This is a genomic window from Salinispora pacifica CNR114 (assembly GCF_000514775.1).
GTDB lineage: Bacteria > Actinomycetota > Actinomycetes > Mycobacteriales > Micromonosporaceae > Micromonospora > Micromonospora pacifica.
Genome location: NZ_AZWO01000006.1, coordinates 172,412 through 219,459, shown reverse-complemented (window position 1 = coordinate 219,459; position 47,048 = coordinate 172,412). Strand labels below are relative to the sequence as shown.

The following is a 47,048-nucleotide window of genomic DNA, read 5'->3' as shown; positions in this document are numbered from 1 at the left end:
CCAGCTGACCCCACCCGCACCACCCACAAACAAACCCCCGCAGACCTGACCCACACAAAGGGGGAAAGAAACTGTTGGCCGGCACCCGAACCGGGTGCCGGCCAACAGCCATGTCCGGGCGAATACCAGCCCCGCCGCGGGTGGGAAACCGCTGGTTGGGGCTGGAGCCAGCGGTGACCGGCGCCGGACTGACCGAAGATCCGAGGGGATACGGTTGTCGTCATGGCAAAGCCGACCCGATGGGTGACCGACACCGGCCCAGAGCACTCCCAGTGGTACATCGACCGATTCCGTCGGTTGGCGGCGGAGGGGGCGGACCTCGCCGGCGAAGCCCGGCTGATCGATGCCCTGGTAGCGCCAGGTTCTCGGGTCCTCGATGCCGGCTGCGGCACTGGTCGGGTCGGGGCCGCGCTGGCCTTGCGGGGGCACACCGTGGTGGGTGTTGACGCCGATCCCGTCTTGGTCGAGGCGGCGGGGGCCGCCTATCCCGGTCCGCGCTGGCTCGTAGCTGACCTGGCTGAACTCGATCTGGCCGCCGCCGACGAGCCGGAACCCTTCGACGCCGCTGTGGTCGCCGGCAATGTGATGACCTTCGTCGCTGCGGGCACCGAGGCCGACGTCCTCCGCCGGATCGCGGCCCACCTGCGTCCCGACGGCATCGTGGCGGTTGGTTTCGGCACGGACCGGGGCTACCCGCTGTCGGCTTTCGACGACGATTCGGCTGCTGCCGGGCTACGCCGGGAGCAGCGTTTCGCCACCTGGGATCTGCGTCCGTGGCGGGAGGAGAGCGACTTCGCCGTCACTCTGCTCCGTCGCCCCGCCGAGTGAACATTCGGAACCTCACCAGTCGCTGATCGTCCTGGATCGGGATCAGGAGTTCCCTCATGCCGCGGGTGTTGCGCGTTCGATGAGGGTGGCGAGCCCGTCCAGGAGGCGGCGGAGGCCGAATTCGTAGGCGTGGGCGGGGTCGTGGGCGCTGCCGTGCGCCGTGCCGGCGGCGTTGCCAACCCGAGTGGCCAGCGGGTAGGCCGCGGGGTCGAGGACCCGGGCCAGCAGCGGCCCGGCGGCCGCCCACCACTGTTCGTCGGTCATAGTGGTGAGCTGGGCAGTGGCCCGGGCCTCGGCGGCGACTCGGGCGTTTGCCTGGACGAAGCTCAGCAGAAGGGTCAGGCAGGCGTCCATCTCGATGTCGTCGAGGCCCAAGCCGTCCAGGGCGGTCAGCTCGTGCTCGTACTTGGCGATCGCGCCCGGGCCGAGCGGGGGCCGAAGCGTGGAGACCGTCGCGGTCCACGGATGGGTCTCGAAGAGCGTCCGGTTCTCCTCGGCCACCGCGGTCAGCCGTACTCGCCAGGGTTGTCCGGTGGTGTCGGCGCGCGACATCCGGCCGTACGCGGCGTCGAGCATCACGTCGAGTAGCTCCGCCTTGCCGGGCACGTACGTGTAGAGGGTCATGGGGGAGACCCGCAGTTCCTGGGCGACGCGACGCATGGTCAGACCGGTTAGTCCTTCGGTGTCGGTGACGGCGGTCGCCGCTTCGATCACCGCGTCCAGGTTGAGGCCGCGTTGCGGGCCTCGGCGCGCCGCCGTCGACGGCTCTCGCCAGAGCAGAGCGAGCGTACGCGCGGGGTCTCCGCCGCCGGTTACGTCAGGTGCACGCATAGTCATCTCCAAATTTCTCCGTACGCTGTATAATGTACAGCGTACGACGTATGACGTATTCGGATCATCGCGAGAAGGACTCTTCCATGAAGATCACCTCCACTGCCGTATCACTCAATGTCGAGGATGTCCCCGCCGCTGCCGCCTTCCTGACCAAGCACTTCGGGTTTCGTCAGGAGATGGCCGCGGACGGGTTTGCCTCGCTGACCCGCGACGACGCCGGTGCCCACGTTGTCTTCCTGCAGCGTGGACTCGCCACCCTCCCCGATGACCAGCGTGACGACCACGCCCGTGGTGTGATTCTGGCGTTCGTGGTCGACGATCTGGAGGGCGAGCTGGCGCGGCTACAGGCCGAGGGCGTCAAGATCACTATGCCGCTGACCACCGAGGAGTGGGGTGAGCGCGCCTTCCAGGTCCGCGAACCGAACGGGGTCATCGTCCAACTCGTCGACTGGAACGGTGCACCGGAGCCTGGTCCCGCAACGCGTGGCACCGCCGCCGGGTAGCCACCCCAGGCTGGGATGACCTGATCGAATCTGGCATAGCTTGTCGGGTTGGTGCTACCCGCGTGGCCCTAGCGTCGTGGGCACGAGGGAAGGAGGTCCGGGTGCTGAAGCGGCTCAACGATGTCATGGCCCACCTCGAGCAGCGACTCGACCAGCCGGTCGACGTGGCCGAACTGGCGCGGATCGCCGCGACGTCGGAGTACCACCTGCGGCGGCTGTTCTCCGCACTGGCGGGGATCGGACTGTCCGAGTACGTCCGCCGTCGGCGACTGACCGTCGCCGCGGCGGAGGTGCTGTCGGGGGAGCAGTCGCTGCTCGACGTCGCGGTGCGGTACGGCTATGGCTCCGCCGAGGCGTTTGGCCGGGCGTTTCAGGCCGTGCACGGCGTCAGTCCGGGCGAGGCCCGCCGTACGGGGGCGACTCTGCGTGCCCAGCCCCGGATCTCCTTCCGTCTCACCATCGACGGGAGTAGCAGTATGGATTACCGGATCGTTGACAAGGACGGTTTCCGCCTGGTGGGCCGGCGAGCCCGGGTGCCCCTGGTGCACGAGGGGATGAACCCCGCGATCGTTGAGTTCGTCCGGAGTATTGATCAGGAGACAGTAAACCGGATGGCGGCGCTGTCCGACCAGGAACCAAAGGGCATCGTCAACGTCAGCACCAAGATCGCTGATGGCCGGGCGGAGGGCGGTGAGCTGGACTACTGGCACGGTGTGGTCACCGGCGCGAGTGCCCCGGAGGGGCTCGACGCGATGGCGGTCCCCGCCGGCAGGTGGGCGGTCTTCACCACTTCCGGTCCGTTCCCGCAGACCGTCCAGCATCTGTGGCGGGACGTCTTCACCCTGTGGTTCCCGGCTAACCCGTACCGCAGTCGTCCGGGTCCGGAGATATCCCGCACCAGTGTCGCGGCGGACGGCGCGACCGCGGAGTCCGAACTGTGGATTCCGGTGGAGCGGGCCTGACCCCAGCGGGGATTGTCACAGCATCGACTGCTGCTCGTGCATCGGCGGTTTGCGAGGATGTTCGCATGGCTTACGACGCGAGCAACCTACCCGATGTGTCCGGGCTCACTGTCGGTATCGTCGGCGGCACGGGCGACCAGGGGCGTGGTCTCGCCTACCGGTTCGCCCGTGCTGGCCAGACCGTGCTGATCGGTTCCCGCTCGGCCGAGCGCGCTGCCCAGTCCGCTGCGGAGATCGCGGCCCTGCCCGGGGTGCCTGCCGGCGCGAGCGTCACCGGGGCCGACAACGAGGAGGTCGCGCGGCGCAGCGATGTGGTGGTAGTCGCGGTGCCGTGGGACGGCCACGCCAGCATCGTCGGCGCGCTCGCCGAGCCTCTCGCGGGGAAGATCGTGATCGACTGCGTCAACCCGCTCGGCTTCGACAAGCAGGGCCCCTACGCCCTCACCGTGGCGGAGGGTAGCGCCGTCCAGCAGGCCGCCGCGCTACTGCCGCAGTCCCGGGTGTGCGCGGCGTTCAACCACGTCAGTGCTCCGTTGCTGGCGGATCCGCAGATTGATCGGATCGAGCTGGACGTGCTGATCTGCACCGAGGAGCGGGAATTGGCCGGCATCGTCGGTGCCCTCGCCGCCCGGATCCCCGGCATGCGTGGCATCTACGCCGGTCGCCTGCGGAACGCCCACCAGATCGAGGCTTTCACGGCGAACCTGATCGCTATCAACAAGCGTTACAAGGCCCACGCCGGCATCCGGGTCACCGACCTCTGAAGGTGGTGGGGGCCGGATGCGTCCCGCCGTCGGGGCGGCGTTCGGAGGTGGGGCGAAACGTGCTGCGGCCCGCTGGGCTTCCAGCGGGCCGCACCATTGTCCTACCGAGCCACAGCTAATCGGCAGACGTTCGTCGGTTAGCCCAAACTGCTGTGCGGGTCAGAGGTCGAGGGAAACCCCGACCGCCTGGCAGGCCTCGACGGCCGCGTCGGTGGCCTTGTTGAAGGCGGGGTTGTCGGCAGCTTCCGGGCTGCCGGCGGTAGCTGCCTTGCCGGCCTCCGCGCTGTACGCGGACAGCGCGGCGGCAACCTCGCTGTCGGCGTCTCCGGTGGCGGCGATGGCGCCGAACTCGGTCGCCAACCCGGTGAAGATCTCCTGGTACAGCTCCGTATCCGGCTCCTCGCCTCCGGAGACGGCGTCGAGCAGGGTCTGCCGGAGCTCCATATTGGCCTTGTTGGCGGCTTCGCAGAGCTCCTTGTCGCCCTTGCCGGCGGCATCCGCAGGTGGCGCCGAGGAGGAGGCCGTCGTGGGATCGGTCGTCGGTGTCCCGGATGCCGTCGGCTCCGGGTCGTCCCCTCCGCAAGCGGTGAGGGCAAGGACCGCGGCGGGGACCAGCAGAGCCTGGAAGAGAGTTGTCTTACGCACGGAAGGTAATGCTACCCGGATTGATCCCCATTGGAGACCCGTCGGGGCGTGCGCTCCGGGTGGGAGCCTGCTGCCCGGGCAGCCCTGGCTCGCAGCGGATCATGATGCGCTGCCGCCGTGGGGTTGTGGGTGGACGTGGGCGGAGGGTGTGTGCTCCGCCGGAATCCCGGCGGAGCACACGAGCGGCATCCTGGCCAGCCGGGGCTGTCCGGCCTGCCGATTCGCGATCAGTAATTGATCTCTACGCCAACCTTCTGGCAAGCCGCGACGGCGGCTTCGCCGGCCGCCTCGTAGGCGGCGTCGTCCGCGCTGTCCAGGTTGGCGGCCGCCTTCTCGGCCTCCATGCTCAGTGCCTCCAGGGTGGCGGTGACCTCGCTGTCGGCGTTGCCGGTAGCGGCGATCTCGGTGACCTCCGTCGCCATTTCGGTCATGAGCTCACCGATCGCGCTTTCCATTTCCTCCTCGGTCGCCGTGAGGAAATCCGCCATAGTCTCCGTGAAGGTCTTTTGGAACTGCTCCTGGCTTTCCTTGAAGGCTTCGCAGAGCTCCTCGTCGCTCTTGGCGGCAGCTGCGGCTGGGGCCGACGAGGAAGCCGCGGAGGGGGAGTTCGACTCGGAGGCGGCTGGCTCCGAGTCGTCTTCGCCGCCGCAGGCGGTGAGGGCGAGGATGGCGGTAGGGATCAGTAGGGCCCGGATGAAACTTGTTTTAAGCACGATCGAGGATCTTACCTCTTTCCTCCTGAGTGGCCGGTCGGCGGCGGCCCGGTGTTGGCCGGGCCACCGCCAGCCCGGTCAGAAGGTGTGTTCGGTGCTGGGGAACCCACCGTCGCGGACCTCGTCGGCGAACCGACGGGTCGCCTCGCCCAGGGTGTCGGCGAGGTTGGCGTAGCGCTTGACGAAGCGGGGTGTCCGACCGGTACGGAGACCCGCCATGTCCTGCCAGACCAGCACCTGGGCGTCGGTGTCCGGGCCAGCGCCGATGCCCACGGTCGGGATGGTCAGCTCGGCGGTTACCCGTTTCGCCACATCGCCGGGGACCATCTCCAGTACCACCGCGAAGGCCCCCGCCTCGGCGACCGCGTGGGCGTCGGCGAGCACCTCCTCGGCGGTGTCACCCCGGCCCTGGACTCGGTATCCACCGAGGGTGTGTTCCCGTTGCGGGGTGAAGCCGATGTGCGCCATCACCGGAATGCCGGCTCGAACGATCGCGGCGATCTGCTCGGCGTAGTGGCGGCCACCCTCCAGTTTGACCGCGTGGCAGCGGCCTTCCTTCATGAACCGTACGGCGGTGCGCAGGGCCGCGGTCGGTCCCTCCTCGTAGGAGCCGAACGGCAGGTCGCCGACGACCAGCGTCTGCCGGGTGGCCCGGACCACGGCCCGGACCAGGGGAAGCAGCTCGTCGGGGGTCACCGGTAGCGTCGTGTCGTAGCCGTAGACGTTGTTCGCGGCCGAGTCACCGACCAGCAGCACCGGGATGCCGGCGGCGTCGAAGATCCCCGCCGTGTACTGGTCGTACGAGGTGAGCATCGCCCACCGCTCGCCACGCTCCTTCGCGGCGAGCAGGTCGCGGGCGCGGACCCGTCGGGTCGCCGGTCCGCCGTAGAGGGCGGTCACCTCGGCTGGGCTGGATTCGAGCATGGTTCTCTCCTTCCTCGAGGCCGCGTACGCGGTCCCCGGGCTCTGCCGCGATCGTCGCACCGCACCGCGGGTCGCGGCAGGGGGCAGTGCAAGATGTCACTCCCCGAGGCGCGCGGCTGCTTCGGCCGCTCCGCCGTCCTCGCGCCAGCGGTTGGTGATCGGTAGGCGGCGGTCCCGCCCGAAGGCCTTCATCGATATTTTCGTGCCGGGGGCGGACTGACGCCGCTTGTACTCGGCGGTATCCACCATCCGCAGCACCTGCTCAACGAGCGCCGGGTCGTGGCCGGCCTCGATCAACCCGTCCCGGCCCAGATCGCCGTCGATGTAGCCGATGAGGATCGGGTCGAGCAGGTCGTACTCCGGCAGCGTGTCGGAGTCCAGCTGGCCGGGGCTGAGCTCGGCCGACGGGGGCTTGTTGATCGAGCTCTCCGGGATCGGCGGGGTCTCGCCGCGGCGGACCGCCTCGGCGTTTCGCCACCGAGCGAGTTGCCAGATCAGGGTCTTCCAGACGTCCTTGACCGGGTTGAAACCGCCGACCGAGTCGCCGTACAGGGTGGAGTAGCCGACCGCCAGTTCGCTCTTGTTGCCGGTGGTCAGCACCAGGTGGCCCTCCTGGTTCGACAGCGCCATCAGGATCACCCCGCGGACCCGGGCTTGGAGATTCTCCACCGAGAGGCCGGAGAGTGACAGGTTGGCCAGGAACGTGTCGACGATCGGCTGGATCGGCTCGACCCGGTAGTCCAGTCCGGTGCGTTGGGCCAACTCCGCTGCGTCTTCCCGGGAGTGCTCGGAGGAGTGCTGGCTCGGCAGTGACACCCCGACCACCCGGTCCGCGCCGAGCGCGTCAACGGCCAGGGCCGCCACGACCGACGAGTCGATGCCGCCGGAGAGGCCGAGCACCACGGTGGGAAAGCGGTTCTTGTCGACGTAGTCACGCAGGCCCAGCACGAGCGCCTGCCACACCTCCGCCTCGTCGGCCGCCGGTTCGAGGAGCCCCCCGGCCGCCGACTTCTCGGTGGGCGTGGCCGGCAGCGATTCAATGTGGCGGTGGAGCACCCGCATCCCGTCGGCCAGTTCGATGTCGGCGGGTGGGCCGTCGGTGGCGGCAGGGAGATCCACGTCGTGTACCAGCAGGTGCTCGACGAACTGCGGCGCCCGGGCGAGCAGTTCCCCCTCCGCCGTCACGATCATGGAGTCGCCCTCGTACACCAGCTCGTCCTGGCCGCCGATCATGTTGACGTACGCGATGGTGGCCCTGGCCTCGGCGGCCCGGCGGCGGACCAGCGGTAGCCGGACGTCGTCCTTCTTCAGCTCGTACGGCGAGCCGTTGATGTTGATAACGAGGCCGACGCCGGCCTGCCGGGCGGCGGCGAACGGCCCCCCGACCTGCCACAGGTCCTCACAGATGGTAAGCGTGACATCCACCCCGCCGACTCGTACCACAGACAGCGTCTCGCCGGGCACGAAGTAGCGGTCCTCGTCGAAGACGCCGTAGTTGGGCAGGTGGTGTTTGAAGTAGGTGGCCACGGTCTTCCCGCCGTGCAGCAGGGCCGCCGCGTTACGCGCCCCGTGCCCCGGCTCGGCGTCGCCGCTGACCTGTGGTGGGCCGTCCGCGTCCAGGTAGCCGACCACCACCGGCAGGTCGCCCAACCCATCCGCGGCGAGGTCGGCGGCGAGCCGGCCCAGCGCCGCCTTCGACGCTTCCATGAAGGAGCGGCGGAAAACCAGGTCCTCGACCGGGTAACCAGTCAGGGTCAACTCCGGGAAGGCAACCAGTTGGGCGCCGGCGTCGGCGGCGCGTCGGGCCCATTCCCGGATGATCGTGGCGTTGCCGACGAGGTCACCGACGATCGGGTTGACCTGGCAGAGTGCGAGACGCAGGGTGGTCATGTCCCTATCTTGCCGCAGCGGTCCGAGCGGGGTATGGCGCGTGCGGGGAAGGGGGCTCCCAGCTGGTTGTGGCGGGGGTGGGACAGGCCGGTGCGGGCGTGGGAAGGTCGCGTAACGTCGGCGTAACGAGGCCGGTGGAAACTGATCGGTCAGGCCGGTCGTTGGCGGGCCGAAAGTGGACAATAGGGTAGTAAGGGGTGGAAGTGGACCGTCAGCAGGAGTTTGTCCTCCGTACGCTGGAAGAGCGGGACATCCGGTTCGTCCGGCTGTGGTTCACGGATGTGCTGGGCACGCTGAAGAGCGTGTCGGTGGCCCCCGCGGAGTTGGAGTCCGCCTTCGAGGAGGGCATCGGGTTCGACGGCTCGGCGATCGAGGGCTTCGCCCGGGTCGTCGAATCTGACATGGTGGCGATGCCGGACCCGACCACCTTCCAGGTCTTCCCCTTCGAGGGCGGGGTCAGCGGCGAGAGTGCCCGGATGTTCTGCGACATCCTGCTCCCCGACGGCAGCCCGTCCTGGGCCGACCCGCGTCACGTGCTGCGTCGGGCGCTGTCCCGGGCAGCGGAGAAGGGCTTCACCTACTACACCCATCCAGAGATCGAGTTCTACCTGCTGGAGGATGGGGCGCCCGACGGCTCGGTGCCAACCCCGGTCGACACCGGTGGCTACTTCGAGCACACCACCCACGCGGTCGCGCGGGACTTCCGCCGACAGGCGGTACTCGCGCTGGAACGGATCGGAATCTCCGTCGAGTTCAGCCACCACGAGGTCGCCCCCGGTCAGCAGGAGATCGACCTGCGCTACGCCGACGCGCTCAACACCGCCGACAACATCATGACGTTCCGGCACGTGGTCAAGGAGGTGGCGCTCTCCACCGGCGTGCAGGCCACCTTCATGCCGAAGCCCTTCACCGACCAGCCGGGCAGCGGCATGCACACCCACCTCTCGCTGTTCGAGGGGGAGCGCAACGCGTTCCATGACGCCGGTGACCCGAGGAAGCTCTCCAAGGTCGCCCGCGCGTTCATCGCCGGCCTGCTGGTGCACGCCCGGGAGTACACGGCCGTCACCAACCAGTGGGTCAACTCGTACAAACGGCTCTTCCCGCAGGCCCTGCCGAACCGGGTCACCGAGAGCCCCGCGTACGTCTGCTGGGGGCATCTGAACCGCTCCGCGCTGGTCCGGGTCCCGGCGTACGGCAAGCCGAACTCCGCCCGGGTCGAGGTCCGATCGCCCGACTCGGCGACCAACCCGTACCTGGCCTTTGCGGTGATGCTCGGCGCCGGCCTCAAGGGTATCGAGGAGGGGTACGAGCTGCCGCCGGGCGCCGAGGACGACGTGTGGTCGCTGACCAGCGCCGAGCGCCGGGCGATGGGGTACGAGCCGCTGCCGGAGAACCTCGCCGAGGCGATCGATGTGATGGCCGGCTCCGAACTGGTCGCCGAGGTGCTCGGCGAGCACGTCTTCGACTTCTTCCTGCGCAACAAGCGGTCCGAGTGGGAGCAGTACCGCCGCGAGGTCACGCCGTACGAGCGGCAGCACTACCTCTCGCTCTGATCCGCCGGCCCCGGCCGGTCCTGCTCCTGGCGTCGGACTGCGTGCCGGCCGACCTTGCCCATCGACTCCAGCACCACCGTCGGGCTGCCGGTGGTTGGTTCGGATCCGACCGGGACCGACGAGGACCGCGGTGCGGGCGAGGTGCCGCAGCTCGGTCCGCGAAGGGCGGCGCGCCGGGCTACCGGCGCGCCGCCCGGGAAGTCCGCCGGCGGGGCGAACTACTTACCCACGGAGCCGTCGTGCCCGCCCGGCCCGCCCGGGCCCCGGAGGATGCCGGCCTCGGCCGCCGCGGTGATCGCGTCGGCCTGCTCCTGGGTGAGCGTGCCCTCCTCGACCGCTTGGGCCAGGCGCTGCGCGAGCGCCTCCTGCCGGTCAGCGGCGTCCGGGCGTTCGCCCCGCTCGCCCCGCTCGCCCCGCTCGCCCCGCTCGGGCCGCTCGCCCCGCTCGGGCCGGTCGGCCGCCCGCTGTTCGCGCAGTTCCTCCAACGCCGTGGTTACCTTGTTCACGTCAACGCCAAGCTTCTCGGCGAGCGCCTCGGCGAACGCGGCCTGCCGGTCGGAGCGCTGCTGCTCCTTGTCTGCGCCCTTCTCGGCGACGGCGCTGGCGCTCGGGGAGGGCGAGGTGTTGTCAGCGGCCACGGCCGGTGCGGCCACGCCGACGCCGAGCACGCCGGCCGCGGCGAGCCCGGCCAGTAGGTGCTTTTTACGAATCGTGCGGGACATGGTGATCCTCCAACTCGTCGGTGATGCATTACCCGACCGACAGTGACCGCTCCCGCTGGAGGAACACCGTGGCGAAGCTATGTGCCAGCTGGCAATCTGGGCAATGCCCGGGGTAGCCGGTGAACCGACCACTGCTCCGGCGGCTCACCGGACAGCCGGTGCGCCGGACGGCCGGGTCAGCCGCGGACAGCCGGGGCGACGGTGAGAGTGCCGGCGTCCGCGTCCAGCACCGCCTCGGTGCCGACCGGAACAGTGAGCTGACCCACCCCGTGCCCGATCGGCAATCCACCGAGGACGGGGACGCCGAGGTCCCCCAGCCGGTCGGTGAGCACATCGGCGACGTCCACCGCCCACCCGTCGGCGCAGTCGGTGAACTGCCCGACCGCCACCGCGGCCAGCCCGGCCAGCACCCCGGCCCGGCGAAGTTGGGTGAGCATCCGGTCGATCTTGTAGGGGGGTTCCTGTATCTCCTCGAGCAGCAGCACCGCCCCGGTCAGGTCCGGCAGGTCCACCGTGCCGATCGACGCCACGATCAGGCAGAGGTTGCCGCCGAGCAGCCGGCCGCCGGCCCGACCCGGGACCCGGACGCCGAAGGTCTCCTCGCCCTCCCGGGCGGCCACCGTCACCGGTTCGGTGGTGGTCAGCGCGGCGTGTAGTGACTGCGCGGAGCTCAACGCCGTCCGTTCGTCCCGCCAGGCCGCGCCGGGGCCGTGTAGCCCGGCCAACCGGGCCCCCCGCCAGAGCGCGAACTGGAGGGCGGTGATGTCGGAGAAGCCGGCCACCACCTTCGGATCCCGGCGGACGGCTGCCATGTCGATCGCGTCCACCATGCGCTGCGCACCGTACCCGCCCCGGGTGCAGATGATCCCCCGCACGGCGGGGTCGGTGAACGCGGCGTTCAGGTCCGCCGCCCGCAGTTCGTCCGCGCCGGCGAGGTAGCCCTGGCGGGCGTACGCGTTGGGGGCCGGCACCGGCCGCAGACCCCAGCTGGTCAGCAACTCGATGCCGCGGGCGACCCGCTCCGGCCGGGTGGGCCCGGACGGCGACACCAGGAGTACGGTGTCGCCCGGACGCAGCGCGGGCGGACGGAGTACCTCATCGGTGATCACAACAATCGAGCCTAACCAGCCCCCTGCCGGTGGCACGGGATAGCCTCGACGGCGTGGCAACCGCGTTGGTGATCGAAAATGACCCGGCCGAAGACGCGCGTCGGCTCGGGGAGTGGCTGACCGAAGCCGGGCTGCGGCTGCACCTCGCCCGGCCGCACGTCGGCGACGAGCTCCCGGCCGACCTGGACGGATACGCGGCGCTGGTTGTCCTCGGCGGTGGGCAGCAGGCGTACCCACTGCCCGATGGTGAGCCGTCGGCGTCCTGGCTCCCGCGGGTGGAGGCGCTGTCGCGCAAGGCGGTCCGGCACCGGGTGCCGACCCTGGCGATCGGCCTGGGCGCGCAACTGCTCGCGACCGCGCACGCCGGAACGGTCGAGCGCAGCCAGTCCGGGCCGGAGGTCGGTCCCGCGGTGGTGGGCCGCCGGGACGCCGCCGAGACGGATCCGCTCTTCAAGTACGTGCCGTTGATCCCGGACGTGTTCCAGTGGCACGCCGACGAGATCATTGAGCTGCCGGTCGGGGCGACCCTGCTGGCCGCCTCCACCCGCTACCCGCATCAGGCCTTCCGCCTCGGTGACCGCGCCTGGGGCCTGCAGTTCCACATCGAGTGCGACACCGCGATGGTCGCCGACTGGGCGGCGGATTCGGACCTGCTCGCCGAGCTGGACTATGACCCGGAGCTGGTCGTCGCCGCCTGCGCCGCGGTGATGGTCGATGTCGAGGAGGTCTGGCAGCCCTTCGCGGCGCGGTTCGCCGCCCTGGCCTGCGGCGAGCTGGACGAGGGGGCCCGCCGTAGCCTGCCGCTGCTCGGGCACGAATGAAACGGCCGACCCGGGCCGCGGGACGGCTCGCCCGCTACGGCTTCGGCACCAGCGACAACAGCGTCCGTGCGGGCGACCTGCTCGGCCCGGCGGGCCTGGCGCTCTGGCAGCCGGAGACGCAGGAACCCGCGGACCAGCGGGCGGCGGAGCTACTAGCCGCGCTGTCCCGGGCCGCCGATCCGGATCTGGCGCTGCGCCAGCTGCACCGGCTGGTGGAGGCCGAATATCGGGCCGCGGGAGCCGGTGAAACGGCCAGTGGCGCTGACCCGGCGGGGATGGGAGCCGCGTCCAGGCTCCTCGCCGACCTGTACGACGATCCGGGGCTGCGGCGGCGCCTGGTCGCCGTCCTCGGCGCCTCCTCGGCGCTCGGCGACCACCTGGTCGCCAACCCGGGCCAGTGGGCTGACCTCCGGAGCACCGCGGACGGACTGGCGCCCACCGCCGACGGTCGGCTCCAGCTGACCGGCGCAGACGGTTCGATCGCCCAGCTGCGGTCGGCGTACCGGCTGGCGTTGCTCCGGATCGCCGCGGCCGACCTGACCGGCAACCAGGGTCTGGAGCAGACGATGGCCGCGCTCTCCGCGTTGGCCGACGTGACTCTCACCGCTGCCTACGACCTCGCGCAGGGTGAGCTGCCGGAGGGTACGCCCCGGCCCCGGCTGGCCGTGGTGGCCATGGGCAAGTGCGGCGGTGACGAGTTGAACTATGTCTCCGACGTTGACGTGATCTTCGTCGCGGCCGAGGACGACGACCTTCCCGCGGCGACCGCGATCGCCACCCGCCTGATTCACATCTGTGGCCTGGTCGCCTGGCCGGTAGACGCCGCGCTGCGCCCCGAGGGGAAGCGGGGCCCGCTGGTGCGCACCCTCGCCAGCCATCTCGCCTACTACCGGCGGTGGGCCCGGACCTGGGAGTTCCAGGCGCTGCTCAAGGCGCGGCCGGCCGCCGGCGACCTGGCGCTGGGCCAGGAGTGGATTCAGCAGCTCGCGCCGCTGCTCTGGCGGGCCGCGGAGCGCCCGGAGGCGGTCGAGGATGTTCGGGCCATGCGGCGCAAAATCATCGATCACATTCCGCCGGCGGAGCAGGAGCGCGAGATCAAGCGCGGTCCGGGAGGGCTGCGCGACATCGAGTTCGCGGTGCAGTTGCTGCAACTGGTGCATGGCCGGGGCGACGAGGCGCTGCGGGTGCCGGGCACCATTCCCGCCCTGCGCGCGTTGGTCAGCGGTGGTTACGTCGGGCGGGTGGACGGGGAGGCGTTGCTGCGCGGCTACCACTTCCTGCGCGCCGTCGAGCACCGGCTGCAGTTGCAGGGGCTGCGCCGGACCCACACCGTACCCACCGACCCGGACGCGTTGCGCTGGTTGGCGGGGGCGCTCGGCTACTCGGCGGCACCGGGACGCAGCGCCGTCGAGGCGTTTCGAATCGAGCGGGTCACCCACGCCGCCGAGGTACGCCGGCTGCACGCCAAGCTGTTCTACCGGCCGTTGCTGGAGTCGGTCGCCCGGGTGCCCGCCGACGGGCTGCGACTGACCCCGGCGGCGGCCCGCAACCGGCTGGAGATCCTCGGCTTCGAGGACCCAGCCGGGGCGCTGCGCCACCTGCAGGCCCTCACCGGTGGGGTAAGCCGCACCGCGGCCATCCAGCGCACCCTGCTGCCGGTGCTGCTCAGCGAGTTCGCCGACGCTCCCGAGCCGGACCGCGGGCTGCTCAGCTACCGGAAGGTCTCCGAGAAGCTCGGCAGCACCCCCTGGTATCTGCGGCTGCTGCGCGACGAGGGGCCGGTGGCCCGCCGGCTGGCGCGCGTGCTCTCCTCCTCTCGGTACGTGACCGACCTGCTCGCCCGCGAGCCGGAGGCGCTGCGTCTGCTCGCGCAGGAGAGTGAACTGGCCGCGCGGCCCCGGCCGGTGCTCGGCGAGGGCTTCGCGGCGGCGGCGGCGCGACACGCCGGCGACCCGGTGGAGGCGATCCGGGCAGTCCGCGCGCTCCGCCGTCGGGAGTTACTCCGCCTCGCCTGTGCCGACGTGCTGAGTCGGGCCGGTTCGTTGGCGCCGTCGCCGCCCGCTGCGCCGGGGCGGGCCGCGCCGGCCCTGACCGACGTGGGCGCGGTCGGCACCGCACTGGCGGATGTCACCGACGCCACCCTGGCCGCCGCCCTGGCTGCCGCCCGGGCGTCCCAGCCGCTGGTGCCCGGTCTGCGCTTCGCCGTGATCGGCATGGGCCGGCTCGGCGGATACGAGTCCAACTATCTCTCCGATGCCGATGTGCTCTTCGTCCACGATCCGCCGGCCGGGATGGCGGAGAGCACGGCGAGCGCTGCCGCGCGGGCGGTCGCCGAGGAGCTACGTCGACTGCTCGGGATGCCCGCGCCCGACCCGGCACTCGGCGTTGACGCCGACCTACGCCCCGAGGGGCGGCAGGGGCCGCTGGTCCGCAGCCTCGCCGCGTACCAGCAGTACTACGCCCGCTGGTCGCGGGTGTGGGAGGCGCAGGCACTGCTGCGGGCCCGGTTCGTCTGCGGTGACGAGGATCTGGGCGCCGAGTTCCTGGCGATGGTCGAGCCGCTACGTTATCCGGCGGCGGGCCTGACCTGGGAGCAGGTGGTCGAGATCCGGCGGATCAAGGCACGGGTGGAGACCGAGCGGATGCCCCGGGGCGCCGACCCGGCTACCCACACCAAGCTGGGCCGGGGCGGGCTGGCCGATGTCGAGTGGGCGGTGCAGCTGCTCCAGCTCCGGCACGCCGGGCAGCTGCCGCAGCTGCGCGGCACGCGTACCCTGAACGCCCTCGCTGCGGCCCGGGACGCGGGCCTGGTGGACCCGGACGACGCCGCGGCGATGACGGCCGGCTGGACCCTCACCGCGCAGGTCCGCAACGCCCTGATGCTGGTGCGCGGCCGGGCTACTGATCAGCTGCCCCGGCACGGGGTGGACCTGGCGGGGGTGGTTCGGCTCCTGGGCCGCGACGATCCGGGCGAGTTCCTCGACGACTATCTGCGCACCGGTCGCCGTTCCCGCGCCGCCATGCAACGCGTCTTCGAGCTCTGAGGACGGCCTCGGGCACGGCGCTCTGAGGACGGCCTCGGGCACGCCGGGGCGTAGCAGACCCGGCGGCCTCGGCGCTGGGCCGAGCGGGTCGGCGAGCGGTGAGTGTCGTTAACTGCCGAGGGTCCAGACCCCGGCCCGTGGCACGGTGACAGCGGTCCACTCGCCGGCTGCCGTGACGGTGCCGCCGGTGGCGGTCAACCAACGGCTGTGCCGGACCCGTACCGGGACCGTGGCGGGCCCGTCGGTCTGGAACGTCACGGTCGCGCCGTCGGCCCGCAGGATCGTGCCGGGGGCACCGACCAGGGGGGTCGGCTCGACCATGGCCCAGACCCGCCAGTGCGGGTCGGACCACACCTCGCGCAGGTAGGGCAGGCCGTCGCGGACCAGCTCCGCCTCGGCCCGGCCGACCCAGGACAGGGGCGCGTCGGGTACGGCCACGTACTGCACCGCGTTCGTCCGCAGCCAGCTGTGGTAGGTCTGGGCGGTCAGCGGAACCCCGGTGCCGGTGGCACCCGGCACCGTGGTGAAGAAGAGCGGATTGCGGTCGATGTCCGCCTGGCGTAGCCAGCCCCGCGCCAGCGGAACCTCGCCCAGCGCCGCCGACTCCCGATAGGTGCGCGTCGGTGGGATCTCCACCCGCCCGGTGAGTTGTTGGGTGGCGAGGAAGTCGCGCAGGGGCGCGAAGTAGGCGGGCCGGGCGGCTGGGTCGGTGGCGCTGCGCAGGTCCGCCGGGACCACCGGTGGCTGCCACCAGAACCCGGCGGCGAGCAGGACGACCAGGGTGAGTCCGCCGCCGGCCCGCCGCCGGCGTAGCCCGGTGCCGCCGGCGGGAACGAGTCGGGCCGGCCAGCGGGGGTGCGTTCGCTCGCCGGTGTGCCGCGGCAACCAGCGGCCGGTGCCGATGGTCGCGGCGGCGGCCAGCAGAGGGAGCGCGAACATCGCCGACAGCCGGGTCGCGTTCAGGCCGACCGGGGTGTGCAGCAGCGCCGCCCCGAGTACCCCGGCCGCGGCGAGCAGCGCGCCGACCCGCACCGGCCGGTACGCCACCAGCGCCGCCACCAGCAGGCTGCTCCCCACCGCCCGTACGGTGTCGGTGCGGCTGATGTTCATCCAGCCGCCGTCGCCGAAGAGCAGGGCGGTGAACCCGAGCGGCAGCGCTGCCGCCAGCCCCAGGGCGAGGCCGTCAACGTAGCGGCGGCCGAGCAGCAGCGCGGCACCGGCCAGCCCGACGAAGAGCCCGGCCACCGGGCTGGTCGCGGCGGCCAGCAGCGCCCCGGCGGTGGCCGGCACGAGTCGTCGTCGCCCGGCCGGCAGCGTGAGGGCGAGGAGGGCGGCGAGGCCGAAGGCCACCCCGAGCCCGAACGTGACCCGGCCGGCGACCAGGTTGCCAGCGAAGGTGACCACCCCCACCAGGGCGCCGGTCAACGGCCGGGGGACGTCGACGCGGCACAGCAGGGCAGCGAAGGCGACGGTTGACGCCACCAGGGCGAGCACCCCCGTCACCCGGACGCCGAGCAGCGCCATCACCGGCGGGGAGAGCAGGCTGTAGCCGAACTGGTTGACCCCGCCGTACCACCGCAGGTCGACCGGGGTGGCACCGTGGGCGGCGAAGAAGTCGGCCCGGGCCACCTGGGCGGCGAGGTCCGAGCCCATCGGCGGCAGCAGCAGATACGTGCCGCCGAGCACCACGGCCAACGTGGCGGCCGTCGCCACCACCGTCCGTGTGCCCCGCATGCCTACCTCCGTGTCCGCGCCCACGGTACTGGCAACATGTTCTTCCGTGCCCATCCACCTCGTCGGCCGGACCGGCGCGACAACCCTCCCCACCGCCGAGGTACCCCGGTGACCGGCGCAGGCGTGCCTCCGCGCGGGGCCGGGCGGATCCCGGTCCGGGCGGGAGCGGTCCGCTACCTCGGTCTCGTCGGCGCGGTGCTGCTGGCCGTCGCCGGGTACCTCGGGGGAGCGCTGCCCGACGCGACCGACGAGCGGGTGTGGCGCGCCGCCGATGGCCCGCTGACCGTCCTGCTCTGGCTGGTCGGCACCGGCCTGTTGACCGGTGCGTGGTGGGCGCTACGGCACGGTACGCCGTCAACCGGGTGGGCGTACCGCACTGCCGGGCTGTGGTCGGTGCCGCTGCTCGTCGCGCCGCCGCTGGGCAGCCGGGATGTCTACTCGTACGCCTGTCAGGGCTGGGCGTACGGGCAGGGCGTTGACCCGTACGCGGTCGGGGTGGCGGTGGCGGGCTGCCCCTGGGCGGATGCGGTCTCGCCGATCTGGCGGGACACGCCCGCGCCGTACGGGCCGGGTTTTGTGCTCCTCGCCGCGCTGGCGGTGGCGCTCGGTGGTGGGCTGGTCGGCGTGGTGGTGGTCTTGCGGCTGATCGCGGTGGCCGGGGTGCTGCTCGTCGCGGTGTGTCTGCTCGGGTTGGCGCGGGCAGCGGGGGTGCCGACTCGGCGGGCGGTCTGGCTGGCGCTGGCCTGCCCCTTGCTGGGGGTGCATCTGGTGGCGGGCGCGCACAACGACGCGGTGATGCTCGGGCTGCTGCTGCTCGGCCTGCTGGTGGTGGTGCGGTTCCCGGGCCGACCGTGGCCGCTGCTGGTGGCGGGGGCGTTGCTCGGGCTGGCGGTGGGGGTTAAGGCGACTGCGGTGGTGGTGCTGCCGTTCGCGGCGCTCGCCGCGGTGCTCGGTCGGTTCACCGTGCGGTCGGTGCTGCGCGATGGCGGCTGGCTGGCCGCGGGCGCTCTGATCGCCCTGGGGGGCGTCTCGGTCTTCTCCGGCCTGGGCCTGGGCTGGGTGGCCGGGCTGCGCCACAGCGGCGATCTGGAGCAGTGGACATCGCCTCCCACGGCGGTCGGCATGGTCCTGGATTATGCCGGTGAACTCGTTGGTGGGCGTCCCGTGGCGGTGCCGGTGGTCCGGGCGTTGGCGTTGGCGTTGTTGGCGCTGGTCCTGGTGGTGCTGTGGTGGCGGGCCTGGTCGGCCCTGCGCGCGTTGGGTGATGTCCGGCAACGGGTGGTCCGGCTGGAGGCGGCGCGGCCTCGGGTGGCCCTGCTCGGTGCCGGCCTGGCGCTTGCCGCGACGGTGGTGCTCGCCCCCGTCTTCCACCCCTGGTATGCGACCTGGCCGTTGGTCCTGCTGGCGGCGGCCGCGACGCGGACGACCTGGTTCGTGTTGCCCTGCGCGGCGGCGGCCTTTCTCACCTTGCCGGATGGCACCAATCTGGCCCGGCTGGTGAAGGCGCCGGGGGCGCTGGTGATGACCGGGTTGGTGGTGGTGGCTGCCGGGTGGGGGGTGCCGCGGCTGTGGCGGTCCCGGGCCGGTCGGTCCCCGTTCCCGCCGGGCTGACGACGTGTGGGAGTACCGCGACAACGCCTATCTCGGCGTGAAACCGAAACCGGCCGGGTTGCCTCCACAACGTTGTGGAGGCAACCCGGCCGGTTGCTGCAGGGGTTCAGCAGTCGAAGTACATCGCGAACTCGTGCGGGGTCGGGCGCAGCCGCACCGGGTCGACCTCGTTGGTCCGCTTCCAGTCGATCCAGGTGGAGATCAGGTCCGGCGTGAAGACGCCGCCGTCGAGCAGGTAGTCGTGGTCGGCCTCGAGGGAGTCGAGCACCGCCGGCAGCGAGCCCGGCACCTGCTTGACGTCGCCCCACTCCTCCGGCGGCAGGTCGTACAGGTCCTTGTCGATCGGGGTCGGCGGCTCGGTCTTGTTCTTGATGCCATCGAGGCCGGCCATCAGCATCGCCGAGAAGGCCAGGTAGACGTTGGCCGACGGGTCCGGCACGCGGAACTCGACCCGCTTGGCCTTCGGGTTGCTCCCGGTGACCGGGATGCGGGTGCAGGCGGAGCGGTTGCGCTGCGAGTAGACCAGGTTGACCGGCGCCTCGAAGCCGGGCACCAGCCGGCGGTACGAGTTCACCGTCGGGTTGGTGAAGGCCAGCAGCGACGGCGCGTGCTGCAACAGACCGCCGATGTACCAGCGCGCGGTGTCGGAGAGGCCGGCGTAGCCGGTCTCGTCGTAGAAGAGCGGATCACCGTTCAGCCACAGGCTCTGGTGGGTGTGCATGCCTGAGCCGTTGTCCCCGAAGAGCGGCTTCGGCATGAAGGTGGCGGTCTTGCCGTTGACCCAGGTCTCGTTCTTCACGATGTACTTGAAGAGCTGGAGTTGGTCCGCGGCGTGCAGCAGGGTCGAGAACTTGTAGTTGATCTCAGCCTGACCGGCGGTGCCGACCTCGTGGTGCGAGCGCTCCACGGTGTAGCCGGCGTCGATCAGCCGACGGACGATCTTGTCGCGCAGGTCGGCGTGGTGGTCAACCGGCGGCACCGGGAAGTAGCCGCCCTTGTACGCGGTCTTGTAGCCGCGGTTGCCACCCTCCTCGTCACGGCCGGTGTTCCACCAGCCCTCGACCGAGTCGATGTAGTAGTACGACTGGTGGGCCGAGGTCTCGTGGCGGATCGAGTCGAAGATGTAGAACTCGGCCTCCGCGCCGAAGTAGGCGGTGTCGGCGATGCCGCTGGCCGCCAGGTACGCCTCGGCCTTCTTCGCCACGTTCCGGGGGTCGCGGGTGTACGCCTCGCGGGTGAACGGGTCGTGAATGAAGAAGTTGAGCGCGAGGGTCTTCTGCGCGCGGAACGGGTCGATGAACGCGGTGGCGACGTCCGGGAGCAGGAGCATGTCCGACTCGTGGATCGCCTGGAAGCCGCGGATGGACGACCCGTCGAATGCTAGGCCGTCGGTGAGGAGCTGGTCGTCAATCGACTCGGCGGGCACATTGAAGTGCTGCATCACGCCGGGCAGATCACAGAAACGTACGTCGACGAACTTCACGTCCTCGTTCTTGAGGTAACGCAGGAGTTCCTCGGGATTGGCGAACACTCGTCCTCCTGGCTCGTCCACTGAAGTGGCTAGGCTTCTGGCGACGCTATGGCCGAGCGGTTGCCCGGCCATGTCTTCAATGTTTCTGCCGTGTTACGTCCTCCGCGGAGGCTCCGTGAAGCCTTCGCTGCGTGGAGCGGTCAGTCCTGATGCTCCCGGGAGGGGCCAGTGTGCCAGTGTAGTGAAACTTGCGAGGCTTGGTCCGTTTTTTGGGCGTAGGTCGGCGTGTAGCCGGCTGCGGCACTGGCTAGTCTTGAGCGCTGTGACGACCTCGGCTGACCAGCCCGTACCGCCCCGCTCCGACGTCTCCGCCAGTCCGGGCCTGGGGCCGCGCTTCGGCGCATTAGTGATCGACTGGGTGCTCTGCATACTGGTCGCCAGTATCTTCGCCGATCCGTTCCACGACGGGTGGGCTCCCGTGCTCGTGCTCGTCGTCGAGTACGGCTTCTTCATCGGTCTCTTCGCCCAGACCCCCGGGATGTACCTCACCCGAGTCCGCTGTGTCTCCTGGACCAGCGGTGGTCGGATCGGGGTGCTTCGCGCGCTACTCCGCGGTGTCCTGCTCGCGCTCGTGATACCTGCCCTGATCATGGATGCCGACCGCCGTGGCCTGCATGACCGAGCAGCGGGCTCGGTCATCGCCCCCGTCGCCCGCTGACCCAGCTCGGGGTCAGCGGGCGATCCGCGGTCGCGGGCAGGTCAGCGGGGCGATCCGCCGTGGTCGCGGCAGGTCAGCGACCGCGGGCCTGGCGGAAGGCGCCCTTCGGCGGACGCATGTTCTTCGGGATGGCGCCCTTGGGTAGCTGTGGGCGGGCGCTGAGCGCCTTGAGGCGCTTGTCCAGCGCGTTGACATCCCGGCCACTGAGCTTGCGTGGCAACCGCATCAGCGTCATTCGCAGCTTGCGGACCGGCAGCTCGCCCTCCTCCTGGCCGATCACGTAGTCGTAGAGCGGCGCCGAGCCGATCACCTTGGCCAACCGACGCTTCTCCTGGCCGAGCAGGCCGCGCACCCGCTGCGGGTTCCCCTCGGCCAGCAGGATCACTCCCGAACGGCCGATGACCAGGTGCACCATGTCCATCTGCGTGGTCGAGCTGACCGCCGGGGTGACCCGCCAGTCGCCGCGCATGTTCTCGATGATCTGCGCGGCCGCGCCCGGCTGTCCCTCGGCGGCGTTCATCATCGCCCGGTTGGAGCGCAGGTTGAGCACGATCAGCAGGGAGAGCAGCGTCAACAGGATGCCCAGCGGGATCCAGAGCCAGCCCCACACGAAGAACGCCACCACGGTCAGCGCGAGTGGAATGACCACCGCGGCGAAGGCCAGGGGCGCGAACCACCGGTCCTGCTTGGCGGTGAACCGAAACACCATCCCGATCTGCTTCAGCCGCTGGCCGAACGAGACCTTCTCCTGGGGCTTTGCCATGCCCCGAGTCTAGTGGTCGGCGAATCTCGCGCGGCCTGGGCGTACTGGTCATGCCGGGCGCCGGCCGCCCCTGTGGCGCTGAGCAGGTCCCTCCCTGCCGGTGGGGCAGGGAGAGGGCGGCCGCGACCACGGCGGGGGCCCCCACCCGGAAACGGTCAGCTGTCGCGGTCAACCGGGGCGTCGCCACGGGCCGCGAGGGCCTGCCGGTAGAGGCGGCCGGCGCGGTACGACGAGCGGACCAGCGGGCCGCTCATCACGCCGGCGTAGCCGATCTCCTCGGCCTCCTTCTGAAGCTCGACGAACTCCTCCGGCTTGACCCAGCGTTCGACGGGGTGGTGGCGGGGGGAGGGGCGCAGATACTGCGTGATGGTGATCAGCTCGCAGCCCGCATCGTGCAGGTCCCGGAGGGCTTGCGAGATCTCGGCGCGCTCTTCGCCCATGCCGAGGATCAGATTGCTCTTGGTTACCAGGCCGGCGGCGCGGGCCTGCCGGATCACGTCCAGGGACCGCTCGTAGCGGAAGGCCGGCCGGATCCGCTTGAAGATCCGCGGCACGGTCTCGACGTTGTGTCCGAGCACCTCCGGCCGGGCTCCGAAGACCTCGGCGAGCTGCTCGGGGACGGCGTTGAAGTCGGGGATCAACAGCTCGACACCGCAGCCCGGCCGGAGGGCGTGAATCTGCCGCACGGTCTCCGCGTAGAGCCAGGCGCCGCCGTCGGGCAGGTCATCGCGGGCGACTCCGGTGACGGTCGCGTAGCGCAGCCCCATCGAGACCACCGACTCGCCGACGCGGCGGGGCTCGTCGGCGTCAAACTCGGCCGGCTTGCCGGTGTCGATCTGGCAGAAGTCGCAGCGGCGGGTGCACTGGTCGCCGCCGATGAGGAAGGTGGCCTCCCGGTCCTCCCAACATTCGTAGATGTTCGGGCAGCCGGCTTCCTGACAGACGGTGTGCAGCCCCTCGCGCGTGACGAGCCCGCGCAGCTGGGTGTACTCCGGGCCCATCTTGGCCTTGACCTTGATCCAGGGTGGTTTCCGCTCGATCGGCGTCTCAGCGTTGCGCGCCTCGATCCGCAGGAGGCGCCGCCCCTCGGGAGCGGGCGTCGCGGTACGCGCTGCCTGACCGGCCGTCGGCGCAGAGTGCTCGATCGTCACGAAGTCGAGCCTACGCCCGTCGCCCACCGTCGATGCGTGTTGGGCGACGGGCATCACGCCGCTGCGGCGGTGACGCCGGACACCGCGCCGCCCGACGCCCCACCGCCGTGGCGCCGTGCCGCCACGGTGCTGCGAGGAGTTCCCCGCAGAGCGGTGGAACCTGACCGACAGCACCACTCACCCGTGCCGTACCCAGCGCTCGGTTTGGCGATCTTGACGCGTGGCCAGAATAAGTTATTCTGCTAGAGAACTAGCAGAACGGGGGTGGACGGATGATCGATTTCTACTTGAACGCAAAGTCGGGGGTCGCGCCGTACATGCAGCTCATCCAGCAGGTGCGGCACGCGCTTCGGCTCGGCGTGCTCCATGAGGGCGACCGACTGCCCACTGTCCGGGAGGTGGTGGCCCGGCTCGCGATCAACCCGAACACGGTGTCGAAGGCGTACCGCGAGCTGGAGTACGAAGGTCTGGTCACGGCCCGGCAGGGGCGGGGCACCTTCATCGCGAAGACGCTCGACGGCCCGGCGGTCGCGGCACAGGAGCTGCTGCGGCAGAAGCTGGAACAGTGGCTGGTCGAGGCCCGCGAGGCGGGCCTCGACGACGAAGGCGTCGAGGCGCTGTTCCTGAGCACGTTCCGCGCCTTCGCGGAGGCGAGGGCATGACCAACGTGCTTCGGTCGGAAAATCTGACCAAACGGTACGGTCGCCGCACCGCGCTCTCCGGTTGCACGCTCGACGTGCCGGTGGGCCAGGTCGTCGGCCTGGTCGGCCCGAACGGCGCGGGTAAGTCGACCCTGCTGCAACTGGCCTGCGGACTGCTCGAACCGACCGCCGGGATGATCGAGGTGCTCGGCGAGCGCCCGGTCAGTGGCTCGGCTCGGGTCGGCTTCGTCGCCCAGGACGCCCCGGTCTACGCCGGACTGACTGTCGCCGAGCACCTACGGCTGGGCGCCCGCCTGAACCCGTCCTGGGACAGCGCGATAGCCGAGCGGCGAATCGCCCAGGCCGGGCTCGATCCGAGTCAGAAGGCCGGCAAACTCTCCGGCGGCCAGCGGGCCAATCTGGCGCTGACCGTCGCCGCCGCCAAACGGCCCGAGCTGCTGCTGCTCGACGAGCCGGTGGCGGCGCTCGACCCGCTCGCCCGCCGCCTGTTTCTGCAGGCACTGATGGAACTGGTGGCGGAGCAGGAGATGACCGTCATCATGTCCTCGCATCTGGTCTCCGACCTACAACGAATCTGTGACCACCTGATCGTGCTGGTCGGCTCCCAGGTGCGGCTGGCCGGCGACGTCGACGACCTGCTCGCCAGCCACCATCGCCTGATCGGCCCTCGGCGTGAGTCCGTGGACGTCGCATCGTACGGCTGGACTCTCATCGAGGACCGGCACACCGCCGCGCAGTCGACCCTGGTGGTACGCAGCACCGCCCCGATCGACGACCCGTCGTGGCAGGCCGACCAGCTCGATCTGGAGGACATCCTGCTCGCCTACCTGAGTGGGTCGGCCCCGGCGGCCGCGCCGGAACGAGTGCTGGAGGCACAGCGATGACCTGGTTGGCCTGGCGGCAGTTCCGGACCCAGGCCATCGTCGGCGCAGCCTGCCTGGCCGTGCTGTTCGGTGCTCTCCTTTTCACCTGGTGGCAGGTCCGCGGTCTGGCGGTGAGCACCGGATACACCGGCTGCACCGGCAACGACTGCCAGAAGGCGGCAGACTCCTTCCTGGACGAGATAGAGCAGAGCCTGGCCGGCCGGGTCCAGCTCGCCGGCGTCGGCGCGTCCTTCGGGCTGCCCGCCCTGGTCGGCGTGTTCTGGGGCGCCCCGACGGTGGCACGGGAACTCGAAACCGGAACGTACCGGATCGCCTGGAGCCAAACCGTCTCCCGACGCCGCTGGCTGCTCGTCAAGCTGTCGGTCGGTGGCCTGGCAGCCGCACTCGTCGCGGGTGCGCTCAGCCTCGCCCTGACCAGCTGGGCGCAACCCATCGACGACGCCCACGCCACCCTGGCCCACGCCAATCTGATCACCCCGTTGGTCTTTCCCACCCGCGGCGTGGTCCCGATCGGCTACGCCACCCTCGCCTTCGCGATCGGGGTGACCGCCGGACTGATGCTGCGCCAGACCCTGGCCGCGATGGCGGTGACCCTGGCACTCGTCGTGGCGACACAAATCGGCGCCGTCGAACTACGCCCGCTGATCGCCGACCCCGTGCATCGCGTCACCGCGCTGACCGCCGAGCGTGCCAACATGGTCGCGAGAATGAACGACGTGGTGACCAGGGTCGAGGGCTGGCCGAGCGAAACTGATTCGTGGGAGCTGTCGAACGCCATCGTGACCACGCCCGGCGGTCCGGAGTATCGCGGGCCGACCGACCAGGAAAAGTGCACACCGGATTGCCGGGAGTGGCTGGGCGCACAGGGGCTGCTGCAGGAGGAGCGCTACGTGCCGGCAAGGCGGTTCTGGCTGGTGCAGTTGCGGGAACTCGGGGTGCTACTCACCCTGACCGCCGCCCTGTCGCTCATCTCGCTCTGGTGGATCCGGCGTCGGCCAGCCTGAGCGACCCGGTGTGCGGCCCACCCAGCGGGCCGGTGTCGGCAATCGACGCCGGCCCGGGTCTGGCGGGCCTCGGCAGGGCCCGGGCCCTCGCGGCTCAGGGCTCGATGAGGGTGGGCAGGTGCCGCTCGACCACCGGAAGGGCGTCCGCCACGGTCACCGGTCGGCCCAACTCGGCGGCGAGCGAGGTCACCCCGGCGTCGCTGATGCCGCACGGCACGATCCGGTCGTAGTACGTCAGGTCGCAGTCACAGTTCAGCGAGAAGCCGTGCAGGGTGACGCCGCGGGCGACGCGGATGCCGATGGCGGCGACCTTGCGCGCGGGCCCGCGGTCGTCCGCCGGCACCCAGACCCCGCTGCGCCCCTCGATCCGGCCGGCCGTCAGCCCGAACTCGGCGCAGACGTCGATCAGCATCTGCTCCACCCGGCGCACGTACGCGACCACGTCGACCGGGTTGGGCAGGCGCAGGATCGGATAGCCGACGAGCTGACCCGGACCGTGCCAGGTGATTTTTCCGCCCCGGTCGACGTCGATGACCGGCGTGCCGTCCATCGGCCGGTCCCACGGCTCGGTGCGTTTGCCCGCGGTGTAGACGCTGGGGTGCTCCAACAGCAGCACGGCGTCGCCACGTTCGTCGGCGACCACCGAGTCGTGCAGCCGGCGCTGCTCCTCCCACGCGGCCTCGTAGCCGAGAGTGCCGGCGTGGACAACGGTCAGGTCCGGGGTAGTCGTGCTCACGACGACCAGCCTAGTCCCGTACCCGCCAGTCACCCCGGCTCGTGATCCGGCTCACCGGTGTGCCGGGGCACGGTGCGTCGTCCCCGGGGCTCATCCTGGCGGGATCCGCCAGAGCCAGACGTCCTCGACGCGCTCCGGCTCACCGAACAGCGCGGTGGCGGTCTGCAGGAGCGCCTCCTCGTCGACGGCCCACTTCGCCCCGTGTACCTGGTCCGGGAGTACCACCGCCTCGATCTGCCAGTACCGCAGGTCGGCTTCGACATCCGCCCGGGTGCCCTCGGTGACGATCGGCACCACACCCAGGCGGGCGGCCTCGTCGAGGATGGCGCTCAGTGGTCGGGGCACCGGACCGATCCGGCCGCGCCCGTCCGGGCCGCCCGGGCCGAGGAAGAACCCGGCCGGGATCCGGAACTCGCCCTGCCGGTCGGCGAGAACGTGCGCCTGCCACCGCTGCCCGTCCGGGTACACGTCCACGGCCAGCGGGATCGGCGTGAGAACGCCGCCCGGTGAGACGTAGTCCCGCCAGGTGCCGGAGGTGAAGAAGCGTGGGATCGGCTCCCGCTCGATGGTGATCAGCGGGGACGGTGTCAGCGGAACCAGCGCCACGGCGAACGCCGCCAGCCAGGCGAGCCGGGCCGGCCGGGAGCGCGGTGGTTCGGCCCGGAGCGCATCCACGGTGTACGCGAGCAGCACCCCGATCACCGGCGCCACGACCAGCGCCAACCGGGCGGGCAGCGCGGCGTTCACCACCGGTAGGTGAGCCAGCAGGTCGAAGGGCATCGGCAGGTCGAAGCGGCGGCCGGCGAACGTGGCCTGCGGCCCGAATGACAGTACGGTGAAGACCACCGCCACCGCCCCGAGTGCCCAGAGTGTGGCCCGCTGGGGCGCCTGCTTGACGCGTCGCCACAGCAGCACGAAGGCGGCGATGGTGAGCAGCAGCAGCGGTAGCCCGAAGAACGAGTTCTCCTCGGTGGGGTTCGGGGCGAGACCGGTCCGGAGCCCGACCTCGCCGGCGATCGAGCGCCGAGGGTACGCGCCGTACGCGGCGATGTTCTCGGAGTGGATCACCGGGTCGAAGCCGGTGCCGTCGAAGCGTTGTGGGCCGGCGAAGTGCAGCCACAGCGGGTACGCCAGCAGCACCCCCGCCACCAGCGCGGTCACCGCGAGCCCGCCGAGGAAGCCCGGCAGCACCGCGCGGGCCTCGGCGCGGCTGGCCGGGTGCAGCGCCCAGACGACGACGAAGAGGCCGAGGGCGATCGCGGTGAAGAAGAGCCCCTCAGCGGCGATGGAGAACGCCACCGCGACCAGCACACCGAGGATGACGCCGTCACGGATCCGGTGGCCGCTGCGACGTAGCGCGAAGACGCGCCAGATCAGCAGCGGGACCAGCCAGCCGGCGGTCCAGTTCAGGTGGGCGTTGGCGTGCGAGACCATGCCGGGGGAGAAGCCGATGAAGAGGCCACCGAGCCCGGCGGCGAGCGGGCTGCGGGCGAACTGGCGGTTGAGTAGCCAGTACCAGGCGATCGCGGTGGCGGCGAGGTTGAGCGTGAGGATCACCAGGAAGGTGGCCGGCGGCCCGATCAGGTACGTCAGGGGCGCGAAGAGCGCCGCGTACACGGTGATCGACGTGTTGACCGCGAGGTTGACCCCGTCGGGCACGTTGATCATGTGGGTGAAGAGCGGGTTCTGCCCGTGGGTGAGGGAGTGCCCGCCGAAGGCCAACAGCCATTCGAACAGCGCCTGGTCGCTGGAGTTGACCATGATTGTGCGACCGTTTGGGTCCCGCCAGAGCCCGCTGGTCACCCAGACTGCGAGGGCGAGCGCGATGAGCGTCACGAGCAGATCTGCCCGGCGGATACGGCGCACGCGGGCGGGCGGGGTCGGCGTGGACACGGACGGCGAGGTCGGCACGGAGCGGACGTTACCAACCGGAGCTGGACGCGCCGGTCAGACCTGCGCGGAAGAGTTCGTTAAAGCCGGTCGCTGTCGCCGCGCCCGGCACCGGCTCACTGCTCATCGGTCCGGTTCCGCCGCGAGCGCGGCGTGCAGGGCGCTGGCCAGATCCGGATGACGGTAAGTGAACCCCGCTCGGGTCAGCGCCCCCGGCAGGACCCGAGCGCTGGTCAGCGCCTCCTGTGCGAAGCCCCCGAGAGCCACCCTGAGCGCCAGCGCCGGGATCGGGATGATCGCCGGACGGTGCAGCTGCCGGGCCAGTTCCCGGGTGAACTCGGCGTTGGTCACCGGTGCTGGCCCGACCGCGTTGACCGGGCCGGTGAGGTCGGCGCGGTCAATGGCGAGGGCGGCGGCGTCCAGCCAGTCCACCATCGCGATCCACGGCAGCCACTGCCGGCCGCTGCCCAACCGGCCCGCGATACCGAGCCGGAACGGTAGCAACTGCGGCTTGAGTAGCCCGCCCTCGCGGTGCAGCGGCAACCCGGTCCGCAGCCGGACCACGCGTACCCCGGCGTCCTCGGCCGGCCGGGTCGCGGCCTCCCAGCCCCGGCAGACATCGGCCAGGAAGCCCTTGCCGGGCCCCGCCTCCTCGTCGACGGCCCGGTCGCCGGTGTTGCCGTACCACCCCACGGCCGACGAGTTGACCAGTACCTTCGGACGGTCGGCGGCCGGCAGCCCGGCGATCGTGATCGCCAGTGTGGTGGTGGTGTCCACCCGACTGGAGCGGATGACCCGCCGGTACGCGTCGTTCCACCGGCGGTCACCGACGCCCGCACCGGCCAGGTTGACCACGGCGTCAGCCTCCGCCACCACCGCCGGGTCGAGCTCGGCCGTGGTGGGGTTCCACTGTCGTTCGTCAGCGCCGTGCGGCGGCCGGCGGACCAGCCGGGTCACGTGGTGCCCGTCCCCGCTGAGCCGGTCGGCCAGCCGGGTGCCGAGGAAGCCGGACGCGCCGGCCATCAGAATCCGCATGCTCATATTCTCGGACATGGGTGGGCGACAGATGCGTTGAGTTGGTCACCTGACCGATTCAGCCGAGGTCTACCGGCACCGGGACGGTCGCGGCCGCGATCACCGGCGGGCGAAGATTCGTTCCTACGACCACCACGGGCGTCCGTGCTAGCCGCTCGACGGTGCGGATGGACCGCGCCTCTGACCCGGCTGGGTCGGGGTGGGAATTCGGTTGAGGTTTCGACCGAGGTCGGCTAACCAGTGGTCGACCTCGATCAGCTGCAGGACGTCGGCCTCTCGATTGTCACCCTGAATGATCTCGCGGACCTGGTCGGCGACACCCGTCGTTGGTTGCGTGACGGGAGTCGCACCGTGCAGGCGACCCCGCGCCATGCGGCTGGCCAGGTCGGCGTAGTCGGACCGCAGCCGTTGAGCCCGGCGTACGAGCTGGCCGGTGGGCCCGGGCCACCGGTGCGCCAGCGTCCCAGCCTGGTCGCCGGTACCGAGTCGCTCCGCACCGCGCACAATGCGATGCCCCGCGGCCAGGGCCGCCTCCCAGTCCACATCGGTGGGGCGCGGAGCGGTGTGCTCCAGGTGATACTGGCAGAACGATGCGTCGGTGAGGATCTGCGCCCGGTGCGCGGCCGCAAGCGCCTGTTGGCCCCGGGCTCGTCCCGCTACCTTCAGAACCGTCTCCTCGATCGCCTCGGCGCCCGCGTCGAGATAGGCCGACGTGTACCGGCGGAGCTCACCACCGCCACCCTTCGGCCACATGAGTACGCCGGCGACGACGCCGATCGCCGCGCCGATCAGGACGTCCAGCAGGCGGACACCGGCCAGATGCCAGTCGGTCGGGGTGAGCTGAGCGAAGGCGGCGATCAGCACCAGCGTGAGAAACGCCTGCGCCCAGGCGAGCCCGAGTAACGGACCCACCCCCAGGGTCAGCCCCAGCGCCAGGGGCAGGATCACCACGTACGTCTCCTGCCCGGGAGCGGCCAGCAGCAACAGTGCCCCGGCAGCGGCGCCGACGAGGGTGCCCGCCATGGCCCGGCGGAACGTGGTCCACGTCTCCGCCGCGGAGGTCCGGAGGAGGCTGAGGGTGGCCAGGAGCACCCAGAAGCCGTGCTCCAGATCCAGCGCACCGGCGACGAACCGGGCGGCGGCCAGAGCGACGGCGAGTCGCAGGGCCCGCTGGAAGAACACGGAACGTGGGGTGAGGTGTATCCGCAGCCGTTGCCAGTACAGCGACGGGGTGCCCCGCCGGAGATACCAGAAGCTGTGCGGTCCGCCCGGTTGGTGGGGGGTGTTGCCAGGGTGGCCTCCGGCGATTCGGACGGCTGTCGCGACGAAATCCGTGTGCCGGGCCAGCGATCGGACGATCACGGCCACGCGGAGTTTCTCGGTAGTGGCTGATCGTCCGCCGTCCGGCTGCTGGTGCTCGCTGGAAACGGCCCGGTCGGGGGACGCCCGCTCCGTTCCCAACAGCGCGTCGCCGGAGTGGCGCAGGGACGCCGCGCAGCGCCGTAGTGACCTCGCCGCGCCCACGTCGGTGGTCGTGGGGTGGGCCTGCAGGAGCCAGTCGGCGTGCCGGAATGTCTGGTGTAGGTCGGTAGCCGCGTCCCGCAGCGCGTGGTCTCGCCGGCTCGCCGACGATGCCCGCTCGGACGGCGGCAGCCGCCACATCTGGGTCTGCGTGACCGCGTCGGCCGCCGTGGCCCGGCGCCGTCGGGCCGCTTCGCCCGCGGCCGGCTGCCCATCCAGCAGGTCCGCGAGCGCGGCGACGAACGAGGCGATACTCCGCGCGGCCCAGCCTAGGCGCTGCGCGCTGGTTGCCGGTGCCGGCCCGGGCCAGAGCCACACCTCCGCTGCCGCGATCAGTACGACGGCGAGCGTCACGCCGGCCAGCCGTTCCGGCAGGGTGCCGGGCTGGTACGGGGGAAAGCTGGCCAGGATGTAGGAGATCTGAAACGCGCCGACGAGGCCGATCAGGCGAGGCCCGCCGACACCGGCGAAGGCCACGGCGAACCCGATCACGAGCATGCCGATCGTGGCGGCCCAGGTGCTCACCGCCAGCACGGTCCCGACGGCGATCAGGACCCAGATGACCGGCAGGGCGGCGAGCAGCGTCCGGGCCCGGTGCGCCGGCCCGCCCGGCAGCTGGGCGAAGATGCCGGCGGCGATGGTGCCGAAGAGCGCGTATGTGGCCATGATCGTGCTGTTCAGGCCGTACCGGAAGCCGTAGAAGAGAAGGCACGCGACGAGGGTCACCCGGGCCGCATGGCGGATGGCGCAGTAGTCCGGATCCCGTTGCCGAAGCCACTCCAGGGCACGGACGTGTCGCGACCACACATGCGTAGCGTATCGAAACGACTACTCGCTCCGGACCTCGTTGACGACGTGTTCGGCGCGGCACCCACCGCCGTTCGTCAGGTTCGCCGGTGGGTATGGGCCGGACGTCCGGCTTCGGTGCCAGCCGAGGAACCGGTCGAAGAGCTGACCCGCGTCCGGCATCTCCCGCGGGTTGAGCGCGTGCAGTTGTTCGGTCGCCTCGTACAGCAGCCCGCCGAGGTAGATGATCAACGCAACCTGATCGTGGGCGTACTCCCGCAGCAGCGTCAAACGTGCGGAGCCGCACGGCCACGATGCGCCGCATCGTCGACACAGCCAGAGCGGCCGCAGGGGCGGGTGCGGCCGTTTCGTCACCAGTGTCCACCGTTCGCCCGCCAGGCCTGCGCGAAGGTCAACCGCCCGGCCCGCCCCACCTGTGGGTTGGCCTGGGTCGGCTCGTCGTGCCAACGGGTGTTTCGCGGCCTCGGCCTCGGAGTCGGCGGCTCGGTCGGGATGGGCGTGTGCCGGTCCGGGCAGGCGGTCCAGCGTAGGCCGCACGAGCACCAGCGCCGTAGCCCCCGCCAGGTCCGCCGGTGGCGGGGAGCGAGTGGCACCGGCGGGTCGGGTCGCCACCACCGGGGGAGTACGCGCGGCGTGTTTCGCCTCGGCGAGTTGCGCTCCGCGCCGGTCGGTCGAGGTACGGCTCGTGGCATGGCGTCTCCTCTCGGGTCGCGGCACCGGAGGACCGGCGCGCGGAGGGTCCGGGCCAGGACGGTTGACGCCCGGAACTGTCCCCGGGGGCCTGAGGCCCTTCTCTGCGTTGGAGGCTCGGGCAGGGCGTGGCACCCGACAGACCTCCGGGGGATGGGCGGCCGGTCGGGCGCGTTTCACGGAGTGACCAGCCCGGTTGCAGACCAGGGAGCCGGCCGAGACCCAGCATCACAAGCGCTTATATAAAGCAAGGCATCGGTGGGCATCGGTTCCAATCACAAGTAGATGCGTGATCAAATGGCGGTGCAGACCAGGGAGATTAAGATGCCCGCCAAACCCAAGTGGGCGAAGCTCGTTGACCACATCCGTGAGAAGGTTGCGTCCGGTGAGTCCGCTCCGGGAGACAAACTCCCATCAACACGGCAGCTCTGCGAGGAGCATGGCGTCTCCGCCATCGTCGTGCGTCAGGCCATCTTCGCGTTGCGTACCGAAGGCTTGGTAGAAGGCGTGCAAGGAGTCGGCGTGTTCGTCGCAGAACCGCCGGAGGATGACAGCAGCGGCTAGCGCCGCTCGTGACCTGTCCATTGCTGCACCTGCACCCGGTCGCGTAACGGGGCGGACCGTGCGTCCTGCGTTTCGCGGGCACCAAGTTAGTGGGGTGCCGCCGAGGCAGCTGTGCTGTCGTGTCTGTTTGTTCATGGTCGAATGGCGGTGCAGATCTGGGAGTGTGGATGCCCGCCAAAGCGAAGTGGGTGCTCCTCGCGGACCATTTCCGTGCGCGGATCGAGTCCGGGGAGTGGGCGCCGGGGGAGAAGTTGCCGTCAACGGCGCAGCTCAAGCAGGAGCACGGCGTGTCGCAGACGGTCGTGCGCCAGGCGATCCTGGTCCTTCAGACGCAAGGGTTCGTCGAGGGAGTCCACGGCGTCGGTGTCTTCGTCGCCGAGCAGCCGGACCCGTGAGACGACGGTGGGCTGCCCGGATCACCGGGCAGCCCACCGTCGTCGGGTCGGGTGTTACCGGCCCAGTTCGGCCTCGAAGTTGCCGGCCTCCAGCCGCTCCTTGACCGCGCCAAGGAAACGGGCCGCGTCGGCGCCGTCGATCAGCCGGTGGTCGTACGACAGGGCCAGGTAGATCATCGACCGGACGGCCACGACCTCGCCCAGTTCCGGGTCGTTGACCACGACCGGACGCTTGACCACGGCACCCGTGCCGAGCATCGCCGACTGCGGCGACGGCACGATCGGGGTGTCGAAGAGGGCACCCCGGCTGCCGGTGTTGGTCAGCGTGAAGGTCGCGCCAGCGAGCTCATCCGGGCTGATCTTGCTGGTCCGGGTGCGCTCGGCCAGGTCGGCGACCCGCTTGGCGATACCGCCCAGGTTGAGGTCGCCGGCGTTGTGGATGACCGGCACCATCAGGCCCCGCTCGGTGTCCACGGCGACGCCGAGGTGCTCCGCCTCCGGGTAGGTGATCGTCCCGGCCCCCAGGTCCATCTGGGCGTTGACGATCGGGAACGCCTGCAACGCCTCGACGGCCGCCAGGGCGAAGAAGGGCAGGAAGGAGAGCTTTACGCCGTGTCGCTGCTGGAAGGCGTCCTTCGCCTGCGCCCGCAGCTTGGCGATCCGGGTGACGTCGACCTCGACCACGGTGGTGAGCTGCGCCATCTCGTGCAGCGACTCGTGCATCCGCTTCGCGATGGTCGTACGGATCCGCGGCAGCTTCTCGGTGCTACCCCGCTTGCTGCTGGGCGTGGGCCGGGCCGCTGGCTTCGCCGCGGGGGCGGCGGGCTGCGCCGCCGGGGCCGGAGCCGCCTTGGCGGCGCGGGCCTGCTCGGCCGCGTCGAGCACGTCCTGCTTGCGGATCCGGCCACCCACGCCGGTGCCGTTGACTGTGGCGAGGTCAACCCCGTGCTCACCGGCGAGCTTGCGGACCAGCGGGGTGACGTAGCCGGCGTTCTCCGTGCCACCGGTCGTCGCCGGCCGGGGGGCGGGCGCGGACGGGGCGGAGGCCTGCTCCGCCTTCGCCGGATCGGGGGCGCTCTCGGCTTCGGCCGCCGGCTCGTTGTAGGAGGCACCCGGGGTCGGCTCGGTGACCTTCGGCTCCGGCTTTGGCTCCGGCTTGGGTTCCGGCTTCGCCTCGGGCTTGGGCGCCGGCTTCGGCTTGGGCTCGGGCTTCGCCGCCGCACCAGCCGTGCCGACGATCGCCAGCGTCGCGCCGACATCGGCGGTCTCGTCCTCCGCCACGGTGATCTCCAGGACGGTCCCGGCGACCGGCGAGGGGATCTCGGTGTCCACCTTGTCGGTCGACACCTCGAGCAGCGGCTCGTCAACCTCGACGGTGTCGCCGACCTGCTTGAGCCAGCGGGTGACGGTGCCCTCGGTGACACTCTCGCCGAGGGCCGGCATCGTCACCGGGCTGCCGTCGCCCGACGAGCTGCCCTCGTCGGAGGGCGCGGGAGCCGGCTGCTCCTGCTCCGGGCCGGTGCCCTCGGCGGCGGCGGTCGGCTCGGGCGCCGACTGCCGCGGCTCGGCCTCGCCGCCGCCCGCCGCCCCGCTGCCGCCCGACGCCTCATCGCCGATCGTCGCCAGCTCGCTGCCGACCTCGGCGGTCTCGTCCTCGCCGACCACGATGCGGGTCAGCACACCGGCCGCGGGGGACGGGATCTCGGTGTCCACCTTGTCGGTCGACACCTCGAGCAGCGGCTCGTCAACCTCGACGGTGTCGCCCTCCTGCTTGAGCCAGCGCGTGACGGTGCCCTCGGTGACGCTCTCACCGAGCCGGGGCATGGTGACCGATACCGGCATTTTCTCCAGACTCCTTCATTCCCCTGATGGGATCGTCGCCCGTCGCCGGACGCCGTGGTTGTCGTGTCAGGCGTGCGCGTGCAGCGGCTTGCCGGCGAGGGCCAGGTGTGCCTCACCCAGCGCCTCACTCTGGGTCGGGTGGGCGTGCACGAGCTGTGCCACCTCGGCGGGGTACGCCTCCCAGTTATAGATGAGCTGGGCCTCACCGATCAGCTCACCGACCCGAGCACCCACCATGTGCAAGCCGACGACCGGGCCGTCCTCGACCCGGACCAGCTTGACGAAGCCGGACGTCTTGAGGATCTGGCTCTTGCCGTTGCCGCCCAGGTTGTAGTTGTAGGTCTTGATCTTGTCGGTGCCGTACTGCTCCTTGGCCTTCGCCTCGGTCAGGCCGACCGACGCCAGCTCGGGGTCAGAGTAGGTGACCCGAGGAATGCCGGCCTCGTCGATGACGGCCGGATTCTCTCCGGCGATCTCCTCGGCGACGAAGATGCCCTGCTGGAAGCCGCGGTGTGCCAGCTGGAGGCCGGGCACGATGTCGCCGACCGCGTAGACGTTCGGCACGCTCGTGCGCTGCCGCTCGTCGGTCAGCACGTAGCCCCGGTCCATCCGGACGCCCTGCTCCTCGTAGCCGAGGCCGGCGGTGTTCGGTCCCCGACCGACGGCGACCAGCAGCAGCTCGGCCTCAACGGTCTCGCCGCCGGCGATGGTCACGCGAACGCCACTGTCGGTCTTCTCGACCTTCTCGAACGGCTTGCCGACCCTAAAGTTGATCTTCCGCTTCCGGAAGGCCCGCTCCAGCGCCTTCGATGACTCCGCGTCCTCGGCGGCGACCAGCCGGGGCAGCGCCTCAATGATCGTGACGTCCACCCCGAAGGACTTCCACACGCTGGCGAACTCCACCCCGATGACGCCGCCACCGAGCACGATCACCGACGCGGGGACCCGGTCCATCACCAGCGCGTGGTCGCTCGTGATGATCCGCTCGCCGTCGACCTCCAGGCCGGGCAGGCTCTTCGCGTACGAACCGGAGGCCAGAATGATGTTACGGCCGGTGTACCGCTTCCCGTCGACCTCGACGGTGTTCGGCGCGACCAGCCGGCCAGCGCCGGCCACGATGGTGATGTTCTTCGCGCCGCGCAGCATGCCCTGCAGGCCCTTGTACAGCCGAGCGACCACCCCGTCCTTGTACGAGTTGACCGCCGCCATGTCGATGCCGACCAGCTCGGCCTTGACACCGAACTGCTCCGACTCGCGGGTCTGGTCGGCGATCTCGGCGGCGTGCAGCAACGCCTTGGTCGGGATGCAGCCGTTGTGCAGGCAGGTGCCGCCGAGCTTGCCCTTCTCGACCAACGCAACGGAGAGGCCCAGCTCAGCGGCGCGCAGCGCCGCCGCGTAGCCACCGCTGCCACCTCCGAGGATGACGATGTCGAAGGTCTCGTTCGGCTCGCTCACGTCCAACTCCCAGGTCGCCTGGCTGCATCGGGGGGTCACGGTGGGGTAATGCGGACACACCCCACCTCGGTCATCTTGTCACCACCACGCCCGGCACGGGTAACGAGGTGCCCAACGACACGTCCGAGACACGTACCCTTGGCATCAGCTTCGATGGTGCGGGTGTGGGGAGACGGCCGGTGGGACTGTTCCGACGGAAGAAGGCGCGTCCGGTCAGTCAGGATCGCGGGGCGGACCGGGGCGATCTGGGCCACCTGGAGAATTTCGTGCGGACCCGGCGGGGAGTCGAGGCGTACATCGAGCCCCGGACGACCATGACCGAGACCACGGTCATGCTGATCGCCGACGACGGCGAGTGGACCCGCCGCCGGATCGACGGCCCGGACGGCGCCCGGCGCTTCGCCCACCGGCTGGGCATTCCGGTCTACGACGTGAGCCTGATGGGCTACCCGCAGCGGATGCGGGACTACAACGAACGCCGTAAGCGTCGCCCCGAGTTGTTCTGAAACCGGCACCGACCCGGCGGGTGGGTGCGCGGAGGCCCTCGTACCCGCCCGGGCGGGTACGAGGGCCTCCGCTGACCGGTCAGCCCTGGCTGGCGATGTCCTCGATCAGGTGCAGCAGGGTGCGGACGGGCACCCCGGTGCCGCCCTTGGTCCAGTAGCCCGTCGGCTCACCCGAGTGGTAGCCGGGGCCGGCGATGTCGATGTGCGCCCAGGCGACCTCCTCGGTGACGAACTCACGCAGGAACACACCGCCCTGGAGCATGTGACCCGCCCGGTCCATCCCGGCGTTGACCTGGGAGATGTCGGCGACCTCGGAGTCCATGCCCTTGCGCACGTCCTCCGGCAGCGGCATCGGCCAGGTTGGCTCGCCGACCGCCTCGCCGGCGGTCCGTACCCGCTCGCACAGCTCCGGCGTGCCCATCACACCGGCGACCTTCTTGCCCAGCGCGACCACCTGGCCGCCGGTGAGGGTGGAGGTCTCCAGCAGGTAGTCGCAGCCGTCCGCGCAGGCCCGGGCGATCGCGTCGGCGAGGATCATCCGCCCCTCGGCGTCGGTGTTGAGCACCTCGACGCGCTTGCCGTCGAACATCGTGATGACGTCGCCCGGCCGGTACGCCGTACCGGAGGGCATGTTCTCCGCCATCGGCACGTACGCGGTCACCGACACGGCGGGCGCGAGCTCCGCGACCGCCAACATCGCGGCGGCGACGGCGCCGGCGCCGGCCATGTCGGCCTTCATCTCCCACATACCCTGCGACGGCTTGATCGAGACGCCGCCGCTGTCGAAGGTGATGCCCTTGCCGACCAGGGCGACCCGCTTGCCGTTGCCGCCGCCGGCCGGGGTGTAGCTGATCCGCACCAGTCGCGGCGGGGCCTGCGACCCCTGGCCGACAGCGGTGATACCCCCGTAGCCGCCCTCGCGCAGGGCGACCTCGTCGAGTACCTCGACCTCCATGCCAGCCGCGCGGGCGGCGGTCGCCACCGAGTCGGCGAAGGCCGGCGGACGCAGCTCGTTGGGGGCGGCGTTGACCCAGTCCCGGGAGGAGCGGACCGCGTTGGCCACCGCCTGCGCCCGGGCTACCTCGGCCGTGGCGGTGGCGTCACCCGCGTCCGGGACCGCGACCAGCACCTCCGCGACCGGCTCCCGCCGGGCCGGCTGCGGGCGGGTCTTGTAACCGGCGAACCGGTAGCCGCCCAGCAGGCCGCCCTCGGCGACCGCGCGTAGCGCGGCCGGCGCGTCGGCGTCGTCCGGCAGCGGCAGGGCCAGCGCGACTCGGGCGGAGCCGGCCAGCGCCCGCACCGCGGCACCGGCCGCCCGGCGCAGCGTCTCCGGGGTGGGGGCGGCGCCGGTCGGCTCCGGACCGAGACCCACCGCGGCGATCACCGGAGCGGTAACCGTGCCGAGCGTGGCGAGCTTGATCACCTCGCCCGGGCCTCCGGTTGCGCCGAGCAACGCCAGCGTCTCGGTAAGTTTTCCATCGAAGGCCGCGGCGATGCTCTCCGCGCCGCTGGCCAGCAGCAGGGTGCCGACGAGGTCGCCGGCCCGCTCTCCGGGCTGGCTGTGCACGCCGATGACGATCGCGTCAACGGCGAGTTCGGCGGGGTCGGTGTCGACGAGGCTGAGGGAGATGGTGGGCGATGTCACTGAAGCTACTCCGGGCGGGCCGGGCTGGTCGCGCCGTCGCGTACCAGCGATGAAGGTCTTCGGCGGACCGTACCCGCCGTTGACCAGGGCTGTCCCGCCAGTGGTGTTGGCGGGTCCCGCCGATGCTAACCAGCCGGGGTGGTGCCGGTAAGTTGCCACCCATGACCGACGTGACCTCCGGCTCCGCCGAAACCCGGCTGCGCCGCTCCCCGCTGCACGACCGGCATGTCGCTGCCGGCGCCAAGTTTGCCCTCTTCGGCGGGTGGGAGATGCCGCTTGAGTACGCGGGGGGCGGGGTGCGCAAGGAGCACTCGGCGGTGCGCGACGCGGTGGGTGTCTTCGACGTGTCGCACCTGGGCAAGGTGCGGGTCACCGGCGCGGGGGCGGCGGAGTTCGTCAACGCCTGCCTCAGCAACGACCTGGCCCGGATCGGGCCGGGCCGGGCGCAGTACACCCTCTGCTGCGACGATGCCACCGGTGGTGTGGTCGACGACATAATCGCCTACCTGTACGCCGAGGACCACGTCTTCCTGATCCCCAACGCCGCGAACACCGCCGAGGTGGTGCGCCGGCTGCGGGCCGCCGCGCCACCAACGGTCACGATCACTGACGAGCACGAGGCGTACGCGATCCTCGCGGTGCAGGGGCCGCGCTCGGCCGACCTGCTCGGCGCGCTGGGCCTGCCCACGCAGCACGGCTATATGAGCTTCGCGGAGGGCACGCTGGCGGGGGCCAACCTGACCGTGTGCCGCACCGGCTACACCGGCGAACTGGGCTATGAACTGATCCTGCCGGCCGGGGATGCTGGCGGAGTCTGGGACGCGCTCTTCGCCGCCGAGGAGCAGCTGCAGGCGTGCGGCCTGGCCGCCCGGGACACCCTGCGTACCGAGATGGGCTACCCGCTGCACGGGCAGGACCTGTCGCTGGAGATCACCCCGGTGCAGGGCCGTTCGGGCTGGGCGGTCGGCTGGGACAAGCCCGCCTTCTGGGGGCGGGCGGCGCTGCTCGCGGAGAAGGCCGCCGGCCCTCGGCGCCGGCTGCGCGGGCTGGTGGCGGTCGATCGGGCCATCCCACGCCCCGGCATGGTCGTCTACCACGGTGAGACGCCGGTCGGCACGGTCACCAGCGGCACCTTCAGCCCGACCCGGAAACAGGGCATCGCCCTGGCCCTGATCGACACCGAGCCGGCCCTGGCCGACGGGGCCGAACTCGAGGTCGACATCCGGGGACGCCGGGCAGCGGTGAGCCTGGTCCGCCCGCCGTTCGTCAACCCCTCGGTTCGGTAGCTCGCCCCCGGTCGGCGCCCGCGCCGCCCCCGCCGATCGGTGGGGCGGGGGCCGCGGGTCAGACCGGCGGGGCGGGGCGTTCACCGGCATCCAGGACGGCCTGGGTCCAGCCGCCCTCACGGACCCCGGTGCCGTCCAGGACCGCCCAGTCGACCACGTCGGTCGCCTCCACCACCACCGCGGAGCCGATCCGTACGGCCGGATCCGTGTTGGCGTCGCTGGCGCTGGCACCCTCGATCTGCTCCGGCGTCGGCCAGGAGGTCACCCCGGCCCACACGTATTCCGGGCCGTCCTCTCCGGGTAGTCCGTACTTCACCACCAGTTGCGTCTCGGGCGGTAGCGCCCCGGCGAGGAAGCGGGCGCGGATCTCGCCCAGTGCGGCCCGGGCGGTGGCGACCGCCTGGCTCATCGCGTCGCCGGAGCGGGTGTAGCGCACGTCCGGGGCGATGCCGGTGAAGAGGGTTCCACAGGCCGCGGCGTAGTAGCGGCCGTCCGGCCCAGAGTAGCCAGCCGGCGGTCGCAGGGTGAGGAACGAATCCGCCTCCGGGTCCGTCGCCGGGTCCAGTTCCAGCCGAAGCAGCACCGGGGCGGTGGCCCCATGCTGTTCCGGGTTGCCGTACGCCACCGCGATGTCTCCCCCGGTGACCGTGGCCAGTACGGGTAGCTGCACGAACGCCGGTAGCTCCTCACCGGCCAGGCCGTCGGTCCACACCCGCAGCAGCCGCCGCGCCGTGCCGGTCATCACCGCGCCCCAGGCCCGGGTCAGGTGGTCCGGCACGCCCTGTGCCTGTAGTTCCAGCAGCCCGAACCGGCGCAGCCCCTTGGTGGTGAACCAGAGCCCGTCGGCGTCGGACGAGTACGGCACCAGTACCCAGTCAACCAGCCGGATCCGGCCCTGCTCGTCCGGCAGGGACCGCAGCGCGGTCGTCGGGTCGAGGAACTGGAGCCCGAAGACATCCACCACGTCGCCGCCGGTGGTGTCGGCGACCGCCGCCGCCACCGCCCGCGCCGCCCACTCGTGCGCCGGCGGCCAGCCGGGCCGGTACTCGGCCTGCACCACGACCAGGTGGGTCGCCGCCGCCAGCCGGGACAGCTGTGCCTCGGTCGCGCCGAAGGCGGTGAGCAGGTCCGGCGGCAGCTCGGGGAACTCGTGGATCGGCCGGGTGTCCACGCTCATCAGCGGGCTGTCCAGCATCTGCCGGGCGAGGTCGTGCACCGGCTCGGCGAGCCGTCCGGTGAGCTGCCGTACCGCGGTCTTCGTGCCCACCTTCGGAAGCCCGGCCATCGGCACCAGGTAGGTGGCGTTCAGTGATTCCGGGACCGGTACGGGCAGGAAGTCGTCCGTGATGAGCATGGGTCTCCCGGATGGCCGTGCCGGTGTTGTCGTGCATAACGCTACCCGCCGGGGTGGGCGGAGTTCAGCCGGACAAGACCAGTCCCAGGTAGACCAGGGTGGTGACCACCTCGGTGGTGGCACCGAGCACGTCGCCGGTGATCCCACCGAGACGGCGTACCACGTGCCGGAGCAGCCAGACCGCGGTGGCGAGGGCGGCGATGACGACCAGTGGTCCCTGCCAGGGACGGTCCGGCACGGCGGCGAGCGCCAGCAGCGCCACCGCGGTGGTCCCGGCGGCGAGGGCGCCGGGCCCGACGGTACCGGCGACCAGGGCTCCCAGCCCGTCCGGTCGGGCTGCCGGCAGCCCGCGCCGGCAGGCCAACGCGACCCCGAGCCGACCGGCGGCGGTGGCGGTCACCACCGCCGCCAGCGCGGTCGACGTTGACCATTCGGCCAGCTCCGCCAGCACCGCCGCCTGCACCAGGAGGACGACCACCAGTGCGGTGACCCCGAACGGGCCGACATCCGGCTTCCTCATGATCTCCAGCGCGGCCGGCCCGCGCCGGTACGAGCCGAGTGCGTCCACGGTGTCGGCGAGCCCGTCGAGGTGCAGCCCTCGGGTGAGCAGCGCACCGGCACCGACCGTGACGCCGGCGGCTACCAGTGGCGGCGCGAAGCCGCCGGTGAGTAGCAGCACTCCGGTGAGGAGGGCGCCGAGCAGCGCGCCGACGGCCGGGGCCAGGGCCATCGCGGTGCCGGCCACGGCCCGGTCGATCCGGCCGGCCCGCACCGGCAACGTGGTGAACGTGGTCAGCGCCAGCCGGGCACCGGCAGCGAGCCGCGGTTCAGCCGGCACGCCAGCCGGATGAATCCAGCGGGGTGGACTCCGGATCGGTGCTGGTGGGCCCCGGTCCGGCCGGTTCTGGCTCGCGGAAGTCCGGCTCGTCGTCCATCGGGTTCGCCGGCTCCGGTTGCTCCGTCGCCGGTTTCGACTCCTCCGTCGGCGGCTTGGCCTCGTCTGGCTCGCTCGTCGTCGACCCGGCGGCTGCCGGTTCCGTCGTCAACTCGGCCTCGTCCGGCGCGGCCTCGTCCGGCGCGGCCTCGTCCGGCGCGGCCTCGTCCGGCGCGGCCTCGTCCGGCGCGGCCTCGTCCGGCGCGGCCCGTAGCGACGGGTGCGCCGGCAGCGCCGCGGCCAAGGCCAGCGCCGACCGCAGCAGCGGCAGCGCCACCAGTGCGTTCCCGCCCTCGCCCAGGTCCAGCCGCAGGTCAAGCAGGGGGGTGAGGCCGAGCACATCGGCGGCGAATTGGACACCGGGGTGCCCGCCATGGTCGGCGAGCAGGCACCAGTGCCGGGCCGGCCCGGCCAGGTCGCGGCTGACCAGACCGGCCGCAACTCCGACCGGCCCGTCCAGGAGTACCGGCAGCCGCCGCGCGGCAGCGCCGAGCAGCACGCCGGTGGCGACCGCGATGTCGCCGCCGCCCACCTCGGCGAGGACCTCCCTGGGCTCGCGGGACGAGTGGCGGCTGCGGTGCAGCCCATCCCGGACGGCCGCGCAGCGGACCATCCACGCGGCGTCGTCGTACTCGCCGGCCCCGGTGCGGACCCGGGCGAGTACGGCGGGTGGTTCGGCGCCGGCCGTGGTGGCGAGCACCGCTGCCGCGGCGGCCTCGGCGCCGGCGCCGCAGGCGCCCAGCACCAGCAGCCGTACGCCCGCGTCGGCGGCCTGGTCGGCGAGCCGCCAGCCGAGTTGCAACGCCGCCTCGACCTGATTGAGGGGGAGCGCCGGGTCGGTCTCGATCGGGTCCGCGGTGGGGGCGTCAACCACCTGCAGCTCAGCCCCGGCCTCAGCGGCGAGGCGGGCCCACGCACCCTGGCCGTTCCGGGCCTCCTGGGCTCGGCGGGCGGAGTCGCCCGGGGCGGTACCGGCGGCGGCACCGCCCGTGTGGTCACCATGTACCAGCAGCACCCGGGTGCTGCCCCAGGGGACGGGCTGCGAGGTGCCTTGGGTGGCGGCGGCGAACTCGACCAGCTGGGTGAGCCCGCCGAAGCCGGCGCCGGGCAGGTCCCGGGTGGCCACCCGCTGCCCGGCCTGCGCGCCGGCGTCCTCGTCCGGCATGGGCAACTCCAGGCCCGGCTCGATGGCCAGGCCGGTCGCGGCCACCGGCGGCGTCAACCAGGAGGCGCCGGTGGCGAGTGCGGCCGGTGCGGGCGGGGCGCTCGGGGCCAGCACCTCCGGTAGCGGCGGCGGTGCGAGGACCGGGCCGGTAGCGGCTCTGCTCCGGGCGGCGGCCGGCGTGATCTGCGCCGGGACGGCGGCTGGGCGGGGCGGTGGGGGCGGTTTGAGCCAGCTGGGCTGGCCGGCGATCACCAGCACGACCGTGTCAACCGCGTCGGCGATCGCCCGGTTGGCGGTGCCGAGCGCGTCGGTGAAGGCACGGCCGAGCGGGGTCGTCGGTACCAGCGAGAGGCCAACCTCGGCGCTGACCAGCACCAGCCGCGCGGGGCAGGAGCGGACCGCCGCGACCAGCTCGGCGATGGCGGCCGTGGCGTCGAGGGGTTGGTGGGCGGGGTCGAGGAGAGCCGTCACCCAGCCACCGAGATCATCAACGAGTAGCGTCTCGGCGGGCTGCGCGGCGGCCAGCAGCTCCGCCAGCCGGCGTGGCTGCCCCGCGGTCTCCTCCGTGGTCCACGTCGTCGGCCGGCGAGCGCGGTGAGCGTCGAGGCGGGTCGCCCACTCCTCGTCGTCGGCGCTGGTGTCGGCGGCGGTGGCCACATACCGGACCGTCGGCGCGTCGGCTACCAGGGCCTCGGCGAACTCGGACTTTCCCGACCGGATTCCGCCGAGCACCAGGACCGTGTTCCACCCGTCAATGGACATGTCCGTACCTTAAGGCCGCCCGGTGCCCGCCCGCCTCCCGCCCCGCTCCTCCCGGGGCTGCTCACATTCGCCTCGTAACGATCATGACGGGGCTGGACGTGCAGCCGTCGGCGGCGCGGCGGACTAGGCTGACGGGAGATCAGCGGCGAGGGGAGACACGCAGATGGCGTGGAGCTGGCAGTACGAGGGCGAGAACGGCGAACCGGCGTCGGGGCCGGCCGAGTCGTTCAGTAGCCAGGCGGACGCCGAGTCCTGGATCGGCCAGACCTGGCGGGAACTCGCGGCGGCCGGCGTGATCGCGGTCCTGCTTGTCGAGGACGACCGCGTGGAGTACCGGATGAGTCTGCAGCCCCCGGCGGAGTGATGGCCGGAGATCGTGCTGGAGGTGGGCCGCTGGTGCTCGGCGTGCCCCGGGCAGCGTTCCGCCCCAGCCCGGTCTTCCTCGGGCTGGTGGCCCTCTTCGTGCTCAGTGGAGTCCTGACCTGGCAGGGAACCGGCAACATCCGCGTCAACGTGTTCCTCTTCGTCGTCTCCGGGTGGCTGGTCTCACTCTGCCTGCACGAGTACGCGCACGCACTGGTGGCGTTCCGGGCCGGGGACCGTAGCGTCGCGCATCAGGGCTACCTCACTCTCAACCCACTGAAGTACAGCCATCCGCTGCTGTCGATCGCGCTGCCGGTGTTGGTGGTGCTGCTCGGTGGTATCGGCCTGCCCGGTGGCGCGGTCTGGGTGGACCGGCACGCCATTCCGGGGCGGCTCCGGCACACCCTGGTCAGCCTCGCCGGCCCGGCCACCAACGTGGTGTTCACGCTGGTGCTGGTGATCGCGGTCCGGCTGGCAGCGGGTGGCGACGGGCCGGTGCAGTTCTGGGCCGCGGTGGCGCTGCTCGCCTTCCTCCAACTCACGGCGAGCCTGCTCAACCTGCTTCCGGTGCCGGGCCTGGACGGTGGCAACATGATCCAGCCCTGGCTCTCCCCGCCGTACCGGCGGATGTACGACCTCTTCGCGCCGTACGGCTTTCTCCTGCTCTTCGCGCTGCTGTGGAACCCCCGGATCAACGGCTGGTTCTTCGGGACGGTCTTCGCCGTCGGCGACGCGCTGGGCCTACCGCCGGGCCTGTACGGGCTCGGCCTGGATCTGGTCCGCTTCTGGCAGGGCTGAGCCCCGCGGGTGCCGCCGGTCACTCCGGCCGGCGGTGAGACGGCTACTCCGCACGCCGCTGGGTCAGCTCGCACGGCGGTGGGACGGGCAGCCCGCACGGCGGTGGGCCGGTCGATTCGGCCAGCCCACCGCGGTGGTCGGGTCAGGGCCGCTGCGCGGGGGACTCGGTCCGGGCCGGGTCCCGCTCGACGACCGGCTCGATGATGTCATCGATGGCCTTGAGTAGGTCGGCGTCGAGCCGTACCCCGGCCGCCTTGACGTTGTCGTGCACCTGCTCGGGGCGGGAGGCGCCGATGATCGCCGAGGAGACGTTCGGGTTCTGCAGGACCCAGGCGATGGCGAGCTGGGCCATGCTCAGCCCCGCCTGGTCGGCGAGCGGCTTGAGCTGCTGCACCCGGGTCAGCACGTCGTCGCTGAGCCACTTGGCGATGAAGCGCGCGCCGGACTTCTCGTCGGTGGCCCGGGAGCCCGCGGGCGGGGGGTGACCGGGCTGGTACTTACCGGTCAGCACACCCTGGGCCATCGGGGACCAGACGATCTGACCGACGCCCAACTCCTCGCTGGCCGGCACCACCTCAGCCTCGATGACCCGCCAGAGCATCGAGTACTGCGGTTGGTTGGAGATCAGCGGGATCCGCAGCTCCCGGGCGAGCTGGTGGGCCTGGCGCAGCTCCGTCGCCGTCCACTCCGAGACCCCGATGTAGAGGGCTTTCCCGGCGCGGACAACATCGGCGAACGCCTCCATCGTCTCTTCGATCGGGGTGCTGTGGTCGTACCGGTGCGCCTGGTAGAGGTCGACGTAGTCGGTGCCCAGCCGGCGCAGCGAACCGTCGATCGACTCCATGATGTGCTTGCGGGACAGGCCCCGGTCGTTGCGACCCGGACCGGTCGGCCAGAACACCTTCGTGAACAGCTCGATTCCGGCACGCCGTTCGGTTCGCAGCGCCCGGCCGAGAACCTCCTCCGCCAGGGTGCCCGCGTACGCGTCCGCGGTGTCGAAGGTGGTGATACCGGCGTCCAGGGCGGCCCGGACACAGGCGAAGGCCGACTCCTCCTCAACCTGGGAGCCGTGGGTGATCCAGTTTCCGTACGAGATCTCGCTGACTATCAGGCCGGAACGGCCCAGGTGTCGGAATTCCATTCCCTGACCCTAACTCGGTGGGGCCCACGAAGGGCGCGGCCCCGCTCGCCGAATCGGTGCACCAGCTGGGCCGGCCGCGGCGGAGTCGCCGGCCGACCTTCCGCTCCGGCCAGGTCAGAGTAGTGGCACCGCATCGGTGAGCAGCTGTTCGATCTCGGCGAGCACCCTGGCCTGGTCGAGCTGCGTCGGCTCGATCAGCGGTCTGCCCTGCCGATCCAACGCTCCCCATCGGCCGGCGGGGGTGGCTACCAGGTAGGCCACGGGGTGCACCACCAACGCCGGGTGCACCGGCGGCACGACCACCCGGCCCGTCCGGTCCACCACGCCGTACCGTCCGGCCAGGTCAACGACGGCCAACCCCTCCTCGGTGAAGCCATCCACCTGTCCGCCGGCAGCGAGCATGGTGGCGAACCCGTGGTACCGGGTCGGTACCACCAGCCGGCCGGCGCGGTCCACCGCGCCCCACCTGTCGCGCCGGACCACGGCGATACCGTGTCGGAACGGGCGCACGTCGGTGAAGCCAGGTGGCACCACGACCTCGCCCTGCCGGTCAATCGCACGCCAGCCACCGGGTTCGCCCGGGGACACCCAGGCCAGTCCGTCGGCGAACGGGCGGACCGCCGACCAGGACGCTGTCATCACGGTGCTGCCAGCCTGATCGAGTAGCGACCACTGCTGGTCATCCGGGCGGCGAACCCAGGCCAGGCCCTCCCGGAACGGCTGCGCCTCCGCGTACTCCGCCACGATGACCAGATCACCGTCCGGGTCGGCGTACCCCCAGAGATCGCCGTCACGCGCCGGCACCGGCGGCTGGTCCGGCTCCAGCAACTCCGCCCTGCTGCGGGGGTA

43 protein-coding genes (1 of these 43 cut by a window edge) are annotated in these 47,048 nt (G+C 71.4%); 18 read left to right on the top strand and 25 right to left on the bottom strand.

Translation table 11 applies throughout. From position 1 onward, the window contains the following. Positions 1-222 precede the first annotated feature (222 nt). The gene (locus B118_RS0105580; RefSeq protein WP_018223131.1) at positions 223-828 is read left to right on the top strand and encodes a class I SAM-dependent methyltransferase; all 606 of its coding nucleotides are present in this window, start codon (positions 223-225) and stop codon (positions 826-828) included. A gap of 54 nt (positions 829-882) precedes the next feature. Here B118_RS0105580 and B118_RS0105575 read toward each other — a convergent pair whose 3' ends face one another. Next, on the bottom strand, positions 883-1,659 hold the full coding sequence (locus B118_RS0105575; protein WP_028187726.1) for a TetR/AcrR family transcriptional regulator: 777 nt from the start codon (positions 1,657-1,659) through the stop codon (positions 883-885). Positions 1,660-1,745: 86 nt separating this feature from the next. Here B118_RS0105575 and B118_RS0105570 point away from each other — a divergent pair, with 86 nt between their 5' ends. From B118_RS0105570 to npdG, 3 genes are all read left to right on the top strand, one after another. Continuing rightward, a complete protein-coding gene (locus B118_RS0105570) occupies positions 1,746-2,165 on the top strand; it encodes a VOC family protein (protein WP_028192480.1) in 420 nt (139 codons plus the stop codon). A gap of 101 nt (positions 2,166-2,266) precedes the next feature. After that, a complete protein-coding gene (locus tag B118_RS0105565) occupies positions 2,267-3,127 on the top strand; it encodes an AraC family transcriptional regulator (RefSeq protein WP_027657781.1) in 861 nt (286 codons plus the stop codon). A 65-nt stretch (positions 3,128-3,192) separates the two neighbouring features. Continuing rightward, positions 3,193-3,891, top strand: a complete 699-nt coding sequence (gene npdG / locus B118_RS0105560; protein WP_018223135.1) for an NADPH-dependent F420 reductase — start codon at positions 3,193-3,195, stop codon at positions 3,889-3,891. Positions 3,892-4,050: 159 nt separating this feature from the next. Here npdG and B118_RS0105555 read toward each other — a convergent pair whose 3' ends face one another. The 4 genes from B118_RS0105555 to B118_RS0105540 form a co-directional block, all read right to left on the bottom strand. After that, positions 4,051-4,536 carry a hypothetical protein gene (locus B118_RS0105555; protein WP_026274088.1) on the bottom strand — a complete coding sequence of 162 codons (486 nt, stop codon included), beginning with the start codon at positions 4,534-4,536 and terminating at the stop codon, positions 4,051-4,053. Positions 4,537-4,763: 227 nt separating this feature from the next. Beyond that, entirely contained in the window at positions 4,764-5,249 is a 486-nt protein-coding gene (locus B118_RS0105550) for a hypothetical protein (RefSeq protein ID WP_028192479.1), read from the bottom strand. A gap of 78 nt (positions 5,250-5,327) precedes the next feature. Then, the gene (panB, locus tag B118_RS0105545; protein WP_018223138.1) at positions 5,328-6,173 is read right to left on the bottom strand and encodes a 3-methyl-2-oxobutanoate hydroxymethyltransferase; all 846 of its coding nucleotides are present in this window, start codon (positions 6,171-6,173) and stop codon (positions 5,328-5,330) included. A 96-nt stretch (positions 6,174-6,269) separates the two neighbouring features. Next, complete coding sequence (locus B118_RS0105540; RefSeq protein WP_027645187.1) at positions 6,270-8,063, bottom strand: NAD+ synthase; 1,794 nt, start codon at positions 8,061-8,063, stop codon at positions 6,270-6,272. Between the two features lie 203 nt (positions 8,064-8,266). Between B118_RS0105540 and glnA (B118_RS0105535) the strand changes: the two genes are divergently transcribed. Next, on the top strand, positions 8,267-9,616 hold the full coding sequence (glnA, locus tag B118_RS0105535) for a type I glutamate--ammonia ligase (RefSeq protein WP_018223140.1): 1,350 nt from the start codon (positions 8,267-8,269) through the stop codon (positions 9,614-9,616). A 218-nt stretch (positions 9,617-9,834) separates the two neighbouring features. On the opposite strand, the gene B118_RS0105530 is transcribed toward glnA (B118_RS0105535), so the two are convergent. Both B118_RS0105530 and B118_RS0105525 read right to left on the bottom strand, forming a co-directional pair. Next, positions 9,835-10,338, bottom strand: a complete 504-nt coding sequence (locus B118_RS0105530; protein WP_028192478.1) for a hypothetical protein — start codon at positions 10,336-10,338, stop codon at positions 9,835-9,837. A gap of 176 nt (positions 10,339-10,514) precedes the next feature. After that, a complete protein-coding gene (locus B118_RS0105525) occupies positions 10,515-11,447 on the bottom strand; it encodes a S66 peptidase family protein (RefSeq protein ID WP_018223142.1) in 933 nt (310 codons plus the stop codon). A gap of 29 nt (positions 11,448-11,476) precedes the next feature. Here B118_RS0105525 and B118_RS0105520 point away from each other — a divergent pair, with 29 nt between their 5' ends. After that, positions 11,477-12,268 (top strand): type 1 glutamine amidotransferase, encoded by a 792-nt coding sequence (locus B118_RS0105520; protein ID WP_018223143.1) that lies wholly within the window; start codon positions 11,477-11,479, stop codon positions 12,266-12,268. Then, the gene (locus B118_RS0105515) at positions 12,265-15,312 is read left to right on the top strand and encodes a bifunctional [glutamine synthetase] adenylyltransferase/[glutamine synthetase]-adenylyl-L-tyrosine phosphorylase (protein ID WP_028192477.1); all 3,048 of its coding nucleotides are present in this window, start codon (positions 12,265-12,267) and stop codon (positions 15,310-15,312) included. The genes B118_RS0105520 and B118_RS0105515 overlap by 4 nt, the downstream gene beginning before the upstream one ends. Before the next feature lie 108 nt (positions 15,313-15,420). On the opposite strand, the gene B118_RS0105510 is transcribed toward B118_RS0105515, so the two are convergent. Beyond that, positions 15,421-17,046, bottom strand: coding sequence for a hypothetical protein (locus B118_RS0105510; protein ID WP_028192476.1), 1,626 nt, complete (start codon positions 17,044-17,046; stop codon positions 15,421-15,423). 108 nt (positions 17,047-17,154) lie between these two features. Between B118_RS0105510 and mptB the strand changes: the two genes are divergently transcribed. Continuing rightward, positions 17,155-18,657: a polyprenol phosphomannose-dependent alpha 1,6 mannosyltransferase MptB gene (gene mptB / locus B118_RS0105505; RefSeq protein WP_018223146.1), complete on the top strand. Its 1,503-nt coding sequence runs from the start codon at positions 17,155-17,157 to the stop codon at positions 18,655-18,657. A gap of 106 nt (positions 18,658-18,763) precedes the next feature. Here the strand turns inward: mptB and glnA (B118_RS0105500) are convergent, their stop codons facing one another. Continuing rightward, positions 18,764-20,188 (bottom strand): type I glutamate--ammonia ligase, encoded by a 1,425-nt coding sequence (glnA, locus tag B118_RS0105500; RefSeq protein WP_018826690.1) that lies wholly within the window; start codon positions 20,186-20,188, stop codon positions 18,764-18,766. A gap of 262 nt (positions 20,189-20,450) precedes the next feature. Between glnA (B118_RS0105500) and B118_RS0105495 the strand changes: the two genes are divergently transcribed. Beyond that, entirely contained in the window at positions 20,451-20,846 is a 396-nt protein-coding gene (locus tag B118_RS0105495; protein ID WP_018223148.1) for an RDD family protein, read from the top strand. Between the two features lie 73 nt (positions 20,847-20,919). On the opposite strand, the gene B118_RS0105490 is transcribed toward B118_RS0105495, so the two are convergent. Beyond that, positions 20,920-21,609 carry a DUF4191 domain-containing protein gene (locus tag B118_RS0105490; RefSeq protein ID WP_018223149.1) on the bottom strand — a complete coding sequence of 230 codons (690 nt, stop codon included), beginning with the start codon at positions 21,607-21,609 and terminating at the stop codon, positions 20,920-20,922. A 155-nt stretch (positions 21,610-21,764) separates the two neighbouring features. Next, a complete protein-coding gene (lipA, locus tag B118_RS0105485; protein ID WP_018223150.1) occupies positions 21,765-22,814 on the bottom strand; it encodes a lipoyl synthase in 1,050 nt (349 codons plus the stop codon). Positions 22,815-23,032: 218 nt separating this feature from the next. Between lipA and B118_RS0105480 the strand changes: the two genes are divergently transcribed. The 3 genes from B118_RS0105480 to B118_RS0105470 are packed head-to-tail and all read left to right on the top strand — an operon-like array spanning position 23,033 to position 25,310. After that, a complete protein-coding gene (locus B118_RS0105480) occupies positions 23,033-23,422 on the top strand; it encodes a GntR family transcriptional regulator (RefSeq protein WP_018812958.1) in 390 nt (129 codons plus the stop codon). Beyond that, positions 23,419-24,306 carry an ABC transporter ATP-binding protein gene (locus B118_RS0105475; RefSeq protein ID WP_027647389.1) on the top strand — a complete coding sequence of 296 codons (888 nt, stop codon included), beginning with the start codon at positions 23,419-23,421 and terminating at the stop codon, positions 24,304-24,306. The genes B118_RS0105480 and B118_RS0105475 overlap by 4 nt, the downstream gene beginning before the upstream one ends. Then, positions 24,303-25,310, top strand: a complete 1,008-nt coding sequence (locus B118_RS0105470) for an ABC transporter permease subunit (protein WP_028192475.1) — start codon at positions 24,303-24,305, stop codon at positions 25,308-25,310. The genes B118_RS0105475 and B118_RS0105470 overlap by 4 nt, the downstream gene beginning before the upstream one ends. Before the next feature lie 94 nt (positions 25,311-25,404). Here the strand turns inward: B118_RS0105470 and lipB are convergent, their stop codons facing one another. The 6 genes from lipB to B118_RS32675 all read right to left on the bottom strand — a co-directional run bounded on the left by lipB (position 25,405) and on the right by B118_RS32675 (position 31,991). Further along, on the bottom strand, positions 25,405-26,046 hold the full coding sequence (lipB, locus tag B118_RS0105465; RefSeq protein WP_028184593.1) for a lipoyl(octanoyl) transferase LipB: 642 nt from the start codon (positions 26,044-26,046) through the stop codon (positions 25,405-25,407). A 90-nt stretch (positions 26,047-26,136) separates the two neighbouring features. Beyond that, positions 26,137-27,957, bottom strand: coding sequence for a DUF6311 domain-containing protein (locus tag B118_RS0105460; protein WP_026270598.1), 1,821 nt, complete (start codon positions 27,955-27,957; stop codon positions 26,137-26,139). 102 nt (positions 27,958-28,059) lie between these two features. Further along, positions 28,060-28,971: a TIGR01777 family oxidoreductase gene (locus B118_RS0105455; RefSeq protein ID WP_026270599.1), complete on the bottom strand. Its 912-nt coding sequence runs from the start codon at positions 28,969-28,971 to the stop codon at positions 28,060-28,062. Positions 28,972-29,118: 147 nt separating this feature from the next. After that, on the bottom strand, positions 29,119-31,299 hold the full coding sequence (locus tag B118_RS0105450) for an FUSC family protein (protein WP_028192474.1): 2,181 nt from the start codon (positions 31,297-31,299) through the stop codon (positions 29,119-29,121). A gap of 21 nt (positions 31,300-31,320) precedes the next feature. After that, positions 31,321-31,653: a hypothetical protein gene (locus B118_RS27935; RefSeq protein ID WP_026270600.1), complete on the bottom strand. Its 333-nt coding sequence runs from the start codon at positions 31,651-31,653 to the stop codon at positions 31,321-31,323. Next, positions 31,650-31,991 carry a hypothetical protein gene (locus tag B118_RS32675; protein WP_155246654.1) on the bottom strand — a complete coding sequence of 114 codons (342 nt, stop codon included), beginning with the start codon at positions 31,989-31,991 and terminating at the stop codon, positions 31,650-31,652. The genes B118_RS27935 and B118_RS32675 overlap by 4 nt, the downstream gene beginning before the upstream one ends. A gap of 295 nt (positions 31,992-32,286) precedes the next feature. Between B118_RS32675 and B118_RS0105440 the strand changes: the two genes are divergently transcribed. Together B118_RS0105440 and B118_RS0105435 are read left to right on the top strand one after the other, a co-directional pair. Then, positions 32,287-32,553 (top strand): winged helix-turn-helix domain-containing protein, encoded by a 267-nt coding sequence (locus tag B118_RS0105440; RefSeq protein WP_028192473.1) that lies wholly within the window; start codon positions 32,287-32,289, stop codon positions 32,551-32,553. Positions 32,554-32,720: 167 nt separating this feature from the next. Further along, positions 32,721-32,948: a GntR family transcriptional regulator gene (locus tag B118_RS0105435; protein WP_043541024.1), complete on the top strand. Its 228-nt coding sequence runs from the start codon at positions 32,721-32,723 to the stop codon at positions 32,946-32,948. A 54-nt stretch (positions 32,949-33,002) separates the two neighbouring features. On the opposite strand, the gene sucB is transcribed toward B118_RS0105435, so the two are convergent. Next, a complete protein-coding gene (gene sucB, locus B118_RS0105430; protein ID WP_028192471.1) occupies positions 33,003-34,790 on the bottom strand; it encodes a 2-oxoglutarate dehydrogenase, E2 component, dihydrolipoamide succinyltransferase in 1,788 nt (595 codons plus the stop codon). Positions 34,791-34,856: 66 nt separating this feature from the next. Then, complete coding sequence (lpdA, locus tag B118_RS0105425; RefSeq protein ID WP_018223164.1) at positions 34,857-36,284, bottom strand: dihydrolipoyl dehydrogenase; 1,428 nt, start codon at positions 36,282-36,284, stop codon at positions 34,857-34,859. Between the two features lie 140 nt (positions 36,285-36,424). On the opposite strand from lpdA, the gene B118_RS0105420 reads away from it, so the two are divergent. After that, on the top strand, positions 36,425-36,751 hold the full coding sequence (locus tag B118_RS0105420; protein ID WP_018810838.1) for a hypothetical protein: 327 nt from the start codon (positions 36,425-36,427) through the stop codon (positions 36,749-36,751). A 79-nt stretch (positions 36,752-36,830) separates the two neighbouring features. Here the strand turns inward: B118_RS0105420 and B118_RS0105415 are convergent, their stop codons facing one another. After that, on the bottom strand, positions 36,831-38,396 hold the full coding sequence (locus tag B118_RS0105415) for a leucyl aminopeptidase (RefSeq protein ID WP_018223166.1): 1,566 nt from the start codon (positions 38,394-38,396) through the stop codon (positions 36,831-36,833). A gap of 161 nt (positions 38,397-38,557) precedes the next feature. On the opposite strand from B118_RS0105415, the gene gcvT reads away from it, so the two are divergent. Then, positions 38,558-39,682: a glycine cleavage system aminomethyltransferase GcvT gene (gcvT, locus tag B118_RS0105410; protein WP_018223167.1), complete on the top strand. Its 1,125-nt coding sequence runs from the start codon at positions 38,558-38,560 to the stop codon at positions 39,680-39,682. 58 nt (positions 39,683-39,740) lie between these two features. Here gcvT and B118_RS0105405 read toward each other — a convergent pair whose 3' ends face one another. From B118_RS0105405 to B118_RS0105395, 3 genes are all read right to left on the bottom strand, one after another. After that, the gene (locus B118_RS0105405; protein ID WP_018223168.1) at positions 39,741-41,036 is read right to left on the bottom strand and encodes a hypothetical protein; all 1,296 of its coding nucleotides are present in this window, start codon (positions 41,034-41,036) and stop codon (positions 39,741-39,743) included. A 64-nt stretch (positions 41,037-41,100) separates the two neighbouring features. After that, positions 41,101-41,874: an adenosylcobinamide-GDP ribazoletransferase gene (locus tag B118_RS0105400; protein WP_027645195.1), complete on the bottom strand. Its 774-nt coding sequence runs from the start codon at positions 41,872-41,874 to the stop codon at positions 41,101-41,103. Further along, complete coding sequence (locus tag B118_RS0105395; protein WP_028192470.1) at positions 41,864-43,897, bottom strand: bifunctional adenosylcobinamide kinase/adenosylcobinamide-phosphate guanylyltransferase; 2,034 nt, start codon at positions 43,895-43,897, stop codon at positions 41,864-41,866. The genes B118_RS0105400 and B118_RS0105395 overlap by 11 nt, the downstream gene beginning before the upstream one ends. A 163-nt stretch (positions 43,898-44,060) precedes the next feature. Between B118_RS0105395 and B118_RS0105390 the strand changes: the two genes are divergently transcribed. Together B118_RS0105390 and B118_RS0105385 are read left to right on the top strand one after the other, a co-directional pair. After that, positions 44,061-44,261: a hypothetical protein gene (locus B118_RS0105390; RefSeq protein WP_018216464.1), complete on the top strand. Its 201-nt coding sequence runs from the start codon at positions 44,061-44,063 to the stop codon at positions 44,259-44,261. Continuing rightward, on the top strand, positions 44,261-45,058 hold the full coding sequence (locus tag B118_RS0105385) for a site-2 protease family protein (RefSeq protein WP_018223171.1): 798 nt from the start codon (positions 44,261-44,263) through the stop codon (positions 45,056-45,058). Before B118_RS0105390 ends, B118_RS0105385 begins: the two co-directional genes overlap by 1 nt. Before the next feature lie 142 nt (positions 45,059-45,200). Here B118_RS0105385 and B118_RS0105380 read toward each other — a convergent pair whose 3' ends face one another. Both B118_RS0105380 and B118_RS29900 read right to left on the bottom strand, forming a co-directional pair. Further along, positions 45,201-46,199: an aldo/keto reductase family protein gene (locus B118_RS0105380; protein ID WP_018223172.1), complete on the bottom strand. Its 999-nt coding sequence runs from the start codon at positions 46,197-46,199 to the stop codon at positions 45,201-45,203. A 114-nt stretch (positions 46,200-46,313) separates the two neighbouring features. Continuing rightward, positions 46,314-47,048, bottom strand: partial view of a WG repeat-containing protein gene (locus B118_RS29900; protein WP_080678024.1) — the end only. 2,691 nt of this gene lie beyond the right edge of the window; 735 of the gene's 3,426 nt are visible here — the last part of the coding sequence; its start codon lies beyond the right edge, outside the window; the stop codon is at positions 46,314-46,316.

What these genes read in the sequence shown, in the direction of transcription:
- B118_RS0105380 (WP_018223172.1), bottom strand. Translation starts at nt 46,199, where the DNA reads ATGGAATTCCGACACCTGGGCCGTTCCGGCCTGATAGTCAGCGAGATC.
- B118_RS0105455 (WP_026270599.1), bottom strand. Translation starts at nt 28,971, where the DNA reads ATGCGGATTCTGATGGCCGGCGCGTCCGGCTTCCTCGGCACCCGGCTG.
- B118_RS0105510 (WP_028192476.1), bottom strand. Translation starts at nt 17,046, where the DNA reads ATGCGGGGCACACGGACGGTGGTGGCGACGGCCGCCACGTTGGCCGTG.
- B118_RS0105475 (WP_027647389.1), top strand. Translation starts at nt 23,419, where the DNA reads ATGACCAACGTGCTTCGGTCGGAAAATCTGACCAAACGGTACGGTCGC.
- B118_RS0105435 (WP_043541024.1), top strand. Translation starts at nt 32,721, where the DNA reads ATGCCCGCCAAAGCGAAGTGGGTGCTCCTCGCGGACCATTTCCGTGCG.
- B118_RS0105395 (WP_028192470.1), bottom strand. Translation starts at nt 43,897, where the DNA reads ATGTCCATTGACGGGTGGAACACGGTCCTGGTGCTCGGCGGAATCCGG.
- B118_RS0105470 (WP_028192475.1), top strand. Translation starts at nt 24,303, where the DNA reads ATGACCTGGTTGGCCTGGCGGCAGTTCCGGACCCAGGCCATCGTCGGC.
- B118_RS0105540 (WP_027645187.1), bottom strand. Translation starts at nt 8,063, where the DNA reads ATGACCACCCTGCGTCTCGCACTCTGCCAGGTCAACCCGATCGTCGGT.
- gcvT (WP_018223167.1), top strand. Translation starts at nt 38,558, where the DNA reads ATGACCGACGTGACCTCCGGCTCCGCCGAAACCCGGCTGCGCCGCTCC.
- B118_RS0105480 (WP_018812958.1), top strand. Translation starts at nt 23,033, where the DNA reads ATGATCGATTTCTACTTGAACGCAAAGTCGGGGGTCGCGCCGTACATG.
- B118_RS0105490 (WP_018223149.1), bottom strand. Translation starts at nt 21,609, where the DNA reads ATGGCAAAGCCCCAGGAGAAGGTCTCGTTCGGCCAGCGGCTGAAGCAG.
- npdG (WP_018223135.1), top strand. Translation starts at nt 3,193, where the DNA reads ATGGCTTACGACGCGAGCAACCTACCCGATGTGTCCGGGCTCACTGTC.
- B118_RS0105405 (WP_018223168.1), bottom strand. Translation starts at nt 41,036, where the DNA reads ATGCTCATCACGGACGACTTCCTGCCCGTACCGGTCCCGGAATCACTG.
- B118_RS0105515 (WP_028192477.1), top strand. Translation starts at nt 12,265, where the DNA reads ATGAAACGGCCGACCCGGGCCGCGGGACGGCTCGCCCGCTACGGCTTC.
- B118_RS0105575 (WP_028187726.1), bottom strand. Translation starts at nt 1,659, where the DNA reads ATGCGTGCACCTGACGTAACCGGCGGCGGAGACCCCGCGCGTACGCTC.
- B118_RS32675 (WP_155246654.1), bottom strand. Translation starts at nt 31,991, where the DNA reads ATGCCACGAGCCGTACCTCGACCGACCGGCGCGGAGCGCAACTCGCCG.
- lipA (WP_018223150.1), bottom strand. Translation starts at nt 22,814, where the DNA reads ATGCCCGTCGCCCAACACGCATCGACGGTGGGCGACGGGCGTAGGCTC.
- B118_RS0105390 (WP_018216464.1), top strand. Translation starts at nt 44,061, where the DNA reads ATGGCGTGGAGCTGGCAGTACGAGGGCGAGAACGGCGAACCGGCGTCG.
- B118_RS0105440 (WP_028192473.1), top strand. Translation starts at nt 32,287, where the DNA reads ATGGCGGTGCAGACCAGGGAGATTAAGATGCCCGCCAAACCCAAGTGG.
- B118_RS0105530 (WP_028192478.1), bottom strand. Translation starts at nt 10,338, where the DNA reads ATGTCCCGCACGATTCGTAAAAAGCACCTACTGGCCGGGCTCGCCGCG.
- B118_RS0105385 (WP_018223171.1), top strand. Translation starts at nt 44,261, where the DNA reads ATGGCCGGAGATCGTGCTGGAGGTGGGCCGCTGGTGCTCGGCGTGCCC.
- B118_RS0105580 (WP_018223131.1), top strand. Translation starts at nt 223, where the DNA reads ATGGCAAAGCCGACCCGATGGGTGACCGACACCGGCCCAGAGCACTCC.
- panB (WP_018223138.1), bottom strand. Translation starts at nt 6,173, where the DNA reads ATGCTCGAATCCAGCCCAGCCGAGGTGACCGCCCTCTACGGCGGACCG.
- B118_RS0105570 (WP_028192480.1), top strand. Translation starts at nt 1,746, where the DNA reads ATGAAGATCACCTCCACTGCCGTATCACTCAATGTCGAGGATGTCCCC.
- sucB (WP_028192471.1), bottom strand. Translation starts at nt 34,790, where the DNA reads ATGCCGGTATCGGTCACCATGCCCCGGCTCGGTGAGAGCGTCACCGAG.